Annotated in this window: 7 protein-coding genes and 3 pseudogenes (2 of these 10 cut by a window edge); all 10 read right to left on the bottom strand. The window is 74.6% G+C overall.

Annotated elements, in window-relative coordinates; genetic code table 11:
* A protein-coding gene (locus tag ACIG3E_RS29290) for a hydroxymethylglutaryl-CoA synthase family protein (protein WP_399622451.1) crosses the window boundary here: on the bottom strand, window positions 1–1,053 show its 5' portion. The gene continues 213 nt to the left of window position 1, outside the view; only the first 1,053 of its 1,266 coding nucleotides appear in the window; the start codon lies at window positions 1,051–1,053; its stop codon lies beyond the left edge, outside the window.
* 20 nt (window positions 1,054–1,073) lie between these two features.
* Complete coding sequence (locus ACIG3E_RS29285) at window positions 1,074–2,297, bottom strand: beta-ketoacyl synthase N-terminal-like domain-containing protein (RefSeq protein WP_399622449.1); 1,224 nt, start codon at window positions 2,295–2,297, stop codon at window positions 1,074–1,076.
* Between the two features lies 1 nt (window position 2,298).
* Window positions 2,299–2,616, bottom strand: a complete 318-nt coding sequence (locus ACIG3E_RS29280) for an acyl carrier protein (RefSeq protein WP_399622447.1) — start codon at window positions 2,614–2,616, stop codon at window positions 2,299–2,301.
* A complete protein-coding gene (locus ACIG3E_RS29275) occupies window positions 2,613–11,867 on the bottom strand; it encodes an amino acid adenylation domain-containing protein (protein WP_399622446.1) in 9,255 nt (3,084 codons plus the stop codon). The genes ACIG3E_RS29280 and ACIG3E_RS29275 overlap by 4 nt, the downstream gene beginning before the upstream one ends.
* 14 nt (window positions 11,868–11,881) lie before the next feature.
* Window positions 11,882–13,114 (bottom strand): annotated as a pseudogene (locus ACIG3E_RS29270) (FkbM family methyltransferase); the annotation flags it as partial.
* A gap of 207 nt (window positions 13,115–13,321) precedes the next feature.
* Window positions 13,322–14,659: pseudogene (locus ACIG3E_RS29265) on the bottom strand (amino acid adenylation domain-containing protein); the annotation flags it as partial.
* A gap of 231 nt (window positions 14,660–14,890) precedes the next feature.
* Window positions 14,891–19,474, bottom strand: a pseudogene (locus tag ACIG3E_RS29260) (amino acid adenylation domain-containing protein); the annotation flags it as partial.
* Window positions 19,475–19,527: 53 nt separating this feature from the next.
* Window positions 19,528–33,618, bottom strand: coding sequence for an SDR family NAD(P)-dependent oxidoreductase (locus tag ACIG3E_RS29255; protein ID WP_399622444.1), 14,091 nt, complete (start codon window positions 33,616–33,618; stop codon window positions 19,528–19,530).
* The gene (locus ACIG3E_RS29250; RefSeq protein ID WP_399622442.1) at window positions 33,618–55,691 is read right to left on the bottom strand and encodes an amino acid adenylation domain-containing protein; all 22,074 of its coding nucleotides are present in this window, start codon (window positions 55,689–55,691) and stop codon (window positions 33,618–33,620) included. Before ACIG3E_RS29250 ends, ACIG3E_RS29255 begins: the two co-directional genes overlap by 1 nt.
* Window positions 55,688–57,671 carry the final stretch of an SDR family NAD(P)-dependent oxidoreductase gene (locus ACIG3E_RS29245; protein ID WP_399622441.1) on the bottom strand. It continues 12,047 nt past the right edge of the window, so only the last 1,984 of its 14,031 coding nucleotides appear in the window; its start codon lies beyond the right edge, outside the window; the stop codon is at window positions 55,688–55,690. The genes ACIG3E_RS29250 and ACIG3E_RS29245 overlap by 4 nt, the downstream gene beginning before the upstream one ends.

Here is a 57,671-nt window from a genome sequence, read left to right as displayed (position 1 = left end):
GCCCATGGCCCGCAGCCGCTCGGCGCCGTCGGGGGTGACGACGCCGCTGTAGAACTCCGAGCAGCAGCCGGATCCGTAGGAGAAGAGCCCGATGCGCCGCGGGTCGGGGTAGGAGCCCTTGCAGACGGTCCCGGCGAGGGAGAGGAAGACCGTCGCGCCCATGATGTTGCCGACGCGGCCGCAGTAGCTGAGGCCCGGCGCGACGCGGCGCTCGAAGTCCTCGGCGACCTCGGCGCCCTTGGCCCCCGCGACCTTGCGCATCATGGTGCGGTGGGCGCCTTTGACCATGCCGCCGAAGGGGGTGTGGAAGGCGAGGTACTGGAAGGTGTCGCGGTAGTTCGCGCCCTCCACCTTGGCCTCGTAGGCGCGGTAGGCCTGCTCGCAGCAGTCGAGATAGGACATCAGGGAGAGGTCGACGTCGCCCGCCTCGCTGTCGGGGGCGGGGCGGCAGGTGTCCATCACCTCGTAGCCGTAGGTGCCGCTGGCGCCGACGTCGAGCTGGAAGACGTGCGGCTCGGCGCTGACGAGCAGGGCGACCGCGCCCGCGCCGCCGCTGGGTTCGGCGTAGGCCCAGTCCTGCGCGGCCACGTCGTCGCCGTCCTCCAGGATGTAGCGCGAGATGTCCGTGGCGATGACCAGGGCCTTGGCGCCGGGGGACGTGCCCGAGAGGATGAAGTTGCAGGCCATCTGGAGCCCGGCGGTGCCCGCGTAGCAGGCCTGCTTGAGTTCGAACATGCGGCAGTTGCGGCTGAGGCCGAGCTGGTCGTGCAGATAGGTGCTCGCCGACTTGGAGAAGTCGAAGCCCGACTCGGTGCAGGTGATGAGGAGTTCGATGCTGTTCTTCTCCTCCTCGCTCATGCGGTCGAGGAGCGGCCGGGCCGCGTTGGCACCGAAGGTGACCGGGTCCTCGAAGGGCAGCGCGACCGTCTTCTCCTTCATCAGGAGGTTGTTCAGGCGCGCGAGGTCGAGCTCGCGGTGCCGCGCCAACTGCATGACGTCGAGCACGGCCGAGCCGCCGAACACGTTCATCGCTTCGATACCGACGCGGGACATGGGGTTGACTGTTCTGCTCTCTATGCGGCGCACGCGCTCAGGCACAGTGCGGTGTTGATGCCGCCGAAGCCCATGCTCAGGCTCAGGCAGTGCTGGATGTCGGCCTCGACGGCCGTCTCGCGCACCCAGCGGAGGGCGTCGTCGACGGGCTCGGCGAGGTTGCGCGTGGGGTGCAGGCGCCCGTGCCGCAGCTGCAGCAGGGTCGCGGCCGCCTCGACGGCTCCGGCGGCCGTCAGGCCGTGGCCGGTGATCGACTTCGTGGCGTTGACGGCGGCGTGCGTGAGGCCGCAGGCCTTGAGCGCCGCTACCTCGGTCTCGTCGCCCGTCGGTGACGCGGTGCCGTGCGGGTTGACGTAGTCGATGTCCCGGGCGGTGAGTCCGGCGCGGTCCAGGGCCTGGCGGATCGCGGCGGTCTCGCCCGCGAGGGACGGGTTGGGGTTGCGGTTGCCGTCCAGGCGCACCGACCAGCCGCCGATCCGCGCGTACGGGGCGGGGGCGTCCGGGCGGGCGCCCCCGCGCTCGATCACGAGGGCGGCGCAGGCCTCGCCGTAGACGAAGCCGGACCGCCCCTTGTCGAAGGGACGGCAGGCCGCGGCGGGCGCCTCGGCGTGCTCCTCGCCCGCCATGGCGCCCATCGCGTGCAGGCCGAGCAGCTCCCAGTACGACAGGTCGGCGAGCGCGCCCAGGGCGACGCACACGTCGACGCGGCCGGAGGCGACGGCCTCCGCGGCCTCGATGACCGCGAGCTGTCCGCTGGCCGACGCGCCGCCCACGGTGTGGGCGAGGCCACGGATCCCGAAGGCGCTCGTGCACAGGCCGCACAGGTCGGTGTCCAGGTACGACAGGCCGTAGCTGGGCCGCAGGAAGCGCGGCTTGGCCCGGTGCCGGTCGTGGGCCAGGACGAGTTCGCGCTGCTGGAGGTTGCTGCCGCCGATGACGAGCCCGACCCGGTCCGGGTCGTACCCGTCGAGGCCCGCCTCGGCCCACGCCTCTTCGAGGGTGGCGAGGGCGACCTGCCCGGTGAGCGAGGCGGTGCGCAGCTCCCGGGCACCGAGCCGGGTGGGTGGCGCCTGGGCGGGCAGTTCGGCGCCCACGAAGCGGGTGCCGGACTGCCGCCCCGGCCGGTCCATGACGGCGAACCGGTGCTCTCCGGCGAACAGTGCCTGGGTGAAGGCGTCCTTGCCCCGGCCCACGGCGGTGGTGACGCCGATGCCGGTGACGACGAGCCCTGCGGAGTCGCTCACGTCACCCGGCCTTGACCGCTGCCGTGTCGCTGAGGTGCCGCGCGAGCTCGCCCAGGTTCTGCGGCCCGTGGGTGTCGACGAGGGGTATGTCCAGGTCCATCTCCTCCAGGACGGTCATCACGATCTCCGCGCGGTCCATGGAGTTGGCGCCGAGCGCGTCCAGGGTGTCGGTCTCGGCGAAGTCGTGGTCGGCGAGTTCCGGGAGGATCTCGCGGACGGCTTCGACGATGAGGGCGAAGGTCTTGTCCTTGGTCATGTGCGGGCTTTCGCTGGTGGGGATGGGACGGGTGGGGCGGGCGGGGGCGTGGTCGGTGCTCATCCGAGCCCGCCGTCCGCCGCCGCGTCGCGCAGCCGCGCCAGGCTCGCGCCCGGCTGCGTGACGATCTTGAGCAGCAACCTCTCATAGGTGGCCGCCAGGGCCCGGGCCGTGCTCCTGGCGTAGAGGTCGGTGCTGTACTCCAGGTAGCCGCGCAGACCCTCGGGGGTCTCGCGGACGACGAGGTTGAGGTCGAACTTCGCCGTGCCGCTGTCGGTGGGCAGGGGCACGAAGCCCAGGCCGCCGGGGTCCGGCGGCGCGGCCTCGGCGGCGGGCACCAGGTTGAACATGGCCTGGAACAGCGGCGAGTGCGCGGGGTCCGGCTCGGGCACCAGGGCCTTCACGAGATCGGCGAACGGGACGTCCTTGTGCTCGTGGGCGGCGGCGGTGACGCGCCGGGCCTGGGCGAGGAGGTCGTCGAAGGCCTGCTCGGGCCGTACGTCCAGGCGCATGACCAGGACGTTGATGAAGTAGCCGACGAGGCGCTCCAGCTCAGGCCGCGGCCGGTTGGTCACCGGCGAGCCGATGGCCAGGTCCCGGTCCTCCGTGTGGCCGCCGAGCAGCGTCGCGAAGGCCGCCAGGAGCGTCAGGTAGAGCGTGCCGCCGCGCTCCTTGCTGACCCGCTTGAGCTGGTCGAGCACCGCGGCGGGGACGTTCACCTCGACCGACGAGCCCTGGTACGACTTCACCGCGGGCCGCTGGTAGTCGGTGCGCAGCGCGGTGCGCGGCGGCAGGCCCGCGAGCTGGGAGCGCCAGTAGGCCTCCTGCCGGGCGCGGGCGTCGGCGTCGACCGCCCGGTGCTGCCAGCGCGCGAAGTCCGCGTACTGGACGGGGAGTTCGGGGAGCGAGGGCTCCTCGCCGCGGCTCAGCGCCTGGTACAGGGCGTTGAGTTCGGCGATGAACACGCCGGTCGACCAGCCGTCGAAGATGCCCCAGGGCCGGGTCACGACGGCGACGTGCTCGTGCGGCGCGAGGGTCAGGATGTGCACGCGCAGCATGTGCCGGTCCTCGGGATCGAGCGGCCGCGGCCGCTCGGCGCGCAGGTACTCGGCGACCGCGCTGTCACCGGTGACGTCCTCGAAGGCGACGGAGAAGCCGGTGGTGTCGTTCACCCGCTGTACGTAGGTGTCGCCGCGCTTGAGGTAGCTGGTGCGCAGCACGGCGTGGCGGGCCACGAGCCCTTCGAAGGCGCGCGCGTAGGCCTGCCGGTCGAGGGGGCCGATGACGCGGTAGGCCATTTGCACGTTGTCGTACGACGAGCCGAGGTGCGCGCGCGGGTTGAGGAACCACAGTTCGCTCTGCTGGAAGGAGAGCGGGCTCTCGTCGCCGGGGCCGGTGACGGGCACCAGCGGGACGGTCTCGTCGGCCGCGCCGCCGCTCGACGCGTCGAGTGCGGCGGCCAGCTCGCCGAGGGTGGCTCCGGCGAGGATCGACTGGAGCGGCAGCTCCTTGCCGGTCTCCTGCTTGACGCGGATGGTGAGCCGGGTGGCGAGCAGGGAGTGCCCGCCGAGGTCGAAGAAGCCGTCCTGGAGTCCGACGCGGTCGAGGTCGAGGACGTCCTGGACGAGGCGGCACAGCGCGCGCTCGGTGGCGGTGCGCGGCGCGACGTAGACCTCCTTGTGCACGTCGGCCTCGTCGGGCGCGGGCAGGGCCCGCTTGTCGACCTTGCCGTTGGGGGTGAGCGGCAGCTCTTCGAGGGCGACGAAGACGCTGGGGACCATGTACTCGGGGACGCGGCCCGCCAGGTGGTCCTTCAGCTCCCGGGTCAGGGCCTGGCCGGTGGTGGCGATCTGCGGCACGTTCGCCAGGTGGGTCGCGCTGTAGGCGGTCCGGGCCAGGGCGGTCGGCCGCTCCCCCTTGGCGAGGATCAGGTCGAGGCCGTCGAGGCGGTCCTGGGACCAGGTCAGGGCGGCCCGGTAGCCGAGCTCCTCGGCGTACGTCAGGACGTCCTCCAGGTCGCGCACCCGCTGGGCGGCGGCGTCCGTGAGGCGGCTCGCGCCCAGGGGCTCGACGTGCTGCTGGGCGGTGGTGCCGCGCAGGCTCTCGGCGGCGCGGACGTCGTCGGCGACGCGCGGGTTGTCCAGGCCCGTGACGCCGAAGCGCGTGCGGGTGCCGTCGGCGAGCAGGGCGCGCACCTCGTCGGGCGTGGCCGCGGTCAGCCACGGCAGGTCGTCCTCGGGGGCGGGGGCGGCGCCCTTGGTGAGGACCACGTCGTAGCGGTAGCTGAGCATTTCGTTGCCGCCGGTGCCGCGCTTGACGGCGATGTCGACGGAGCCGATGTCCGCGAAGCGCCGGGGCAGCGCGGCGAAGTAGCTCGGGCTGACGAGGAGTTCGGTCTCCTGCTGGCGGCGGCGCTGCACCTGGCGGGCCAGGGCGGTGACGGAGGTGCGTGCGGAAAGGCGGCTGCGCTCCACGGCCGTGACGTGCGCGGAGAACAGGTCGAGGTTCCTGATGTCGCCGAGGAGGATCCGGCCGCCGTCGGCGACGAGCGGCAGGAGCCGCTCGATGACCTCCTCCAGGTAGAGGCGGTTGGGGAAGTACTGGGCCACGGAGTTGATGACGACGGTGTCGAACTTCTCCGTGGCGGTGCGGCCTTCGGGCACCGGCACGTTCCGGGCGTCGCCCTGCGCGAGGGTGACGTGCGACCAGCCGCGGCGGTCGGCGCCGCGGCGCACTCCGGCCAGGGCCGACGCGGAGATGTCGACGGCGTGCACGGCCTCGCAGGCTCCGGCGTAGCGGAACAGCAGCAGTCCCGTTCCGCAGCCGACCTCCAGGAGCCTGCGGGGCCGCAGCTCCTCGATGCGGCGGACGGTGCCGTCGATCCACTCGCGCATCTCGTGCTCGGGGATGGCGTCGCCGGTGTAGCTGCTGTTCCAGCCGACCAGGTTGAGGTCGTCCCCGGGGGCGCCGGGGTTGTCGGTGGGGTGCGCCTGTTCGTCCGCGTCGGTGCCGTACTGGTCCTCGAAGAGGTCCTGCCACTGTTCCAGGCGGTCGGCGTTCTGTTCGCGCGCGGTGGCGTCCAGCCAGGTGGTCGTGGGCCGTACGTAGGCGACGAGCTTCTTCGTCTCGCCGCTGGCCAGGGTGGTGACGACGGCGCCGCGCACGGCGGGGTGCGCGTGGAGCGCGTTCTCGATCTCGCCGAGTTCCACGCGGAAGCCGCGCACCTTGACCTGGTCGTCGACGCGGCCGACGAACTCCAGGGCGCCGTCGGGCAGTCGGCGCACCAGGTCACCGGTGCGGTAGAGGCGGGCCCCGGGCCGCGTGGCGAAGGGGTCGTCGACGAACCGCTCCTTCGTCAGCTCCGGGTTGCCGAGGTAGCCGCGGCCGACGCCCGCGCCGCCCACGCACAGCTCGCCGACGACGCCCAGCGGCACGGGCCGCAGGTGCGCGTCGAGGACGTGGGCGGTGGACTGGGCGATGGGCCTGCCGATGGGGATGACCGCGTCCTCGGCGATGTCCCGGGGGATCACGTGGCAGGTGGAGGCGATGCTGTTCTCGGTCGGGCCGTAGGCGTTGACGACGGTCAGGCCGGGGTGGGCCGCGTACAGGCGGCGTACGTCCTTGGCGGAGAAGGCCTCGCCGCCGACGCCGAGGTAGGTCAGCGGCAGCCGCCGCCCCTGCGCGGCTTCGGCGAACGCGGGCAGGAAGGCCGCGGACAGGGCCATCATCGTGACGCCGGAGCGCTCGGCGCGGTCCAGGAGCGCGCCCACGTCCTTGGAGTCGCCGTCGTGCAGGACGAGCCGTCCGCCGCACAGCAGCGGGCCGAGGACCTCCTGGGAGCCGACGTCGAAGGAGATCGAGGAGTGGTGGAGCACGACGGTGTCAGGGTCCGTCGGGAAGTAGTCCGGGTTGCGTACGAGACGGACGACGCCGCGCTGTTCCACGAGGACGCCCTTGGGGACGCCGGTGGAGCCCGAGGTGAAGATGGCGTAGGCCAGGTGCTCGGGCGTGAGGCCGAGTTCGGCGCGCGTCAGGTCGTGCTCGGGGCGGTCGGCGAGCAGCTGGGTGCCGTCCCCGGCGCGTTCGCCGGTGTCCAGGTGGAGGACCTGGGGCCGCTGGCCGCCGTCGGCGCCGTCGAGCGCCTCGGACGGGAGGTGGGACTGGCTGAGCACGATGTCGACGCCGGAGTTGGCGACCAAGGTGCGGACGCGCTCCCGGGGGTAGGCCGGGTCGATGGGGACGTACGCGCCGCCCGCCTTGAGGATGCCGAGCAGGCCGGTCACCAGCTCCGGGGAGCGGCGGGCGCACAGGCCGACCAGGGTGTCGGGGCCGACTCCCTGGGCGCGCAGCCAGTGGGCGACGCGGTTGGCGCGGGCGTTGGTCTCGGCGTAGGTGAGGCGCCGCTCGCCGTGTTCGACGGCGATGGCGTCGGGGCGCTGGCGCACCTGCTCCTCGAAGAGCTCGAAGAGGCAGTGGTCGTCCGGGTAGGGCCGGTCGGTGTCGTTCCACTCGGTCAGCAGGCGGTGGCGTTCCGCGGCCGGGAGCACGTCGATGTCGAGGGCGCGCGTGCCGGTGCCGTCGTCGGTGGCCAGGGCGTCGACGAGGCCGGTCACCGCCGCTTCCACATAGCCGAGGACGGCATCGGGCGAGAGCGTGGCGTCGACCTGGGCGTTGAGGGACAGCTCGGTCCCGGTGTCGTCGACGGACACGCCCACCGGGTAGTTGGTGCGGTCGAGGGAGCCCAGCCAGCGGATGCCGAGGTCGTCCAGGGTGGCCGGGCCGAGGTCGCCCTGGCGCGGCTCGAAGTACCGGAAGTTGATCATCGAGCTGAACAGGGTGGCGTCGCCGTCCAGGCCGCTGGAGCGCTGGGCCAGGGTCAGGGCGCTCTGCTCGTAGGCGATGAGCTCCTTGAGGGAGGCGTCCACGGCGGCCACCAGGTCCTTGACGCTGAGGTCGGCGAGGCGGACCCGCAGGGGCAGGGTGTTGATGAAGTTGCCGAGCATCCGCTCGACGCCGGGCACGCCCTGGAGGCGGCCGGAGAGGACGGTGCCGAACACCACGTCGTCGCGTCCGCTGGTGGCCGCCGTGACCAGGGCCCAGGCGGCGTGGAAGAGCGCGGCGGGGCTGATCCGCAGCCGCTGGGCCTGCTCGCGCAGGCGGCTGGTGAGGCCGGGCGGCAGGGAGCGGCGCAGGTCGCGCACCCGGCTGCCGTCGCCGTGCACGTCGACGAGCTGGAACGGCGTGGTGGGCTCGGTGACGTCGCCCAGCTCGCGGCGGAAGTACGCCTCGGCGTCGGCCGCGGCGAGCTGGTGCAGGGTGTGGCCGACGAAGTCGCGGTAGGCCGGGGCCGGGGGCAGTTCGTCGGCGCGGCCCGCCATGTGGGCGGCGAGCTCTTCGAGGATGAGGCGCAGCGAGGTCGCGTCCTCGATGAGGTGGTGGACGCGCAGCAGCAGGAAGTGCCGGGCGGAGTGCGGGTCGGCGGCGACGGCGAGCCGCAGCAGCGGCGCCCGGTCCAGGGCCATGCTCCCCGGGTCCGCGAGCCAGGCGCGGGCCTGTTCCTCGGCCGCAGCGGAGTCGGCGGCGTCGAGCGTGCGCCGCTCGACGTCGAGGCGGACGTCGCGCAGGACCACCTGCACGGGCTCTCCGAGGCCTTCGGTGACGACGGCCGTGCGCATCACGTCGTGCCGGTCCACCACGGCCTGCAGGGCGGCCACGAAGGCGTCGCACGTCTGCCGGTCGGGGGCGGTGAGCAGGATGGGGATGACGTACGGGTCGTTGGCGGGGTCCATCAGGTGGTGGAAGAGGATGCCCTCCTGCGACGGCACGAGCGGGTAGACGTCCTGCACGTTGGGGGCGCCGCCGGGCACGCGGGACACGACGGCGTCGACGGCGGCCTGGTCGAGCCCGGCCAGCGGCAGCATCTCGGGCGTGAGCCGCTCGCAGCCCTCGGGGACGGCAGGGGCGGGCACGGTGTAGCCGGTGGCGGCCGGTCCCGCGCGGTCGATGTCGGCGGCGAGGTCGGCGAGCGTGGGGCTGCTGAAGACGCTGCGCACGGCGACGTCGAGGCCGCGCTCCTTGAGCCGGGCGATGAGGACGGTGATGAGCAGGGAGTGGCCGCCGAGCGCGAAGAAGTTGTCGTGCGCGCTGATGCGGTCCTCGTCGAAGCCGAGGAGTTCGGCCCAGGCGGCGGCGAGCGTCCGCTCGGTGGCCGTGCTCGGCGGCGTGTACGCGCGCTGCGCGAAGGCCTCGATGCCGGGTGCGGGCAGGGCCTTGCGGTCGAGCTTGCCGTTGCCGGTGATGGGCAGGCGCTCCAAGGCCACGAAGGCGCTGGGGACCATGTAGTCGGGCAGGGTCCTGCGCAGGTGGCGGGCGAGTTCGGCGCGGTGGTCGGCCTCCTGCTCGGGCGATCCGGAGCCGGGCGCGCCGGGGCGCAGGACGGTGTAGGCGACGAGTTGCCGGTCGCCCGGGGTGTCCTCGCGGGCGATGACGCGGGCGTCCTGGACGGCGGGGTGTTCGGCGAGGCGGGCCTCGATCTCGCCCAGCTCGATCCGGAAGCCACGGATCTTCACCTGGTCGTCGTTGCGGCCCAGGTATTCCAGCGACCCGTCCGGCAGCCAGCGGGCCAGGTCGCCCGAGCGGTACATCCGTGCGCCCGGCTCCGCGCGGAACGGGTCCTCCAGGAACCGCTCGGCCGTCAGCTCAGGCCGGTTCAGATAACCACGGGCCACGCCCTCGCCACCGACGTACAACTCCCCCACGACACCCACCGGTACGGGCTGGCCGTGTCCGTCGAGGACGTAGGTGCGCAGGTCGGGGATGCGCTCGCCGATGGGGCTCACGGTGCGGTCGGCGTCGGCCTCGGTGATCAGCCGGTAGGTGACGTGCACGGTGGTCTCGGTGATGCCGTACATGTTGACCAGTTGGGTGCTCTGGTTGACCGGGCGGCGCAGCCAGGGCTTGAGCGAGGCGACTTCCAGGGCCTCGCCGCCGAAGACCACCACGCGCACCGCGTGCGGCCGGGCGTCCTCGCCCTGCGCGGCGATCAACTGCCGGAAGGCACTCGGGGTCTGGTTGAGGACCGTCACCCCCGTCTCGCACAGCAGCCGGTAGAAGTCCTCCGGGCTCCGCGTCACCGCCTGCGGCACCACCACCAGGCGACCACCGTGCAACAGCGCGCCCCAGATCTCCCAGACGGAGAAGTCGAACGCGAAGGAGTGGAACAGCGCCCACACATCCTGCTCGTCGAAACGGAACCAGTCATCCGTCGACGTGAACAGGCGCACCACATTGCGGTGCTCGACCACCACACCCTTGGGCACACCCGTCGAACCCGACGTGTAGATCACATAGGCCGCGTGCGAAGGACCCACACCCGCACCCGAGACATCGTCGGCCGACAGCCCGGCCCACAGCTCAGCGTCCGCACGGACATCCACCACCGGCACCGACGGGACCGCGAGGCCCTCGGGCAGCACACCGTCGGTCACGAACACCTGGGGCACGCTGTCGTCGAGCACGTGCGCGAGGCGGTCGGCGGGGGACGCCGGGTCCAGCGGCACATAGGCCCCGCCCGCCTTCAGAACGGCGAGGACGGCCACGACCAGGTGTTCGCTGCGCGGCAGGCACAACGCCACCAGCACGTCCGGGCCCACCCCCAGACCCCGCAGATGCCGCGCGAGACGATTCGCCCGCGCGTTCAACTCCCCGTACGACAAGCGGCTGTCCTCGAACTCCACCGCCACCGCGTCGGGGGAACGCCGCGCCACCTCCTCGAACCAGGTGTGCAGGCAGCGGTCCACCGGCGGTGCGGCGGGCGCCTCGTTCCACTCGGTGAGCACCTGGCGGCGCTCGGCGGCGTCGAGGGTGCTGAGCCGGGAGAGCCGCTCCCCCGGTGCGGCGACGACGGCGTACAGCAGCGCGGTGTAGTGCCGGACGAAGCGCTGGACCGTCTCGCGGTCGAAGAGGCCGGTGTTGTACTCGAAGGCGCCGATCAGACCGTCGGGGGTCTCGCGCAGGTCGAGCGTCGCGTCGAACTTCGTGATGTCGAAGTCGAACTCGATGAGGGAGACGTCGAGGTCTCCCAGGCGCACCTCGCGGTCGGTGTGCGCCTCCTGGAGCACGAACGCGACCTGGAACAGGGGCGAGTGGCTGAGGCTGCGCTCCAGCTGCAAGGCGTCGACGACCGCTTCGAACGGCACGTCCTGGTGGCTGAAGGCCCCGAGCGCCACGTCCTTGACCCGGCCGAGCAGGTCGGTGAAGGCCGGGTCGCCCGACAGGTCGGCGCGCATCACCAGGGTGTTGGCGAAGTAGCCGATGAGGCCTTCGGACTCGATGCGCTGGCGGTTGGCGACGGGGGTGCCGATGGCGATGTCGGTCTGCTCGCTGTAGCGGTGCAGCAGCAGGGCGTAGACGGAGAGCAGCGTCATGTAGAGCGTGACGTCGTGCTGCTCGGCGAGGGCCTTCAGCCGTCGCAGGAGCTCCGCGGGCAGGTGGAAGCGCTCGTGCGCGCCCTCGTAGGTCTTGATCGCCGGGCGGGTGCGGTCGGCGGGCAGGGGCAGGCGCGGGTCGACGCCGTCGAGCCTGCGCGTCCAGTAGCCGAGCTGGCGTTCCTGCACCTCGTCGACCAGCCACTGGCGCTGCCAGTGCGCGTAGTCCGCGTACTGGATGGGCAGGGGTGCGAGCGGCGAGGCGTCGCCCGCCTGGAAGGCCTCGTACAGCGTGACCATCTCGCGGAAGAACACGCCGAGCGACCAGCCGTCGGAGACGCTGTGGTGCATGGTCACGAGCAGGACGTGCTGGCGCTCGGACTCGCGCAGGAGGCGGACGCGGATCAGCGAGTCGCGGGCGAGGTCGAAGGGGGCCACGGCCTCCCGCTCGCAGATCGACGGCAGCTCCGCGGGGTCGGTCAGGTCCTCCTCGCCGACCGTGAAGTCGCGGCCGTCGCCGATCTCCTGGTACGGCACGCCGTCGCGCTCGACGAAGCGGGTGCGCAGCGCCTCGTGGCGCTGGACGATCGTCTCCAGGGCGCGCAACAGGGCGGGGCGGTCGAGCGGGCCGCTCAGCCGCATCGCCATCGGGATGTTGTAGTACGCGCTGGTGCCGTCCAGCTGCGCCAGGAACCACAGGCGCTGCTGGGCGAAGGACAGCGGGACCGGCTCGTCCCCGGTGTGCGGGCGGGGGCCGATCGCCTCCAGGGCGGACAGGTCGACGCCCTGCTTCCTCAGCATCGCGATGAGGGCGCGCTGCTTGTTGGCGGGCAGCGACTTGATCTTCCGGATCAGGTCGAGGGAGGTGCCGTTGCTCGGGGTGCTCATCGTCGGCGTCGTGGTCACTTGATCCGGCCTTCCCAGGCGTCCAGCTCTTCTTCGCTCATGTTCTCGATCAAGTCGATGCTCTCCAGGATCGCGGCGACGTCGACGGCGCCGCCCTGTGGTGCCACGGGCGCGCGTCGCTCCAGCTCGGCGGCCATCGCGGCCAGCGTCGGTCCCTCGAAGACGGCCTGCACGGTGAGTTCGGCGCCCGTCGCCTGGGCGAGGCGGTTGACGAGGCGGGTGACGAGCAGCGAGTTGCCGCCGAGGGCGAAGAAGTCGCTGTCGACGTCCAGGTCGTCGGCGTCGGCGCGCAGCAGCTCCGCCCAGACGCCCGCGACGGTCCGCTCGGCCTCGGTGCGGGGCGCGACGCGGCGCCCGGCGGGCCGCTGCCGGTCCTCGGGGGCGGGCAGGGCCCGCAGGTCGAGCTTGCCGTTCTGGGTCAGGGGCAGCTCTTCGAGCAGCACGTGCGCGGCCGGGACCATGTACTCGGGCAGCGCCGCGCCCAGCCTGTCCCGTAGGTCGGCGACCAGGGCGGCCCGGCCCGACCAGCGCGGGGTCGCGGTAACGGACTCGGCCGCCCGCCGGGTGCCCTGGCCGTCGGCGCGGCGGGCGTAGACGTTGTAGAGGGTGGTGCCCCGCAGCAGGCGGTTGTCCTGCTCGCAGACGACGTCGTAGCCGAGCGCCTTGAGGAGGGTGACGACCTTCTCCAACTGCCCGTCGACGTCGTGGAGTTCGACGACGAGCTGTCGGATCTTCGGCCAGTCGCGCCAGTGGATGCCCTTGAGCACCTCGTACTCGGCGTTCTCGACGTCGACCTTCAGCAGGTCGATCCGGTCGAGGGACTCCTCCGCGATGACGTCCGAGAGGGTGCGCAGTCGGCAGGTGAACTGCTCGCTGTCGAGGCGGGCGTCGACGACCGCGTCGACGAGGTCGTCCCCGGCGGTGGTGTCGGCCGCGCCCTCCTCGGTCAGCTCCTCCTGGTTGCGCAGATAGGAGCGCACCAGGTCGTGGGCCTGTTCGGCGGTGGTGACGCTGGAGGAGATGACGGTGTTGTGGCGGTAGAAGGTGAAGGTCTCCTCCTTCGCCTCGGCCGCGAGGCCGCAGTCGTGCACCTTGGCGTCGATGCCGTGGAGCGCGACGTTGCGGCGCAGCGAGTCGAAGACGGGCGGGATCGGCTCGAAGGCGTGGATCCGGGCGCCGGGGCAGCGGCTGCCCGCGAAGAGCGTGAACAGGCCGATGTTGGCGCCCACGTCGAGGATGGTGTCGCCGTCCTCGATGGTGATGCCGTTCCGCAGGTATTCGAGGTGCGTGAAGATCTCGTCGTAGACGAAGTCGGTCTCGCTCCTGTTCTGCTGGAACACCGTCATGCCGTTGGGCAGTTCGTAGGTCCGCGCGAGCGCTTCCGGCTCGGTGCGGTCCAGGCGCAGGAGTTCGCGTACGGCCGGGGCGTGGTCGGGCGACGGGACGACGTAGGCGACGAGGCGCTGGTCCTGGTCGTCGTAGCCGCGCACCAGGACGCGGGCGTCCTGGACGGCGGGGTGTTCGGCGAGGCGGGCCTCGATCTCGCCCAGCTCGATCCGGAAGCCACGGATCTTCACCTGGTCGTCGTTGCGGCCCAGGTATTCGAGGGAGCCGTCCGGCAGCCAGCGGGCCAGGTCGCCCGAGCGGTACATGCGTGCGCCCGGCTCCGCGCGGAACGGGTCCTCCAGGAACCGCTCGGCCGTCAGCTCAGGCCGGTTCAAGTAGCCGCGGGCCACGCCCTCGCCGCCGACGTACAGCTCGCCGACGGCGCCGATGGGCGCGGGGCGGCCGTGTCCGTCGAGGACGTAGGTGCGCAGGTCGGGGATGCGCTCGCCGATGGGGCTCACGGTGCGGTCGGCGTCGGCCTCGGTGATCAGCCGGTAGGTGACGTGCACGGTGGTCTCGGTGATGCCGTACATGTTGACCAGTTGGGTGCTCTGGTTGACCGGGCGGCGCAGCCAGGGCTTGAGCGAGGCGACTTCCAGGGCCTCGCCGCCGAAGACCACCACGCGCACCGCGTGCGGCCGGGCGTCCTCGCCCTGTGCGGCGATCAACTGCCGGAAGGCACTCGGGGTCTGGTTGAGGACCGTCACCCCCGTCTCGCACAGCAACCGGTAGAAGTCCTCCGGGCTCCGCGTCACCGCCTGCGGTACGACCACGAGACGGCCGCCGTGCAACAGCGCGCCCCAGATCTCCCAGACGGAGAAGTCGAACGCAAAGGAGTGGAAGAGGCTCCACACATCCTGCTCGTCAAAGCGGAACCAGTCGTCCGTCGACGTGAACAGGCGCACCACATTGCGGTGTTCGACGACCACGCCCTTGGGCACACCCGTCGAACCCGACGTGTAGATCACATAGGCCGCGTGCGAGGGGCCCACGCCCGTGCCGGTGACGTCGTCGGCCGACAGACCGGCCCACAGCTCCGCGTCCGCGCGGACGTCCACGACCGGCACCGACGGGACCGCGAGGCCCTCGGGCAGCACGCCGTCCATGACCAGGACGCGAGGTGCGCTGTCGTCGAGGATGTGCGCGAGGCGGTCCGCCGGGGAGGCCGGGTCCACGGGCACGTACGCGCCGCCCGCCTTCAGGACCGCGAGGACGGCGACCACGAGGTGTTCGCTGCGCGGCAGGCACAGCGCCACCAGCACGTCCGGGCCCACCCCCAGACCACGCAGATGCCGCGCGAGACGGTTCGCCCTGGCATTCAACTCCCCATACGACAGACGGCTGTCCTCGAACTCCACCGCCACCGCGTCCGGGGTCCGGGCGGCGGTCTGCTCGAAGCCCTCGTGCAGGGGCCGGGCCACCGGCTCGGCCGCGGGCGCCTCGTTCCACTCGGTGAGGACCCGGTGGCGCAGGGCGTCGCTCAGGACGGGCAGGCCCAGGGCGGGGCGCCGCTCGGCGCCCTCGGTGGTGAGGGCGTCGACGAGGCCCTCCATGGCGGTCTCCAGGTAGCCGATGACGAGGGCGGCGTCCTGGGCCCGGTCGATCTGCGCGTCGAGCGAGAAGGAGTGCCCGAGGTCGTCGACGGACAGGGCGATCGGGTAGTTGCTGCGCTCGATGACGCCCGCGAGGGACTTGACGCCCGCGCGCTCCAGCTCGGAGTCGTCGACGCGGTCGTCGGACTCCAGGTGCCGGTAGTTCAGGATCGCGTTGAACAGCGGCGTCTCGGGGGGCACGGCGCTGTGGCCGTGGGCCACGGCCAGCGGGGTCTGCTCGTGGCGCACCAGGTCGCGCAGGGTCCGGTCGGTAGCGCTCACCAGGTCGCGCACGCTCGTGCCCGTCAGGTCGACGCGCACGGGCAGGGTGTTGATGAAGTTGCCGAGCATGCGCTCGATGCCGCGCGGGCCCTGGAGGCGGCCGGACATGACGGTGCCGAAGACCACGTCGTCGCGGCCCGCGCACGCCGCCACGACCAGGGACCAGCCCGCGTGGAACAGCGTGGCCGGGCTGACCCGCAGCTCCTTGGCGCAGGCCCGGATCCGCTCCCCGAGGCGGGCGTCCAGCGGGCGGCGCAGGTCGAGGACGCCGCGGCCGTCGCCGTGGACGTCCTGGAGCCCGAACATCACGGTGGGTTCGGTGACGTCGCCGAGCCGGTCCCGGAAGTGGTCCGCCGGGTCGTGCTCGCGCGCGCGGTGCTGCACCTGGGCGATGAAGTCGCGGTACGGCGCGGGCGGGGCGAGCTCCCCGGCGCGGCCCGTCATATGGGCGACGACCTCCCGGAACAGCAGGCCGAGCGAGGTCGCGTCGTCGATGACGTGGTGCAGGTTGAGCGCGGCGTACCAGGTGGCCGTGGAGGGCTGCCGGGCGGCGCGCAGCCGGATCAGCGGGGCGCGGTCGAGGCGCATCGCCTGCGGCCGGGCCAGGAGGGCGCGGATCTCGTCCTCGGCGTCGCGGCCCGCGGGCACCTCGAACTCCTCCAGGTCGAGGTCGGCGTGGCGCACCACGACCTGGACGGGCCGCGAAAGGCCCTGGGTGAGGATCGCCGTGCGCAGCGCGTCGTGCCGGGCGACGGCCGCGCGCAGGGCGCTCACGAAGCCGTCGAGGTGGGCCCTGCTCTCGAAGGAGAACACGCCGGAGAGCACGTACGGGTCGCGGCCGCTCTCCTTGAGGTGGTGGAAGAGCATGCCTTCCTGGAGGGCCGCCAGCGGGTACACGTCCTGGACATTGGAGGCGCCGCCGGGCACGGCGGCCACGATCGCCGCCAGCTCGTCCTCGGTCAGGGAGACCAGGGGGAGCATGTCGGGGGTGAGCCGGTCGCAGTCCGCGGGGATGCCGTTCGGCGGGGCGGTGAAGGCCGTCCCCGCCGGGGCCGCGTCCGGCGCGTCGGGGTCCTCCGGGGCATGCGCCGCGTCGATGGCCTCGGCCAGGTCGGCGAGCGTGGCGGCGGCGAACACGCTGTGCAGCTCGCAGTCGAGGCCCGCGTCGTGCAGGCGCGCGGTCAGCTTGGGGATGAGCAGGGAGTGCCCGCCGAGGGCGAAGAAGTTGTCGTGGACGCCGATGCGCTCCTCGTCGAAGCCGAGCAGGCCCGCGCAGACCGCGAGCAGGGTCCGCTCGGTGGGCGTGCGGGGAGCGACGCGGTCACCGGCCACGGCGTACGCGTCGGCGTCGGGGGCCGGGAGTGCCTTCCGGTCGAGCTTGCCGTTGGCGGTCAGCGGCAGGGCGTCGAGGCGGACCAGGGCCCCCGGGACCATGTACTCGGGCAGCGCCTGGCCGAGGTGGCGCACCAGGGCGTCGTGGAGCTCCCCCGGGTGCGCCTGCGGGTGCGCCTCGTCGAGGACCACGTAGCCGACGAGCCGCGGGTTGCCGGGGCTGTCCTCGCGGGCGACGACGGCGCAGGCCCGCACCGCGGGGTGGCGGGAGAGGCGGTCCTCGATCTCGTCGGGTTCGATGCGGAAGCCGCGCAGCTTGACCTGGTTGTCGATGCGGCCGAGGTACTCCAGGGTGCCGTCCGGCAGCCATCGGACGAGGTCGCCCGTGCGGTACATGCGGGCGTCCGGGTCCGCCGCGAACGGGTTCGACACGAAGCGCTCGCGGGTCAGGCCGGGGTTGTTCAGATAGCCGCGGGCCAGGCCGACGCCCGCGATGTGCAGCTCGCCCGCGCAGCCGACGGCCTGCCGACGGCCGAGGTCGTCCAGGACGTACAGCTGGATGTTCTGGATCGGGCGGCCGATCGGCACCGTGCGGTCCGCGGCGTCGGGCGGGCAGGCCCAGTGGGTGACGTCGATGGCGGCCTCGGTGGGGCCGTACAGGTTGTGCAGCAGCGCGCGGTGCTGGGCGTAGTGGCGCGCGGGCAGCTCCGGCGGCAGGGCCTCGCCGCTGCAGAAGACCTGGCGCAGCGACGTGCAGCGGGCCCAGCCCTCGTGGTCGAGCATGAGGCGCAGCATGGGCGGCACGAAGTGCGCGGTGGTGACCTCGGCGGCCCGGATGAGCGACACCAGGTACGCGGGGTCCTTGTGGCCGCCCGGTGCGGCGACCACCAGGCGCGCGCCGGTGATCAGGGGCCAGACGAACTCCCACACGGAGACGTCGAAGCTGAACGGCGTCTTCTGGAGCACGACGTCGTCGGGCGTCAGCGCGTACTCGTTCTGCATCCACTCGACGCGGTTGACGGCCGCCCGGTGCTCGACCATGACGCCCTTGGGGCGGCCGGTGGAGCCGGAGGTGTAGATGACGTACGCGAGGTCGCCGGGGGCGATCCGGGCGGGGGCGCCCACGTCCTGGGCGCCCGGGGCGCCGCCGGGGAGCGGCCGTCCCTCGGCGTCCAGGCGGAGCACCGTGCGCGCCCCGCTCAGGGCGGACGTGTCGGTGCCGGACTGGGTGAGGACGAGGGCGGCGCCCGAGTCCTCGATCATGTACTGGATGCGTTCGGCCGGGTACTCCGGCTCCAGGGGGAGGTAGGCGCCGCCCGCCTTCATGACCGCCCACAGGGCGATCACCATCTCCAGGGAGCGTTCCATGGAGATGCCGACGACCGTGTCCGCGGTGACGCCGTGGCGGCGCAGCTCGGCGGCCAGGGCGTCGGTGCGCGCGGCGAACTGCGCGTACGTCAGGGAGCGCTCGCCGTAGACGAGGGCGGTGCGCTCACTGTGCCGGGCGACGGCGTCGGCCAGGAGGTCGGGCAGGCCGCGCTCCGCGGAGAAGGGGCGGGCGGTGTCGTTCCACGCGTCGAAGAGGCGCAGCTCGTCGTCCGACAGGTGCGAGGCCTCGGACAGCAGCTGTCCGGGGGCGTCGACCAGGGCGCGCAGCAGGGTCTCGTAGTGCCCGAGGAAGCGCTCGACGTCCGCCGTGTCGAAGCGCGCGGCGTCGTACTTGAGGTGCAGCGTGTAGGCGTCGGCGGCGTGCTCGACGACCTCCAGGTGGAGCTTGAACTCCCCCTCCTGGGATATCTCCTCCACGAACCGCAGCGAGCGGGCCAGGTCCAGGCCGTGCACGTCGCCGTCCGTCAGGCGCATCATGCGCTGGTTCTGGAAGACGTACGAGACCTGGAAGACCGGGGAGGTGTCGGGGTCCGTGCGCAGGTTCAGGTCCTGCACCATGCGCGGGAACGGGTACGCGGCGTGGTCGAGGCCGTCGGCCATGACGAGCGTCAGGTCGCGCACGAAGTCGGTGAACGACACGTCGCCGCGCACGCCGTGGCGCACGGGCAACATGTTGACGAAGTAGCCGACCGCCTCGTCGTAGGTGGCGTCCGGCCTGCCCAGGGACGGCACGCCGACGACGAGGTCGCGCTCGCCGCTGTAGCGGTGCAGGAGCAGTTCGTACACGGCGAGGAAGAGCACCGCGGGCTTGACGCCGTGGTCCGCGCACACCTCGCGCACCCGCGCGGCGAGGGCCGCGGGCAGCGGCAGGGTGACCGTCTCGCCGACCACGGCGGTGCCGGGCGCGGGGGCGCGCTCGATGCCGAGGCGCAGCACGGGCAGGTCGCCCGCCAGGGTGTCCCGCCAGAACGCGCGGTGGCGGGCGCCGTCGGCGCCCGCGAGGAAGTCCGCCTCCCAGCGCACGAACGCGTCGTAGGCGTCGTGCCGCGCGGACGCGGGCTCGGGGGCGTCGCCCCGCAGCAGGGTGTCGTAGGTGTGGAGCAGGTCGCGGAGCAGCACGGGGGTGGACGCGCCGTCGAACACCAGGTGGTGCACGACGAGCAGGACGAGCGTCCGCGGCGCTTCGGCCGTGCCCGCCGTGTACACGACGGCCCGGACCGGTCCTTCCTGGTGCAGGTCGAAGGGCGCCTTGGCCTGTTCGCGCGCCAGGGCGAGCAGGACGTCGTCGGGCAGCCCGTGCGGCACGCTCTGGTGCCGGAAGGGCGCCTCCTCGCCGTCCGGGCGCCGCACCAGGTACGGGGTGCCCTCGTCCTCGACGACCACGCTGTGCAGCAGCGTGTGCCGGGACGTCACCTGTCGGAAGGCCTCCGCGAACACGTCGACGTCGAACGGCGCCGACGTGCGGAAGCAGACGGGCACGTTGTACACGTCCGACGCGGGCCGCAGCTTGTGGAGCAGCCACAGCCCCTTCTGGCCCTCGGACAGGGCACGCCGGTCCGTGACGCCCGCCTGCGCGGAGTCCTGGAGTCGTTCGTAGAACGCGAGCACGTCCTCAGCGGTGTAGAGGCCCGCCTTGAAGCCCGCCAGAATCTGATCCTCGTTCACGCGCCCGGTGCTTCCTTCATGAGTGACTTGAGTTCTTCGAGTCCGACGTGGCCCTGGCGGAACTCCTCCAGTGCCTTGGTCCGTGCTTCGCGTACGTCCGGTACGTGGGGTGGCCGCGGGGTTCCGCGCTTCGCGGCGAGCCGGTCCGCGATGCGCTCCAGGGTGGTGAGCTCGACGATCTCCCGCGTGGTGAGGGTGAGGCCGAGGTCGGCCTCCACCGCCCGCCGCAGGCGCACCCACAGGACCGAGTCGGCGCCCAGGCTGTGCAGGTCCTTGTCCAGCGGGAGTTCGCCGGGGGCGAAGCCGAGGGCGTCGCTGAAGTAGTCCGCGAGGTAGCGCAGGATGTCGCCGTCGTGGCTGCCGTCGTCGTGGTCGGGTTCGGGGTCGGGGTCGGTGAGGGGGTCGGGCAGCTCGGTGTGCGGAGCCGCGTCGGGCGTGGGGAACGTAGGGGGCGTGGGAGCCGCGTCGGGCGTGGGAGCCGTCGTCGGGGTGCCGGTGTGGCCCACCCAGTACCGCTTGCGCCGGAACTCCGTCGTCGGCAGCGCCACGAGTCGGCGTCCCTGCCCCGCGGACAGGCCTCGCCAGGGGATCCGGCCGCCCCGCACCCACAGCTCGGCGAGCCGGTCGAGCTCGCCGTCGGTGACGAGCGCCCGGACGAACGCCTCGCCGTGGCCGCCCGCGAGCAGGTCGCCCAGGGTGGCGGCGCCCGCCTCCGCGTTGCCCCGGTACAGCTGGGCGTACTCGGACCGGTCGGCGAGGAACTCCGCGAGCGCGCGCAGCAGGCCCGCGCGGGACTCCGTGACGAACGCCAGGCGCTCGGCCAGGGCTTCCCTGCCCGTGCGCAGCGTGTGGGCGACGTCCGCGAGCCAGGCGGCGGCGTCCGCGTCCGGGACGTCGGCCCGCTCGACGAAGTCGTGCAGCAGGCGGGCCGCGGTGCGCAGCCGCTCGGGGTCACCGGCGGACAGGACGATCAGCTCCGGCTGCCTCGGCTGCGGCCGCGCCGCCGCCTGCTCGGGCTCCGGTGCCTCCTCCACGACGAGGCTGACGTGGCTGCCGCCCGCGCCGACGGAGTTGAGCAGCGCGCGCCGGGGCGCCCCGGGGCGCGGCTCCCACGGCGTCAGCGTCTCGCACAGCCGCAACGGGCCCTCGTCCAGGCGGAGTTCGGCGTTGGGCGTGCCGACCGCCGCCCGGGGTGCCAGCTCCCGGTGGCGCAGCTGGAGGACGACCTTGGTGAGCTGGGCGATGCCGGAGGCCGCCTCGGGGTGGCCCAGGTTGGACTTCACCGAGCCGAGCGCGATCGGCTCGGTGACGTCGGCGAACACCTCGCGCAGCGCGCCCGCCTCGACGGCGTCGCCGAGCGCGGACCCGTTGGCCGCGGCCTCCACATAGCCGATCGACGCGGGGTCGCAGCCCGCCTTCTCCAGGGCCCTGCGGGCCACGTTCACCTGGGTCCTGCGGCTCGGCGCCATGAACTGGCCCGCGCGGCCGCCGTGCAGCGAGGCGCTGCCCTTGATGACCGCGAGGACGGTGTCGCCGTCCCTGCGGGCGGCGGCCAGCGGCTTGAGCAGCACGGCGCCCACCGCCTCGGCGGGCAGATAGCCGTCGCCGTCGCGGAAGCTGCGGCTGCCGGGGTGGCTGCCGAGCAGGCCCGCCCGGGACAGCGCCCGGTACTTGTCGGGGTGGACCGTCAGGTTCACGCCACCGGCGATCGCCAGCTCGCTGTCGCCGCGCAGCAGATCGGCGCAGGCCAGGTGGATGGCGGCCGCCGAGGACGCGCACATGCCGTCCACGGCGAGGCTCGGGCCCTCCAGGCCGAAGAAGTGCGAGACGCGGTTGGCGATGAGGTTGTACGACGCCGCCGAGGTCAGGGCGGAGCGCACCACGTCGGCGGTGTCGGCCCGGTACATCTGGTACATCGCGCCGACGTACACGCCGACCCGGCGGCCGTACGTGTGCTCGACGGCTTCCTGGGTGACACCGCTCTGCTCCAGGAGCTGCCACACCGTCTCCAGGAACAGCCGCTGCTGCGGGTCCATGGTCTCGGCCTCGCGCGGCGAGATGCCGAAGTGCAGCGGGTCGAACTGGTCGACGCCGTCGAGGAAGCCGCCCCATTTGCCGTAGCTCTTGCCGGGCGCGTCGCGGTCCGGGTCGAACACCGCGTCGTGGTCCCAGCGGTCGGCGGGGACCTCGGTGACGCAGTCGGCGCCGGTGCGCAACAGGCCCCACAGGGCGTCGGGGTCGGCGGCGCCCGGGTAGCGTCCGGCCAGGCCGATGATGGCGACGCCCTCGTCGTGGGGGTCCCGGGCGGGCCGGGTCGGCTCCTGCCGCGCGGGCTCGGGGGCGGGCGGTGCCAGTGCTGCCGGTGCGGGAGCGGGTGCGACTGTGGACTCGGGCGCGGGTGCGGGCGCGGCGGTGGTCGGCTCGCCGAACAGCGCGCGCAGCGCGTCCCCGTGCTCGGCCACGAAGTACTCGGCCAGGTCGCGGACCGTCTGCACCTCGAAGAACAGGGTCTTGGGCAGCGTGCCGAAGTCCGCCTCCAGCTGGGCGATCAGGTTCATCGCCACGACGGAGTCCATGCCGTAGCGCTCCAGGGGCACCTCCGCGTCGAGCCGGTCGGCGCCGAGCTTGAGGCCCGCCGCCAGGTGCGCGCGCAGATGGCGGCGGGTGCGGTCGAGCAGGGCCCGGTCGTCGCCCGCCGCACCGGTGGGCGACGTCGGCGCGGCCTCGGCACGCGGCTCGGCCTCGGAGTGCGGCTCGGGCGCGGCTGCCCGCGCGGGTCGCGCGGTCAGGCGCGGCAGGACCGCGTCGCGCCGCCCGGCGACCACGAGGAGCTGGCCGTCGGCGAGGCCGGTGCGGCGTGCGGCGACCCCGGTGTGCAGGGCCCGCAGGCCGCTCCGGGTGTCCAGCGGGACGAGGTCCATCCGCCGCAGCCGCTCCTCGGCGGCGGCGTCCACGCCCATGCCACCCTCGGCCCACAGGGGCCAGTTCAGGGACAGGGTCAGGCCGTGGCGCGCCCCGGCGGCCGCGAGGCGGCCCCGGTGGGCGGCGTAGGCGTCCATGAAGGCGTTGCCCGCCGCGTAGTCGGCCTGGCCCGCGTTGCCCAGGGCGCCGGACGTCGACGAGTAGCACAGGAACAGCTCAAGGGGCTGGTCCCGGGTCAGCTCGTCGAGGTGGACGAGGCCCGCGACCTTCGGCGCGAGGACGCGCGCGAATTCCTCCGGCGTCTTGTGCGCGACGAAGGCGTCGCGCAGCACGCCCGCGGCGTGCACGACGCCGGTGAGCGGCCCGTGCGTCCGCGCGATGTGCGCCACGAGGCGTTCGACGTCGGCGCGGTCGGTGACGTCGGTCCGCTGGTGGTCCACGGTCAGGCCCGCGGCCCGCAGTTCGTCGAGCGCCTGCCGCTGGGTGGCGCCGAGCGCCGAGCGCCCGGTCAGGACGACGGTGGCGCCCGGGGCGGCCGCTGCGATGTCCCGGGCCGTGACGAGGCCGAGGGCTCCGGTGCCGCCCGTGATGAGGTACACGCCGCCCGCGCGCCACGGGGCGGTGCCCGCGTCCGGCGCCGGGGGGAGCTCCGCGAGCCGCCTGACCTCGCGGCGGCCCGCGCGGTAGCGGACTTCGGGCGCCGTCTCGGGGGCCGTCTCCGCGCGCAGCCGCTCGGCGACGCGGGCGGGCGCGGCGCCGTCGAGGCAGTCCACGAGCTGGGTGCGCAGCCTCGGGTTCTCCAGGGCCACCGTCCGCAGCAGTCCGCTGAGGCCGGTGAACGCGGCCCGGCCCGCGGCCTCCTGGCTCACGTCGCCGACGAGCACGACCTGGAGCAGGGCTGTGCCGCGCACGCCGTCCGTCAGCAGGGCGCGGGCCCGGGCGAACACCCGCCGTGCCGCCGTCAGGTACGCGGCGTCCAAGGGGGCGTCGTCCGCCAGGGCCACGGTCTCCAGGTGCGCCGCGGCCGTCAGGGCCGTGGACAGCGCGGACTCCTCGCCCGGCGCGAAGGTTCCGACGAGGATCACGTGGCGCTCGGCCACGGGTGCGGCCGTGGCGGCGCCCGCCTCCTCCGCCTCCCACACGGGGTGCGTGAGGAGCACGTGGTCGGGCGTGGCGGGCTCGCCGCCCGGCGCGCTCTCCAGGTCGAGCCAGTGGCGCTCGCGGGCGAAGGGGTAGCCGGGCAGGCTGAGGCGGCGCGGGCGGGCCGTGCCGTCCGCCGCGTACGGCCTGTCCCAGTCGACGGCTTCGCCACGGGCCCAGCGGGCCGCGTACTCCTGGGGCTCCGTGGCCGTGCCGTCGGCCTTGACGGGCGGCTGGTCGGGCCGGACGCGGCCGCGCGCCCAGGCGCCCGTCGCGGCGGGGTCGGCCAGGAACGCGTCCAGGGTGCGCCGGACGGACTCCAGGGAGTCCGCGGTGAACGCGAGGCGCTCCTCCAGGGCGACGCGGCCGGTCTGCAGGGTCCGGGCGAGCGCGGTGAGGTCGCCTTCGCCGAGCTCGTCCGCGCGGGCTCGCAACCGCCGCGCGACGTCCACGAGTTGGCCCTCGGTCGCGGCCGACAGCGGTACGACGACGGGGCGCGGCGCGGCGGCGGGGGCGGGGTCGGCCTGCGGTTCGTACGCGGCCAGGACCACGTGCGCGTTGGCGCCGCCCGCGCCGAAGCTGGAGACGCCCGCGACGCGCGGCCCGCGCCACGGCTGAAGGGTGCGCTGCACGGTGAACGGCGTCCCGGTGAAGTCCAGATGGGGGTTGAGCGTGCTCGCGTGCAGGCTGGGCACCAGCTCGCCGTGGCGCATCTGGAGCAGCACCTTGGTGACGCCCGCGATGCCCGCCGCGCTCTCGCAGTGGCCGATGTTGGACTTCACCGAGCCGATCGCGCAGGTGGGCCCGACTGCCCCGGCGGTGCGGCCGAACGCCTTGACCAGACCGGTCAGTTCGATGGGGTCGCCGAGGGAGGTGCCGGTGCCGTGCGCCTCCAGGTAGCTGAGCTCGTGCGGCGCGACGCCCGCCCGGGCGAGCGCGCGGGTGATGACGTCGCCCTGGGCCACCGGGTCGGGCACCGAGAAGCCGTGGGTCCTGCCGCCGTGGTTGAGGGCCGTGCCCTTGATGACCGCGTGGATCTGGTCGCCGTCGGCGATCGCCCGCTCCAGGGGCTTGAGCAGGACGGCGCCGACGCCCTCGCCGGGCACGTAGCCGTCGCCGCCCTCGCCGAAGCTGCGGCAGCGGCCGTCGCTTGAGGTGAACTTGCCCTGGCTCAGCATCACGTACTTGTTCGGGTGGACGCTGACGTTGACGCCGCCCGCGACGGCCGCCGCGCACTGGCCGCTCCTGATCGCCTCGCAAGCGAGGTGGATCGCGGTCAGCGAGGACGAGCACATAGTGTCCACGGCCATGCTCGGGCCGTGGAAGTCGTAGAAGTACGAGATCCGGTTGGCGATGGACGAGGGGCTGCCGGAGAGCGCCACGCGGTGGCCGCGCGCCTGCGCCTGGGCGCCGTAGAGCTGGTACTCCTCGTACATCACGCCGACGAACACGCCGACCTTGCCCGCGGCGAGGAGGCCCGCGCCGGCGTCGGGGTCGGCTGACTGCCGGGACAGGGTCTCGCCGGTGTACCCGGCGTCCTCCAGGGTGTGGTGGACGGTCTCCAGGAAGAGCCGCTCCTGGGGGTCGAGGAACTCCGCCTCGCGCGGCGAGATGCGGAAGAACAGCGGGTCGAAGCGGTCGACGCCGTCGAGGAAGCCGCCCCACCGGGACGTGCCCTCGTGGTCGCGGGGGTCCCAGCGGTCCGCCGGGACCTCGGTGACGCAGTCCCGGCCGGAGCGCAGGTTCCGCCAGAACGCGTCGAGGTCGTCGGCCAGCGGGTAGCGGCCGCTCACGCCGACGATCGCGATGTCGGTGACGTGCTCCGCGCGCGGTGGCGCGGGCGTGGTCCGCGCCGGAGCCGGTGCCGGTGCCCGCTCCTCGGCCTCGGGGGCCGTCGCGCCGAGCGCGGCGCGCAGCCGCCGGGGGTAGGCCTCGGCGAAGTGCTCGCTGAGCGCGCGGACCGTACGGACCTCGAAGAACAGCGTCTTGGACAGCTCCCCGAAGGTGCCCTCCAGGTGGTGGGTGAGCTCCATCGCCATCATGGAGTCCATGCCGTAGAACTCCAGTGGCGTGTCCACGTCGAGGCGTTCGGCGTCGACTTCGAGCGCCGCGGCGAGCTGGTCGCGCAGATACGGCAGCGCGCGCCCGGCGAGCGTGGCGTCGGATGCGGCGGGGGGCGCGGGGCGCTCCGTGGCGGCCGGGGCCGCCTCGGCGGGGAGCACCCGCGCGAGCAGGCCGGTCAGTTCGGCGCACACCCGGCCCTCGGTGTCGAGGAGGGTGATGTCCAGCTTCGCGGACGCGTCACCGGGGCGGCTGCCGTCCTGGTACCGGATCCAGGCGTACGCCGTCGCCGTGGTGGCGGCCAGGACGTCCACTTCGTGGAGGGCGAAGGGCAGCGCGGGCCGCGCGGGGGCGGCGCCGTGGCCGTCGCCGCCGAGCCCGAGGCCGATCGTGGCCTGGAGGGCGCCGTCGAGGATGCTCGGGTGCAGCGCGTAGGCGGCGGTGGTCTCCGCGGCACGGGGCAGGCGCAGTTCGGCGAGCGCCTGGGGGCGGCCCGCGGTGTCGGTGCCGACGGCCAGGGTCGCCAGGGAGCGCTGCGCCGGGCCGTACTCCATGCCCACGCGGTCGTACAGGGCGTAGAGGTCGGCGGCGGTGAAGGAGGTCCCGGCGCAGGCGGCGCGCAGGTCCGCGAGCGGGAGCGCCGGACGCTCGGCGGGCGCCTCGGCCAGCTGTGCGCGGCCCTGGCTGGACAGCGTCCGCTCGCCGCCGGGGCCGACGGTGTGGAGCGTGTACGCGTAGGCGTCCGGGCCCGTCGGCCTCAGGTCGAGGCGCACGTCAAGGCCGTCCTCCGTGGCGCAGGCGGCGGGCCGCAGCCACACCACGTCACTGAGCCGGACGCGGCCCGGCGCCGCCGCGGTGCGGGCGACGGCCGCGCGGGCCATCTCCAGGTGCGCGGCGCCCGGCAGGACGCGCAGACCGCGTACCTGATGGTCCTTCAGGAAGGGTTCGGAGCCGTCGAAGACGGTGCGGTACGCCGTCGGGGTGCCGTCCGGGGCGTGGTGCAGCATCGGGTGCGCGCCGGGCGTGCTGTCCGCGCGCGCGGCCGAGGGCGCGGTGCCGCGCCCCGCCCAGTAGCTCTCCTCGGCGAAGGGGTACGTCGGCAGGCCGATCCGCACGGGCCGGGCCCCCGGGGCGTACAGGCTCCGCCAGTCCAGGGGGTGGCCCGCCGCCCACGCGCTGAGGGCCCGGTCGTACTCCCCCGCCTTGAGATCGCGGGCGCGGGGCTGCGCGGTGCCGCCCGTCCCGCGGGAGACCGTGCCGCGGTGCCAGCCCTCGTGGGCGCCCGGGTCCGCCACGAACGACGTGAGCCTGCGCTCCAGGTCGGCGAGCGAGGTGACCTGGGCCGCGAGCCGCTCCTCCATCGCGTCGCGGCCCACCTGGAGGGTGAACGCGAGGTCGGCGAGGCGCCCGACGGCGACGTGTCCGGCCCTGAGGTGGTCGCGCAGCGCGCGGGCCCGGGCGACGAGCTGCTGCTCGGTGCGCGCGGACAGCGGGATCAGCGCCACGGCCGGGGCGGGCGTGCCGGCCGGGGGCGCGGTGCCCGTGTGCGCGTCGGCGTGCGATGCCATGGCCGCGTGTCCCCCGTGCTCCTCGGAGCGGTGGTGCCGCTCGTGTCCGTGACCGGCCGCGTCGTGGCCTTCGTCGTGCTCCTCCGCGTACTCCTCGGCGTACTCCTCGATGACGACGTGCGCGTTGACGCCGCCGAAGCCGAAGGAGCTGACGCCCGCCCGGCGCGGCAGCGCCCGGCCCCCGGCGTCGTGGACCCGCTGCCACGGCCGCCGCTCGCGGACGACCTCGAACGGGCTGTCCGTGAAGTCCAGATACGGGTTGAGGTCCGCGCAGTGCAGGCTCTCGACCAGGGTGGCGTGGCGCATCTGGAGCAGCACCTTGATGACTCCGGCGACGCCCGCAGCCAGCTCCAGGTGCCCGATGTTGCTCTTGACCGAGCCGAGGCCGCAGCGGGCCGGTGCGTCGAGGTGGCCCGGCGCTCCCGCCGTCTCCGCGTACAGCTCGCCGAAGGCGCTCTTGAGGCCGTTCAGCTCGACGGGGTCGCCGAGTTCGGTGCCGGTGCCGTGCGCCTCGACGTAGGTGACGGTGCGCGGGTCGACGCCCGCGTCGCGGTAGGCGCTCTTGAGGAGGTCCGCCTGGGCGCGCGGGTTGGGCGCGGTCAGGGAGTGGGCGCGGCCCCCGTGGTTGACGGCGCTGCCGCGGATGACGCCGAGGATCCGGTCGCCGTCGCGCCGGGCGTGGCGCAGCGGCTTCAGGACCAGGACGCCGACGCCCTCGCCGCGCACATAACCGTTGGCCCGCGCGGAGAACGTCTTGCAGCGGCCGTCCTCGCACAGCATGCCCGCGCGGCTGTAGCCGATGTGCAGGTCGGGGCTGACGATGGTGTTGACGCCGCCGACGAGCGCGAGGCCGCTGCGGCCCGAGCGCAGCAGCTCGACACCGCGGTGCAGCGCGACGAGCGAGCTCGAACACGCCGTCTCCACGGGCTCGCTGGGGCCGTGCAGGTCGAGCAGGTAGCTGACGCGGTTGGGGCCCACGGAGCCGGAGACGCCGGTCGCGGCGTAGCCGTCCTCGCCCGCGCGCTCCCCCATGACGAGGCTGCCGTAGCCGCTCGGCGCGGTGCCGATCAGGACGGCGGTGTCGCTTCCCGCCAGGCCGGAGGGCGCGTACCCGGCGTCCTCGAGCGCCTGCCAGGCGTGGGTGAGCAGCAGCCGCTGCTGCGGGTCCATGGTGCGCGCCTCGCGGGGCGAGATGCCGAAGAACAGCGGGTCGAACCGGTCGACGCCGTCGAGGAAACCGCCCCAGCGCACGGGCTTCTTGCCACGCGGGACGTCCGGGTCCTGCTCCAGGGCGCGCCAGTCCCAGCGGTCCTCGGGTATCTCCGTGATGCAGTCCTTGCCCGCGCGCAGGTTGTCCCAGAACGCCGACAGGTCGGGCGCCTGCGGGAAGCTGCCGCTCATGCCGATGACGGCGATGGGCTCGGCGGCGGACTCGTGGGCGACGGGCTCGGCGGGGAGACGTGCCTCTTGCGGCTGTTCCTCGTACGACGCGATGTCGTCCGGCTCGTTCGCGTACGAGGCCTCCGTGGCCGGAGCCGTCGGTGCGGGTGCCATGGCCGCCAGGTGGGCCGCCACGCTGTCCACGGTCCGGTGTTCGAAGAACACCGTGGGCGCCAGGTGCGTGCCGAACCGGCCGCCGAGACGGCTCGCCAGTTCGGTCAGGCTGATGGAGTCGAAGCCGTACTCGCCGAACTCCCCGTCCCCGTCGATCTCCTCGGCGGGGACCTTCAGCTGCCCGGACACCTCCGCGATCACAGCCTGGCGGAAGGCGTCCAGGTCGGGTGCGGCGTCCGCGGCCACCGGGGCGGGCGTGGTGGGCGCGTGCTCGGCGATGTGGGCCGCGAGCGCGCCCACGGTGGTGTGCTCGAAGAAGACGGTGGGCGCGAGGCTCAGCCCGTGGTCGTCGTTGAGCCGCCGGGCGAGCTCGGTCAGGCTGATGGAGTCGAAGCCGTACTCACCGAACTCCCCGTCCCCATCGATCTCCTCGGCGGGGACCTTCAGCTGCTCGGAGACGGCGGCGACCAGCGTGCGCTCCCACGCGTCGCGGGAGGGGCGTGCCTCGGTGGCGGGCGCCCGCGTGGCCGGGGCGGGCAGCGGCCGCTCCGTGGTGATGTGCGCGGACAGGCGGTCGAGCAGCCGTGCGCGGTCGCCGCAGAGCAGGAGGGTGTGGCGGGAGTCGCCCGCGACCGCCTCGGTCAGGGCCCTGAGGCCGACCTCGGTGGGCAGGGGCGTCACGCCGATCCCGCGCAGCCCTTCGAGGGCGCCGTCGTCGAGCCGCATGCCGCCGTCGGCCCACAGCGGCCAGCCGACGGACACGGAGCGGCCGGACCTGAGGCCGCGCGCGGCGAGGTCGGCGCGGTGGGCGACGTAGGCGTCGAGGAACGCGTTGGCCGCGGCGTAGTCGCCCTGCCCCGGGCTGCCGAGCGCGGCCGCCGTGGAGGAGAAGACGACCAGGTGGTCGAGGGGCTGCGCGGCGGTGGCCTCGTCGAGGTTGACCAGGCCGGTGGTCTTGGGGGCGAGGACCGCGGCCAGGTCCCCGTCCTTCTTGGTGGCGAGGTAGCCGTCGCGGAGCACTCCGGCGCAGTGCACGACGCCGTGCAGCGCGCCGTGGCGGGACACGACGTCCGCGACGAGCGCGTCGACGGCCTGCCGGTCGGTGACGTCCGCCTGCCGGTACTCGACGGTGACGCCCGGCGACGCGAGGGCAGCGACGCGCGGCCGTGCGTCGTCGGCCGTGGCGCGTCCGACGAGGACGACCGTGCCGCTGCGCAGGGAGCGGGACAGCTCCCGGGCGACGTGGCGGCCGAGCCCGCCGGTGCCGCCGGTGATCAGGTAGACGCCGCCGTCGCGCCACGGCGACGCGGCGGCCCCGTGCGCGGGCCGCGCCTCGACCTCGGTGAGCCGCCTGGCGTACCGCAGGCCGCCCTGCTGCCGGACGTGCGGCTCGGTGTGGGCGCGGGCGCCCGCCTCGACGGCTTCGGCGAGCGCCGCCGCGGACCGCTCGTCGGCGGCGTCGAAGGGGTCGAGGTGCTCCAGGAGCTGGGTGCGCAGCCACGGGTGTTCCAGGGCGGCCGTGCGCAGCAGCCCGGACACGCCGGTCAGCACCCGGGCGGCCGGGACGCCGTGCCCCAGGACGACGATCTGCGTGAGGCCGCCGTCCGGCAGGTCCCCGGCCGCGATCAGGGTGCGCAGCTCGCCCAGGACGTCCCGCGTCAGACGGGCGTACGCCACGTCCAGCGGACGGTCCGCGGCCACCTCGGACGTGTGCAGGACGACGGTGCGGGGCAGCCGGGTGCGCAGCGCCTTCCCGGCCGCGTCGGCTCCGGAGCCGACGAGCCAGACGACCCGCTCGGCCGGTTCGCCGTCGGACGTGGTGGACAGCGGCGTCCAGCAGGGCTCAAGGACCAGCAGGTCACCGGGGGCGTCCTGGCGGTGCGGGGCCTCGGCTGCTGCCGCGGGGGCTTCGTCGGACAGCCAGTAGGAGTCCTGCGCGAACGGGTACGTGGGCAGGGAGACGCGGGCCGGGCGCCGGTCGGGCGCGTACAGGAGCTCGAACGCGACGGCCGCGCCCCGGGCGTACTCCTCGGCGAGCGTCAGGAGCCGGGCCGGGTCGGTCAGTTCCCGGGCCGCCCGCACGTCCGGCCGGGCCGGGCGCTGGGGCTTGTGGTCGCCGGTGTACGCCGACGGCGCGCTGCCGGTCTCCAGCCAGGTGCGCAGCCGTGCGGCGGCCCCCGCCGTGGTGTCGGCGACGAACGCGAGGCGGTGCCGGAAGTGCTTGCGGCCCCGGCCCAGGGTGTGGCTGACGTCGCGCAGGCTCAGGCCGGGGTGCGCTTCGAGGTGGGCGGCGAGCTGCCGGGCCCGGTCCTTGAGCTGGTCGGCCGTGCGGGCGGACAGCGCGATCAGGCGGGAGCCGTCGGGGTGTTCGGCCGCCGGGGCCGCCTCGGGGGCCTCGGGGGCCTCGGCCAGGACGACGTGGGCGTTCGTGCCGCTGTAGCCGAAGGAGCTGACGGCGGCCAGGCGCGGCCGGTCGGCGGGGCGCCACGCGCGCGCCCGGGTGTTGACGTAGAAGGGCGTGCCGTCCAGGTCGATGTGCTCGTTGAGGCGCTCGTACTGGGCGGTCGGCGGCAGCGTCGCGTGCTCCAGGGCGAGGGTGGCCTTGAGGACTCCGGCGACGCCCGCGGCGCACGCGGTGTGGCCGATGTTGCTCTTCACCGAGCCGATGGCGCAGTGGCCGCGGCGGTCGGTGCGCGCGGTGAAGCTGTCGACGAGGCCGTCGATCTCTACGGGGTCGCCCAGGGCGGTGCCGGTGCCGTGCGCCTCGACGAGCTCGATGTCGCCGGGGTCGATGCCGAACTTGTCGTACACGTGCTTCTGGAGCCGGGCCTGGGCCTCGGCGTTGGGGGCGGTGATGCCGTTGGACCTGCCGTCCTGGTTCACGCCCCAGCCCTTGATGACGGCGTGGATCCGGTCGCCGTCCGCCTGTGCGTCGGCGAGCCGCTTCAGGAGGACGACGCCGACGCCCTCGGCCGGGACGAAGCCGTTGGCGCGCTCGTCGAACGCGTAGCAGCGGCCGTCGGGCGACAGGGCCCGCAGCTGGCTCATGGCCACGTGGACGCCGGGGCCGGGGATGACCCAGACGCCGCCCGCGAGCGCGGTGTCGCTGTCGCCGAGGCAGAGGCTGTCGCAGGCTTGGGCGATGGCCACGAGCGACGACGAGCAGGAGGTGTCGATGGACAGGCAGGGGCCCTTGAGGTTCAGGGCGTAGGAGACGCGGCTGGCGAGGATGGCGCTGTTGGTGCCGAGGTTCTGGTGCGCGCTCAGGCCGGTCGCGTCGGCCGTGGCGCCGTAGCCGTTCACGGAGCAGCCGACGAAGACGCCGCACTGGGTGCCGGAGAGGTCGTCGGGGTCGTAGCCCGCCTCCTCGACGCAGCGCCAGCTCTCCTGGAGCAGGACGCGCTGCTGGGGGTCCATGGCCGCGGCCTCGCCGGGCGAGATGGAGAAGAAGAGCGGGTCGAACCGGTCCGCGTGCTCCAGGACGCCCATCCACTTGCTGGCGGACTTGCCGGGCACGCCGGGCCGCTCGTTGTAGAACCTCTCCACGGGCCAGCGCGAGGACGGGACCTCGGATATGCAGTCGCGGCCGTCGAGGATGTTCTGCCAGAACGCGTCGAGGTCCGCCGCCTTGGGGAAGGCGCCGGACATGCCGATGACGGCGATGTCCACGAGGCCGGGGGCCCGCTGGGGACCGGCGGCGGTGGCGGGCTCGGCGCCGGGGTCGGGGGTCGGCTCGGCGGTGGGCTCCGGCGCGGGCACGGGCATGGGCTCCGGCGCGGGCGCGGGCGTGGGCTCCGGCGCGGGCACGGGCATGGGCTCCGGCGCGGGCGCGGGCGTGGGCTCCGGCGCGGGCGTGACGGGGCGCTCGGGCTCGACGGGGGCGGGCGCGGGCTCCGCTGCCACGGTGGGCGCGCCCGCGTCGGGGGCCGCGACGCCGTGCTCCCGCGTCAGGTACCCCGCCAGGTCGCTGATCGTCGGATGTCCGTACACCGTGGTCGCGGACAGCGAAAGGCGCAGCCGCGTGTTGAGGGTCCGGGTCCAGGTGACGCCGGAGATCGAGTCGAGGCCCAGCTCCACGAAGGGCGCCTCGTCGTCCAGTTCGGACGCGGTGAGCTCCAGCTCCTTGGCGAGGCTGGCCCGCAGCCATGCGGCGAGCGCGGCCTCGGGGGCGGGGGCGTCGGCGGGGGCGGAGGCCTCGGCGGACGCGGGCTCCGGCGCGGACGCGGCCACCGGCGCGGACGCGGCCACCGGCGCGGGCCCCTCGACCGGGGCCGGGCCCGCCTCGCCCGCGCCGAGCAGCTCGGCGAGGTGCCCCGCGAGGTCGTCGACCGTGGGGTGGCTGTAGACCTGGGTCGCGGAGAGCGACAGCTGGAAGTGCGTGTTCAGCTTCCGGGTCCAGGTGACACCCGTGATCGAGTCGAGGCCCAGCTCCACGAAGGGCGCCTCGTCGTCGATGTCCGCCGCGTCGAGTTCGAGCTCCGCCGCGAGGCTCTGGCGCAGGTGCGCGGCGATGTCCGGGCGCCCCGGCGCGGACGTGCCGCGGGCGGCCGAGGACCCAGGGGGTGTGGCACTCATCTGTTCTCCCATGGCGCCCTCGAACAGGGCGGACAACGTACGGAACGTGGGGTGACCGCAGACCTGGGCCACGGTGACGGAAAGATCGAGGGTTCGGTTGACCTCGTGCAGCCACTGGGCGCAGCCGAACGAATCGAGACCCAGCTCCACGAGGGACGCGTCGTCACGGCTCGGAGCCACTTCGGTTCCAAGGACGACGGCCAGCGTGTCGCGCAGGTACCGATGCAGGTCGCTTTTCGCGTGGATCTTAATACGTGGCGCGGGCATCAGGAATCGGCCCCTTCCACCGGAGCACCGGGCTCACTCTCGTTCTGACCTGCGGTGACGCCCGGAGCGATCTGCTCCAGATGGCGCCGCAACGTCGCGTTGAAGGTGAGCGGCGCCTCGAGCATCACGAAGTGCCCGACGCCGTCGACCAGTTCCACCTCGACGCCGTAGCGGCGCGCGGCGGTCAGGTTCGTCGGCATCCAGGACGTCGAGTTGATCAGGACGAGCGGCACGTCGACGTGCTTGGGCACGTCCTGGAGATAGGTGAGCATCTCGCGGAACGCGGCGGTGACCACGGCAGCACCGGTCTCCTCACGGGTGCGCGCGACCAGGGCGACGAGGTCGTCGCGGGCGCCGTCGAGGAACAGCTCCCGCGCCTGGACCGGCTGCTCGCTGAAGGTGCGCACGAACCGGTCGAGCTGCTCGGCGGTCAGCGCCTTGGGCTCGAGGTTGTGCAGCGTGTCGACGCCGACCAGGCCGCGGACCCGGCCGCCCAGGAGCCGCTCGGCGGCCAGCATCACGGGCCCGCCGAGGGAGTGCCCGACGAGGACCACGTCGTCGAGGCCCTCCTGCTCGACGACGGCCACGACGTCCTGGGCGAACGCCTCGACGGTCCACCGCCGCCGGGACCTGCCCGAGCCGCCGTGCCCGGCGAGGTCCGGCGCGATCACGGTGTACCGGTCCGCGAAGTGCTCCAGCTGGCGGTCCCAGTACGACGCGTCGCACCCGAGGCCGTGGATGAGGACCAGGGCCGTCGGCCCGTCGCCGCGCACCCGGTAGTGGATGCGGTTGCCGTCGGCCGACGTGGCCGTGGCGGCGGGCGGAGCGGCCGACTCATCCGGTTTGCGGGCGATGACGCCCACGTGCTCCATGTCGGGGGCGGGCGCCCCGTACGACTCCCGGTCCACGCCCACGGCGCCGAAGAACCCGGCCCGCTCCACGACGAACCCGGCGGCCTCGCACTCCCTGCGGAACACGTCGGGGTCGATGGCGTTGATCAGCGGCGGACCGCCGACGACGTGGGCCGCCTCGAAGTGCGCGGCGACGTCGTCGATGTAGCCGGGCCACGGGTCGCCCGCGGCCTTGCGCGCCTCGTAGTCGGCGGCCTTGGACGCCCAGTAGCCGAAGTACGGCGAGTCCGAGCTGAGGAAGACCTTGCCGCCCGGCGCCAGCCAGTCGTACATCTTGCGCAGCGTGAGCCGGAAGTCGTCCGGGGCGAGGAAGTGCATCACGCGGCTGGCGTGCACGGCGGTGAACCGCCCGGCCTCGAAGTCGACGTCGGGCAGCATGCCCTGGCGCAGGGACAGGCGCTCCCGGGCCTCGTCGTTAACGCGCTGGCCGAGGATGTCCAGGTGCTTGTGCTCCATGTCGAGCGCCACGACGCGGGCCCCGCGCTCCAGGGCGGCGATGCTCGCCACGCCGTACGCGCAGCCCAGGTCCAGGGCCTCCCCGCCGCTGTCCCCCGCGTACGCGGCGAACTCCTCGGAGTACGGGATCAGCCGCTCGACCATCACGCCGGTGCGGTTCAGGGTCGCGACCATCCCGCCGAAGTCGAGGGCGGCCGCCGCCTTGAGGTCCTCCAGGACGTCGTGGTCACGGGTGACCGGGCGCGCCGCCGCGGCCTCGGGCACCGGGGCGGTCTGAGGTGACGCGGGCGTCAGCGGCGTCAGGGCCACCTGCGGCCGCGCGGCGGCGGGCGAGGCGTCCGAGGTGTCGATCCGGTGCGGTATGTCCGCCAAGTCCCGCAGGACGACGGGCTTGCGGGGCTGCGCCGCGGACGGCGCGGAGGCACGCTCCGGCCGCGTCGCGGGTACGTCGGCGGAGGCCTGGGCGGGCTGCTCGGCGCGCACCCAGTAGCGGTTCCGGGCGAACGGGTAGGCGGGCAGCCGCAGGCGCGGCACGCGGTGTCCGTCGGGCCGGGCGACGGCGGTCGGGACGGTGTGCCCCGCGACGTAGCCGCGCGCGACCTCGACGAGGGCGGCGCGCCGCGCGGCCGGGTCGAGCCCGGTGTCCCGGGCGGTGGCGGCCGCGGCCCGGAGCCGGTCGGTGTCCCGCGCCGACGCGGTGAAGCCGCGCGGCACGACGCCCTCGAAGCAGGCACCGGCCGGAGCGGTCCGCGCGCGGCGCCGGGCGCGCCAGAGCGCGGCGGCCTCGTCGAGGGAGCCCACGACCACGGCGTAGCGGTAGCGGAAGTGGTGGCGTCCGGTCAGGAGCGTGGCGCTGAGCCGGGGCAGGTCGGCGTCCGTCAGGGCGCCGCTCGCGATCCGGTCGAGCAGGCCGTCGACGATCTCCTCCAGGGCCGCCTCCGTCTTGGCGGAGACCGGCAGCAGGTAGGCGGGCTGGGCCGGGGCGGTCGGGACCGGTCGGCCGGTGTACTCCCGCACGACCACATGGGCGTTGGTGCCGCTCATGCCGAACGCGCTGACCGCGCCCGTCCGGTGGCCGTGCCGCGGGGCGGGCCACTCCTTCGCCGCCTTGTTGACGTAGAAGGGGCTCGCGCTCCAGTCGATGAACTCGTTGTCGCGCTCGCAGTGCAGGCTGGGCGGGATGGCGCGGTGGCGCAGCGCCTCCGACAGGCAGATCAGGCCGACCAGGCCGGAGGCCGCGAAGGTGTGGCCGACGTTGGGCTTGGTCGAGGTGAGGGCGCAGAACCCGCGCTCGTCCGTGTGCCGGGCGAAGGCCGCCCGCAGCGCGCCCACCTCGACCGGGTCGCCGAGCTTCGTGGCGGTGCCGTGGGTCACGACGTAGCCGATGTCCGCCGGGTCGATGCCGCCCCGCTCGTACACGGACTCCAGGAGGGCGCGCTGGGCTTCGCCCGAGGGGGCGGTGATGCCGTTGGTGCGGCCGTCGTAGTTGAGGCCGCTGGCCGCGATGACGCTGCGCACGGGGTCGCCCGCGGCCTCCGCGTCCGCCAGCGGGCGCAGGACCAGGGCCGTGACCGCCTCGCCGGGGACCATGCCGTCGGCGTCCTGGTCGAACGTGGCGCACTTGCCGGAGGCCGACAGCATGCCCGCGTCGCTCATGGCGGCGAGGGCCTGCGGGGTCAGGACGAAGTTCGCCGCCGCGACGACGGCGATGTCGCACTCCCCCTGGAGCAGGCTCGTCCGCGCCTGGTGGAGGGCCACCAGGCCCGAGGAGCAGGAGGTGTTGACCGCGAGGACGGGCCCCTTCAGGTCGAGGAAGTACGACAGGCGCGCGGCGAGGACGCCGTCGTGGTGCGAGGTGAGGTTGCCGCCCGCGCCGTCGAGGAGCTGGTAGTCGCCCTGCTCCACGCCGACGAACACGCCGACCGTCAGGCCCTCCAGCTCCTGGGCGCCGAGGGCGGCGTCCTCCAGCGCCTTCCAGCACTCCTGGAGGAGGTGGCGCTGGCGCGGGTCGAGCGCGCGCGCCTCCTTCGGGGCGATCTCGAAGAACGCGGCGTCGAATTCGTCCGCCCAGTCGATGCTGCCCATCCACCGGTAGGGCTCCGGGGCGCCCTCGTCCCCCGGCGCCGCCGGCGCCGCGCCGAAGCGGACGGGCGGCAGCTCGCGGACGAGGTCCTTGCCGTCGGCGAGCGCGGCCCAGAAGGCGTCCACGTCGCGGCAGCCGGGGAAGATGCCGCTCATGCCGATGACGGCGAGGGCGTCGGCGGCGGGCCGCCGGGGCACGGAGTCCGCCGGGGCCGCGACGGGCTCGGCCGACTCGACGTGCTCGACCGGGCCGACTGGCTCAGGGAGCTGGACCCCCGTGTCGTGCACCAGGTGGTCGGTCAGGCGCCGTACGGACGGGTGGTCGTACAGGACCGTCGGCTGGAGCGAGGTGCCGAGGCGCTCGGCGAGCCGGTGGGCGAGCTGGGTGAGGCGGATGGAGTCCAGGCCCAGGTCGTGGAAGCCGCTGTCGTCGTCGAGCTGGTCCACGGGGGACTTCAGGACGTGCGCGACGACCTCGCGGACCGCGTCGGCCAGGGCCGCGCGCCGCCGGTCGTGCGCCACGGCCGACTCCCGCGCGGAGGCCGACTCGGGGGCCGGGTCCGGTGCGGGGGTCGTCGGTTCCGCGCGGCGCGGCGCGGGTGCGACCGCCCGCTCGGCCAGGGCCCTGGCCCGCTCGGCGGGCGCGTGCAGGACCAGGGGCGCGGCCGGTCCCGACCGCTGCGCGAGGAGCCGTTCGAGGACGGCGAGCGCGGCGTCGGCGGCGAGGGGCCGCTGACCGCTGGCGGACAGGTAGCCGGTGACGTGGTCGTGGTCGGCCGCGCGCTGGGCGGCCGCGCCCATGCCGCCGTCCTCCCACAGCGGCCAGGCCACGGCGAGCAGCCGTCGCTCGCCGCGCTCGGCGAGGGCGCGCGCGTACGCCGACTGGAAGCGGTTGGCGACCGCGTAGTCGCAGCTGCCGAAGTCGCCGAGGGTCGCGGAGCTGGACGAGAAGAGGCAGACGAACTCCGCGGCGCGCCCGGCCCGGGTGCGGGCCAGGGCCCGTTCGAGGGCGAGCGTGCCGTCCACCTTGGCGGCGAGGACGCCCAGCGCGGCGTCGCGGGTCGCGTCCGTCACGGCGAGCCGCTGTGCCGTGCCCGCGGCGTGCACGACGCCGTCGATGGCGCGCAGCGCGGGCGGCAGGGTGCTGAGCGCCTCGACGAGGGCGTCCTCGTCGGTGACGTCGGCGCGGCGGCACACGACCGTGCCGCCGTGCTCGCCGAGCCCCGCGGCCCAGGTCTCGTCGGCGGGGCTGAGCGGCGAGCGGCCGAGCAGCACGAGGTTCGCGCGGTAGGCGCGGGCCAGGTGCTCGGCGACGCGGCGGCCGAGGCCGCCGAAGGCGCCGGTGATCAGATAGGTGCCGCCCTCGCGCAGCGCGGCCGGGGCGGGCGCTGCGGTGCCGGGCAGGCTCCGCACCTCGCAGACGTGGCGCTGCCCGCCCCGGTACAGGGCGGCGGCCCGCCGCTCCTGGTGCTGCTCGGTCAGGAGCAGTTCCGCCCAGCGGCTCGCGGGCGCGGCGCCCTCGTGCAGCACGACGCGCAGCGCGGTGCCGGGCAGCGGCCCGGCCAGGGAGCGCTCGTAGCCGATCAGGGCGTCGAGGGCCGCCTGGCCCACGGCGTCGTCGAAGTGGCCCGCGACGAGGACGTCGGGGACGGGGCGGCCGGTGGCGGCCACGGCCCGCACGAGCGCGCCGACGTCGGCCAGTTCACGCAGCGGCGGACGGCCCACCGCGCGCTCGGTGGGCCACAGGTAGTGGAGGGCGTCGAGGGGGCCGTGGGCCTCGGCGACGGCGGTGAGCGCCCGCGTCAGGGCGTGCTCGTCGGCGGGGTCGACGCGGTGCACCGACGGGTCGGCCGACCCGGTCCGTGCGAGCTCGGGGACTCCGGTCTCAGCCCCGGCACCAGCACCAGCCTCGGCGAGGAAGACCAGGCGGGTGCCGGGCGCGTGGCGGAGCGTCGCGGCCCGGTAGGCGTCCTGCGCCGCGGGGTCGGACAGGAAGGCGACGACCACGCGCCGGGCGCCGGTGTCCGCGACCGCCGTGGCCTCGCGTGCCACCCAGCGCTCCTCGAACAGGTGCGGGGCGACGGCGTCGGCCGCGTGCTCCGCCGCCGGGCCCCGCCGCTCCGCGCGCAGCCAGAAGTGCTGCCCCTCGAACGGGTAGGCGGGCAGGCTCAGACGGCGCGGGCGCGACCCGTCCGCGTACAGCTGCCGCCAGTCGACGCTCTCGCCCGCCTCCCACAGCCGGGCCACCTTGTCGAGCCTGCGCTCGGCGAGCCACTGGCCCACCAGGGCGCGGCGGTCCTCGTCGTCCAGGACGTCGAGGACGGCGGGCGCCTGCGCGGGCGCCGCCGCGCGGTCGGCGAAGTCCTCCAGGGCGGCGACGAGTTCGGCCACGGTCTCGGCCGCGAACGCCGCCCGGCAGGCCATGGCGGTGCGCCCGACCTGGAAGGTGTAGGCGACGTCGGCGAGGTCCGGCGCGTCCTGCTCGGCGGTGAGGTGCCGCGCCAGGTCGCGGGCGTAGCGCCGCAGGGCGTCGGGGGTCCGCGCCGACAGGGGGACGAGGTGGGGTCCGGGCAGCCCCGAGCCGTGGCCCGCGCGCGGCGGGGCCTCTTCGAGCACGGCGTGGACGTTCGTGCCGCCGATGCCGAAGGAGCTGACGGCGGCGCGCAGCGGCGTCGTCGAGGGCGGCAGCGGGGTGAGCCGGTCCACCACGTGGAACGGGGAGTTCGCGAAGTCGATCTGCGGGTTGGGCGCCGTGTGGTTGATGGTCGGCGGCACCGTGCGGTGGCTCAGGACGAGGGCGGACTTGACGAGGCCCGCGAGGCCCGCCGCCGCGTCGAGGTGGCCCAGGTTCGCCTTCACCGAGCCGATGCCGCAGAAGCCGGTGGCACGGGTGTGGCGCCGGAACGCCTCGGCCACGGCGTTCACCTCGACGGGGTCGCCGATGACGGTGCCCGTGCCGTGGGCCTCCAGGTAGCGGACGGAGTCGGCGCGCACCCCGGCGCGGTCGAGGACGGAGGCGATCAGCTCGCTCTGGCCCGTCAGGCTCGGCGCGTAGTAACCGGCCTTGCGGGCACCGTCGTTGTTCATGCCGACGCCGCGTACGAGCGCGTGGATGTGGTCGCCGTCGCGCACGGCCGCGCGGGCGTCCTTCAGGAGGACGACGACGGCTCCCTCGCCGCCGACCATGCCGCGGGCGTCCGCCGCGAACGGCTTGCAGTGCCCGTCGGGCGACAGCGTCATGCCCTCCTCGTAGAGGTAGCCGACGGTCTCCTCGCCGTACATCGCGCAGCCGCCGACCAGGGCGTGCGTGGTCTGGCCCGACTGGATGCCCTGGCAGGCCAGGGCGAGACCGGCGAGCGACGACGAGCAGTTGCTGTGCACGAACAGGCTCGGTCCGCGCAGGCCGAGCCGGTGCGACACGGTCGTCGGCACGCTGCCGGGCTGGGCCTGGAGGAAGCCGACGAGGGCCTCGGAGTCGCGGCGGGCGCCGGGGCCCGTGACGGGCGCCTGGTAGAGGGAGTTGGCGGTGGACATGTACACCGCCGCGTCCGCGATGTCCTCCGGCAGGTACGCCGCGTCCTCGACGGCCTTCCAGGCGTGCTGGAGCAGCTGGCGCGCCTGCGGGTCCATCAGTTCGGCGTCGCGCGCGGAGACCTGGAAGAAGGCGTGGTCGAACAGGCCCTTGCCGCGCATGCTCGCGCGGACCGGCACGTGCGCCGGGTCCTGGATCAGGCGCTCGTCCACGCCGAGGCGGCGCAGCTCCTCCGGCGTGCACAGCTCGACGCTCTCCGTGCCCGCGACGAGGTTGCGCCAGAACGCGCGGTGGTCGTCGGCGCCGGGGAGCCCGACGGACACGCCGATGACGGCGACGGCGCCGTCGAGATCGGCGGGCAGGTCCGGGGAAGCCTGTTCGGTACGGGGGGTGTCCGCGGCGTCCGTCCTGTGCTCCGCGCCGAGGTCCGCGCGCAGCCGGGCGGCCGTGCCCGCGGCGTTCACGCAGCCGAAGACGTCCGCCGACGTGAAGGGCACGCCGAAGCGCTCGGTGACGCGGTCGGCGAGCACCACCGCGAGGACGGAGTTGCCGCCCGCGTCCAGGAAGGCGTCCGTGGGGCGCAGCCCGGCGACGCCGAGCACCTCCTGCCACAGGGCGAGTACGTCACGGTCGCGGACGTGCACGTCACCGTCGCGGACGGTACCGGCCGTGCCCGTCCTGCTGGCGGTCGTGCTCCGCTCCGTGGCGGGCCCGTCCGGCAGGGTGATCGGCCGACGTGCCAGGGCGAGCCGGTCCACCTTGCCGTTGGGGGTCTGTGGGAGCGCGTCGAGCGGCAGGACGAAGGCGGGCACCATGTACGCGGGCAGGGTCCGGCGCAGCTCGTCGGTCAGCTCGCGCGCGGTGGCGGCTGTGCCGGTCCAGTACGCGACGAGTTGGGTGGCGCCGGTCGCGGGCTCGGCCCTGGTGACGACGGCGCACTCGCGCACGGCGGGGTGCCGGGCCAGGGCGTGTTCGATCTCGCCCGGCTCGACTCGGAAGCCGCGCACCTTGACCTGGGAGTCGATCCGGCCCAGGCACTCGATGGCGCCGTCGGCCAGGCGCCGTGCCAGGTCGCCCGTGCGGTACAGCCTGCCGCCCGGGGTGAAGGGGTCGGCGGGGAACCGCTCGGCGGTGAGCTGGGGCTTGTTGAGGTAGCCGAGCGCGAGCCCGTCGCCCGCGACGCACAGCTCGCCGGGCACGCCGACCGGGGCCGTGCGGCCGCGCTGGTCGAGGATGTGGATCCGGGTGTTGTCGATGGGGTGCCCGATGGTGACGCGGCGGTCCGCCTCGACGCGGGCGACGGTGGACCACACGGTGGTCTCGGTGGGCCCGAACAGGTTCCACACCTCGCCGCCGAGCGCCGTGAGGCGCTCCTTGAGCGTCTCGGACATCGCCTCGCCGCCGCACAGCACGCGCAGGCCCTCGGCGTTGGTCCAGCCCGCGTGCAGCAGCATCGTCCACGTCGCGGGGGTCGCCTGCATGACGGTCGGCCGCACGCGCGCGATCAGCGCGGCGAGCCGGTCGCCCGAGCGCGCGGTGGCCGGGTCGCTGAGGTGGCACTCGGCGCCGGTGACCAGCGGCAGATAGAGCTCCAGGGCGGCGATGTCGAAGCTGTGCGTCGTCACCGCGAGGACCCGGTCGGCCGCGCCGAGGCCCGGCCGCTTCGCCATCGCGCACAGGAAGTTGGTGAGCGCGCGGTGGGGTACGACGACGCCCTTCGGCAGGCCGGTGCTGCCGGAGGTGTAGATGACGTACGCGGGGTCCTCGCCGCTGGGCGCGGCGTCGCCGGAGCCGGTGCCCGGCGCCTCGGCCGCGGGGTCGGCGTCCGGGTCGTCGAGCAGGAGCAGCCGCTGACCGGCCCGGCCCTGGTCGGCGAGGCGCCCGTGCAGGGCGCTGTGGCTGAGCAGGACGGCGGGCGCGGCGTCGTCGAGGATGTGGGCGATCCGGTCCCGCGGGTAGTCCGGGTCGAGGGGGATGTAGGCGCCCCCGGCGCGCAGGGAGGCGAGCAGGGCGACGACGAGGTCGACGGAGCGCTCCAGGTGGACGGCGACGAGTCGGCCGGGGCCCACGCCGAGGCGGCGGAGCCGCGTGGCGAGCTGCCGGGTGCGCTCGTCCAGGCGCGCGTACGTCACGGACTCGCTGCCCGCGACGAGCGCGACCGCGTCGGGGGTGCGGGCCGCCTGGTCGGCGAACAGCTCGTGGACGCACCGCTCGGGCTGGGTGACGGCGGTGTCGTTCCACTCCACGGTGAGCGTGTGCAGCTCCTGCGGCGAGGCCGCCGAGCAGTCGTCGAGCCGCTGCCGCGGGTCCGTGCCCGGGGCGGACTCCAGGAGGTGGACGTACTGGCGCAGCAGCCGGTCCACCGTCGTGGCGTCGAACAGGGCGGGGTCGTACTTCGCCTTCACGGTGTAGGAGTCGTCGGTGGCGTGGGGCGCGATGACCTCGATGACGAGTTCGTACTCGCCTTCTTGGTGGATGCCCTCGACGTAACGGACGCCGGGGGCCTTGGCCGTGACGTCCTCGTGCCAGTCCTGGTACATGAAGGCGTGCCGGAACACGGGCGCGGAGCCGTCGGCCGCGCCCGGGCCGAGCTCGCGGACCAGCGGGCCGAACGGGTAGGCGTGCGCGAGGGCGTCGAGCAGCGTCCCCTGGACGTCCGCGCACAGCTCGGCGAACGTGGCGCCGCCGGACATCCGGCTCCTGACCGGCACCATGGTGACGAAGTGGCCGACGGTGCCGTCGAAGCGGCGGCCCGGCCGGGTGCTGACCGGCATCCCGACGACGATGTCGTCCTGCTGGGCGTACTGGCGCAGCAGGACCTGGTGTGCGGCCAGGAACACCGCGGACGGGTAGACGCCGCGCTCGCGGGCGAACCGCGCGAGGCGGTCGCCAAGGTCCGCCGGGAGCCGCACGGCCTCGGTGGCGCCGTGCCGCCCCCGGTCGGGGGCGGAGCGCGGCCGGTCCGTGGGGAGGGCCGTGGCGGGCGGCAGCGCCGCCAGCTGCTCGCGCCAGTAGGCGAGCCGGGCCGCGCCCTCGTCCCCGGCCAGGAGGGCGGCCTCCTCGGCGACGAACTCGGCGTACGGGGCGGGCTCGTCGGCGGCGAGGGCGGCACCTCGGTAGGCCGCGAGGAGGTCCTTCACGAGCACCACGGCGGAGGCGCCGTCGAGCACGAGGTGATGGGCGTTCAGCAGGACCCAGGCGTCGGTGCCCCGGGCGTCGCGGAAGACGCTCAGGCGGCACAGCGGCCCGTTCTCCAGGTCGAAGGGTTCCCTGGCGTGCGCGCGCAGCCGTGCGCGCACCTCGTCGGGGTCCGTCGCGGTCAGCTCGTGCTCGGTGACCGCGAGCGGCGTGGCCTCGGGCCGGGCGAACACGAGCCGGTCGCCGTCCTGCCGTACGACGGCGGTGAGCAGCGGGTGGCGGGTGCGCACGCGGTCGAAGGCGGCGCGCAGGGCCGGGAGGTCGAGATCCGCCACCGCAAAGCAGAGCGGCACGTGGTACACGCTCGCCCCGGGCGCGGACTTCTGGAGGCTCCACAGGCCCCGCTGCCCTTCGGAGAGCGGGTGCGGCACGAACGCGGGCTCGTCCACCGGGAGCTCCGGAGCCGTCCGCGGGCGTACGCCGTCGAGGTGGGCGGCCAGGGCGTCGACGGTCCGGTGCTCGAAGAGCGCGGCCGAGGCGAAGTCCGCGTGGAGCTCGCTCCGCACCCGCCGGGCAAGGCGCACGAGGCCCATCGACGCCATGCCGAGCGCGGTGAACTCCCGGTCGGTGGCCACCTCGTGGGGCGCGGTGTCCAGCTCATCGGCGAGCGCGGCGCGCAGCCAGGCGCGGACGTCAAAGGTGGTGCCCTCGGGGCGGGGTTCCGGCCGCGCGGTCTCGGGCCTCTCGGCCCGGACCGGCTCCACGCGCGCGTGGTCGCTCCGCGCGGGCGCGTACCAGTGCTCGCGCCGCGCGAAGGGGTACGTCGGCAGGCTGACGCGGCGCGGCGGGCGTCCGGTGTACAGCTCGCTCCAGGTGACGCGCGCTCCGGTCAGCCAGCTCCGGGCCGCCGCGTGCGGGTCACCGGTCGCGCCGCCCACCGCCGACGCGCTCGTACCGGCGTCGGTGAGGTCGGCGTACCGGTCGGGGCCCGCGACGCCGTCGGCGCTGAACTCCGCGAGCGCGGTGGCCAGTTCGGCGGTGGAGCGGACGACGAGCGCCAGGCGCACGGGCAGTTCGTCACGGCCGGTCTGCAGGGTGTGCGCGATGTCGCGCAGCGGCGTCGGGGGTCCCGCGCGCTCCGCGTCGCGCAGGTGCGCGGCCAGCCGTCCGGCGGCCGTGCGCAGCCGCTCGGGCGTGTGCGCCGACAGGGGGACCAGGCAGGGCTCGTCGGCCGCCGCCTCGGTGGGGCGTGCCTCGCCGTCGGCCGTGTCCGCTGCGTCCGCCATGTCCTCGTATTCCTCGATGATCAGGTGTGCGTTCGAGCCGCCCGCGCCGAAGCAGGAGATGCCCGCGCGCCGGGGCAGGGGGCGGCCTGCGGCGTCGACCGGGTTCCAGGGGGCGAGCTCCCGCTGGACGTGGAACGGCGACTGCTTGAAGACGATGCCGGTGTTGAGGTCCTCGGCGTTGATGGAGGGCGCGAGTGAGCGGTGGCGCAGCTGCATCAGGACCTTGGTGAGGCCCGCGACGCCCGAGGCGCTCTCGCAGTGGCCCAGGTTGGACTTGAGCGAGCCGACCGCGCAGTACTGCCCCGGGCGGTCACCGGCGAAGGCGCGGCTGAGCGCGGAGATCTCCAGGGAGTCCCCGAGCGGGGTCGCCGTGCCGTGCGCCTCCACGTAGCTGACCGTGTCGGGCGTGACCCCGGCCCTGGCCAGGGCGCGGGTGACGACGTCGCGCTGCGCGTCCAGGCTCGGCATGCTGTAACGGCTGGTGCGGCCCCCGGAGTTGACGGCGCTGCCCTTGATCACGCCGTAGACGTGGTCGCCCGCGGCCACCGCGTCGACGAGCGGGCGCAGCACCACGGCGCCGACGCCCTCCGCGGCGAGGAACCCGTCCGCGTGCTCGGAGAAGGGGCGGCACCGCTCGCCGGACGACAGCAGGCCGTGCTCCTGGAGCACGTCGAAGTGGTCCGTGCCCAGGAGCAGGTTGACGCCGCCCGCCACCGCGCAGGCGCTGTCGCCGGAGAGCAGGCTCTGCACGGCCAGGTGCAGGGCCGTGAGCGACCCGGAGCAGGCCGTGTCGACGGCCACGCTCGGGCCCTGGAAGTCGAAGAGGTACGAGGTGCGGTTGGCGATGGACGAGTAGGCCGTGCGGCCGTTGTACGTGGCGTTCATGACGCCCACGAACACGCCCACGCGGCCGTGCCCGGCGAGGGCCGCGGGCGTGTAGCCCGCGTCCTGCACGGCGCCGTGCGCCGTCTCGATGAACAGGCGCTCCTGCGGGTCCATGGCCGCGGCCTCGCGCTCGTCGATGCCGAAGTACGCGGCGTCGAAGGAGGCCACGTCGTCGAGGAAGCCGCCCCAGGGGCGCTCCCGGTCCTGCCAGTCGCACCACCAGCGGTCGGCCGGGTAGGGCGCGGTCGCGCTCTCGCCCCTGGCCAGGTTCTCCCACAGGCGCGCGGGGCTGTCGGCGCCGGGGTAGCGCCCGGCGAGGCCCACGACGGCGATGTCGCCACAGGGGCGCGGCGCGGGGTCGTGGGAGGCCTCGGGCGCGGGCCGGGTCTCCTCGTCCTGGCGCGCGGGCAGGGCCCGGGCGGTCGGCGGGGCGGCCGGGCGGGAGTCCACGCCCAGGACCTCGGCCAGGCGCGCGGTGTGCGTGGTCGCGAAGTACCCGGCCACGTCCCGGACGGTCGAGTGGTCGAAGAAGAGCGTGCTGCTGAGGTCCTCGAAGGCACGACCGAGGGTGTTGTTCAGCTGGACCACGAGGATGGAGTCCAGGCCGAGGGCGAAGAGGTCGGCGTCCGCGTCGAGCCGCTCGGGGTCGAGCTTGAGGGTCTCGGCGACGAGGCCGGTGACGTACGCGACGGCCCGGTCGGCGAGGGAGGCCGCGGAGGCTTGGGGCGCTTGGGGCGCTTGAGACACCTGGGGTGCCTGGAGCGCCTGGGGCGTCTCGGCCCGTGCGTCTCGGGCGGCTGCCGCGTCGAGCCCGAAGAGCGCCCTCAGCTCGGGGCGGCGCCGCTCCACGAAGTGCTCCACGAGCTCGTCCAGGGTGCGCAGTTCGAAGAACAGGGTGCTGCTGACGTCCTCGAAGTCCCGGGCCACGGCGCTGTTCATGCCGGACACGAGGATGGAGTCGAGGCCGTAGTCGTGCAGGTCCTTGGCCGGGTCGAGCTCCCCGGCCGCCAGGTGCAGGGCCTCGCGCAGCAGCCGCTCGAAGTAGTCGGCGGTACGGGCGCGCAGCTCGCCCTCGTCGTCCACGGGAGGCGCCGCCACAGCCGCCACGGGGGCCGTCGCGGGGGGCGCGGGCCGGTCCTTGGGTCCTTCGGCCGTGCGGAAGCGGCCGTCGCTCTCGGCGACGAGCAGCATCTGCCCCAGTACGTGGGCCTCGGTGTCCGGCTGGGCGCCGGTGCGGAACCCCTCGTCCTGGAGGACCTCGCGCCAGCTCTCGGCGGAGAGCACGGGGCTGCCGGGGATGCGCAGGGCGGCGTCCCGGTACCGCCACCAGCCGTCCAGGAGGCCGAACGTGACGTGGGCGAGCAGGGTGTTGCGGCTCATCTCGTTGAGGAAGAGCAGCCCGCCCGCCCGCAGGGTCGCCTTGACGTTGCGCAGGGTGCGGGAGATGTCGGCGGTGGCGTGCAGGACGTTGGTGGCCACGACGATGTCGAAGCCGCCGAGGTCGATGCCCTGCGGCCCGGGCGCGTGCTCGGCGTTGAAGATGCCGGTGGTCAGGTGCGGGTAGCGGGGCTTGAGGCGCTCCTCGGCGCGGAACAGGAACGCCTTGGACAGGTCGGTGTAGTGGTACTCGGCGATGCGGTCGCCGAAGGGTTCCAGGGCCTCAAGGACCCTGACGCTGGTCGCGCCGGTTCCGGCGCCGACCTCCAGGACGCGCAGCCGCCGTCCCGGTGCGGCCGCGCCCCAAGCGCGCACGGCGTCGGCGAGGACCACGCTGAGCTGGTCGTTGAAGTAGTCGACGACCGGGTCGCCCCGGTAGACGCCCTCGACGCGGGACAGCGAGGAGCCGGGGAAGAGGATCTCGGTGCCCTGGCGCGCGCCGGTCAGGACGTCCGGCAGGGCCTGGAGGCAGGACTCGACGAGGTCGACCTGCGCGCGCTGGTTGGCTCCTGGCTGCCAGCCGTCGCGCTCGGCCCGCCACTGGCGCCACAGGGCGGCGGCGTCCAGGTCGGGGGCGGCGAGGGCGGGTCCGGCCGCGGCGAACAGCCGGTGGCTCTCCTCCAGCCAGCGCGCGTACTGGGGCAGGACGCGGTGGCCCGTGCCGTCCGGGTGGGCGGCGCCGAGGTCACGGAGCGTCACGTACAGCAGGTTCAGGGTGAGTTCGCGCAGGCGTGGGTGCGGCAGGAGGCCGCGCAGGCGCTCCACCTCGCCGTGCGGCGCGCGGTGCGCGGACACCACGGCGTCGCGTACGGAGGGCAGCCCCGGGCGGTGGACGCCCTGGTGCTCGTCCAGGGCGAGGCCGCGCAGCGCCTCGTCGCCGAAGGTGCGCATCAGCGTGACCTGGCTGTGCTCGCCCGCGAGGAAGGACTCCAGGGCGGTGAACGCCTCGTCGGGGTCGAGCGAGTCGACTCCGGCGGCGGCCATCCGCTCGCGGTAGAAGGCGTCGCTGACGACACCGGCCACGCCCCAGTACCCCCAGTTGACCGCCTTGGCCACGGTGCCGCGGCGACGCAGGGCGTGCGCGAGGGCGTCCTTGAAGGTGCATCCGGCGGCGTAGTTGGCCTGTCCGGGCGCCCGTACGAAGCTCTCGACGGAGGAGAAGAACAGCAGGAAGTCCAGCGGCTCGGCCCCGAACACGTCGGCGACGCGGACGCCGACGTCGGCCTTCGCGGCGAGGGCGGCGCGGAAGCGGTCCTCGTCCATGTGCGCGAGGGTCTTGTCGGCGAGGACGATCGCCGAGTGCACGACGCCGTCGACGCGCGGGTGGTCCCGCTTGATCCGCGCGTGCGCGGCAAGCAGGCTCGCGTGGTCGCGCGCGTCGGCCTGGACGTAGGAGGGGGCCGCCGCGCCCGCGGCGCGGGCCCGCTCGGCGAGGTCGGCGAGGCGCCGCTCGACCTCGCCGGTCAGGGGGCGTCGCCCGATCCACACGACCGTGGCCCGGTAGCGCTCCACCATGGAGCGGCTCCACAGTTCGCCGATGCCGCCCGCGCCGCCGATGACGACGTAGACGCCGCCGTGCCGGTAGGGGCCCGCGGCCGGTTCGAGGGCGGTGGTGGGCAGCAGCTCCTGGGAGAACCAGCGGCCGCCGCGCAGGGCCACCGTGGTGCCGGGCCGCACCCCGGTGAGGTGCCGCTCCTCCCCCAGGCGGTCGCCGACGCGGTCGCCGGAGTCCGGGTGCGGCAGGTCGACGAGGTCGATCGTCCAGCGCGTGTGCTCCCGGGCGAGGCTGCCCGCCAGGCCGTGGACGCTCGCGTGCGTGGCTGCGACCGCGTCCCGGTCCCGGACGGACTGGGTGCCGAACGTGTAGAGGGACCAGGCCAGGTCGCGCGTGCCGTGGCCGAGGGCGAGCAGCGCCTTGACGATCCGGAAGACCTCGACCGCGCCGCGCTCCTGGCCCTGGACCATGCCCTCGGGCGTCTCGGCCGGTGCGACCCACACGACCCGGGCGATCCGTCCTTCGGTGGCGGCGCAGGCCGTGCGGACGAGCCCGGCGATGGCCTCGGGCGACGCGCCCTCGGGCAGGTCGACGCGCTGGTGGCCGGGGTGGAGCGCCGCGAGTTCGGCACGCAGCCTGCGGTCGGCGTCGAGGACGAGCACCGCGCCGCGCGGGCTGTCCGGCGCGGGGGCTTCGGCGGGGTGCCGGGGCTCCCAGACCGGCAGGAGCGTGCGCAGCTCGGAGGCGCGGGCGGGCTCGCGGCGGTCGGGCGCGGCCAGGGCGCGGTAGGCCAGGCCCCGCAGCGTGGCGCAGACCCGGCCTGTCGGGTCGACGAGGTCGATGTCGAGGACGTCGCGACCCCGGTTCGCCGCCGTGGAACGGTTCGCCGCCGGACGCACCCAGGCGTACATCGTCTCGCCGAACGGCGCGTGCGCGTCGAGCCGGTCGAGGGCGAAGGGCACCCGCGTCGTCCCGTCCGTGGCCCCCTCGGCCGTGGCGGAGTCGAAGGCCGGGTCCAGGCCGAGCGAGGCGTGGACGGCGGCGTCGAGGAAGCTCGGGTGGAGCGCGTACGCCGACGCGGTGGCGCGCAGGTGCGCGGGCAGGCGCAGCTCGGCGAGCACCTCGCGGCGTCCGTCGCGCTCGCCCCGGTGCAGGACGTGCACGAGGCGGAAGCCGGGGCCGTAGGCGACGCCCGCGCGGGCGATGTGCGCGTAGACGTCCTCGCCCGCGAGGGGCCGCAGCCGCAGCAGGTCGCGCAGCCCGTCGACGTCGACGCGGGGCGGCGGCGCGGCCTCCTCGGTGGTGGCGCGGCCCTGGACGCACGGCTGGTCGCCGTCCGTCAGGAGGGCGAAGTCCAGCGGTCCGGAAGGTGCCGCGTCGTCGCGGGTGAGGGTGAACTCCACCTGCCTGCCCGCGTCGCCGACGACGACGGGGCGCGCCCACGTCACGTTCTTCAGGACGGTGCGCCGCCCGGCCGCCGCGGGCAGGGCCTGCCGCAGAGCCGTGCAGGCCATCTCCAGGCTCGCGACGGCGGGCAGCAGCTTCCTGCCGTCGACGACGTGGTCGCGCAGGACGTACTCGTCGCCGGAGAAGGACGAGCGGTGGCGCTGCCCGTCGAGCCGCGACACGTTCTCGTGCAGCAGCGGGTGCGCGTGCGGCGTGCCGGGGACCGCGTCCGGGCCGGGGGCGGTGGTGCGCGGAGCACGGGCCACGTACGGGTGGCGCACCGGGGCGAAGGCGTACCCGGGCAGGCTCACGCGGCGGGCGGGCCGCTGCCCGGCGAGCGGGCTCCAGTCGGCTTCGGCGCCGCGCGCCCAGGCCTTCGCCGCCTTCTTCAGCTTGCCGTCGGCGAGCCTGCGGGCGAATTGCGCGGTGCGCTTGCGGGTGGCGTCGCGGTCGGTCGCGACGCATCCCCCGGCGGGTCCCGCGAAGCGGCGCGCGGTGTCGTCGCCGTCCGGGTCCTGGACGAACGCCTCCAGCTCGGCGGCGAGTTGCCCCAGGTCGCGGACCACGAACGCCACGCGGCAGGCCATGGCGACCCGGCCCGTGCGCAGGGTGTGCGCGACGTCGTCGAGGCGCAGCGCGGCGGCGCGGGGCCCGGTCAGGTGCCGGCGCAGCTCGGCGGCCGCGCGCACGAGGTCCTCGCGCGTACGGGCGGACAGCGGCACGAGCTGCGGCGTGCCCTCGCTGTCGGGGCGTGCCGGTGCGGCGGGCACGTACTCCTCGAAGACCGCGTGGGCGTTGGTCCCGCCCAGGCCGATGGAGCTCTGCGCGGCGCGGCGCGGCGTCTTGCCCCTGGGCCACTCGCGCAGCCGGTCGACGACGTGGAACGGCGAGGTGTCCAGGCGCAGTTGGGGGTTGGGCTCGCGGTAGTGGAGCGTGGGCGGGAGCTGGCCGTGGTAGAGGCTCAGGAGCACCTTGAGCGCCCCGGCGAGTCCGGCCGCGGTGTCGAGGTGGCCGAGGTTCGTCTTCACCGAGCCGATGCCGCAGTAGCCGGTGTCGGCCGTGGAGGCGCGGTAGGCCTCGGTGAGCGCGGCCACCTCCACGGGGTCGCCGAGCTTCGTGCCGGTGCCGTGGGCCTCGACGTAGCCGATGGTGCGCGGGTCGACGCCGGTGCGGTCGAGGACCTGGCGGATCAGCCGGGACTGGCCGTTGACGCTGGGGCTGTAGAAGCCGGTGGCGTCGCCGCCGTCGTTGTTGGTGGCGATGCCGCGGAGCAGGCCGTAGACGTGGTCGCCGTCGGCGACGGCGTCGGCCGCGCGGCGGATCAGCAGGGCCACGACGCCCTCGCCGCCCGCCATGCCGTCGGCGTCCGCGTCGAAGGCCTTGACGCGGCCGTCGCCGGAGAGGTTGAGGCCCGCCTTGTGGACGTAGCCGAGGCCGTCGACGCTGTTCGCCGAGGCCGCCGCCACCAGGGCGAAGTCCGTCTCGCCGGACTGCACGGCGCGGGCCGCGAGGGCGAGCGCGCTCAGCGAGGAGGAGCAGTTGGAGTGCACGGACATGCTCGGCCCGCCGAAGCCGAGCTGGTAGGAGACCATCGAGGCGACGGTGCCGCTCTGGCTCATCACCCACGACAGGTACTGCCGGGGGTCCTCGATGACCGCGGCGGGCGTGTCGCCGGAGTCGTCGGGGGCGCCGTAGTGGTGGTTGCCCGTGGAGACGTACACCCCGGTGTTCGGGATCTGCCGGTGGTCGCGGCCCGCGTCCTCGACGGCCTTCCAGGCGTGCAGCAGGACCTGGCGGAACTGCGGGTCCATCAGCTCGACGTGCTGGGGCGAGAGCCGGAAGAACGCGCCGTCGAACTCCTCCTTGCCGTCGAGGCCCGAGCGCAGCGGCACGAAGTCCGGGTCGTCCAGGACCCGTTCGGGCACGCCCGCCGCGCGCAGCTCGGCCTCGCTCCAGCGTCCGGCGGAGGCGTGGCCGCGCTTGAGGTTCTCCCAGAACTCCCAGTGGTCGCGGGCGTCGGGGAAGCGGCACGAGATGCCGACGACGGCGACGGCGTCGTCGGGCAGCGACGCGGTCTCCGGCGCGGGAGCCGACGCGACGGGCTCCGGCACGGCCGCCTCGCCCGCGTGGTCCTCCGCGTCCGGCGTCCGCTCCCGTACGTACGCGGCGACGGCGGCCGCGGTGGCGTACTTGAACAGGTCGGCGGCCGTGAACGCGACGCCGAGGCGGCGGCTGATCAGGTCCGCGAGCACCACGGCCGACAGGGAGTTGCCGCCGGACTCGAAGAAGGAGGCGTCCGGGGCGAGGTCCTGGAGCTTCAGCACGTCCCGCCAGCAGGCGAGGACGTCCCGCTCGACGTCACGGGGAGGCCGCGCGGCCTCCCCGGCGGGCGCGAGCGCGGGTGTGACGGGCGCGGGCGCGGCGGACACCTCGCGTCGCATCAGGGCCGTGCGGTCGACCTTGCCGCTGCCCGTCAGCGGGACGGTGTCGAGCGGGACGTAGAAGTCCGGGACCATGTACGCGGGCAGCAGCGCGCGCAGGTGTTCCTTGAAGGCGTCGGCGCGGGCGGCCGCGCCGCGCGGCACGTAGTAGGCGACGAGCTGCTTGGCTCCGTCCTCGCCGCGCGCGACGACGACGCACTCGGCGACGTCCTGGTGGCGGCCCAAGTGGTACTCGATGTCGCCCAGTTCGATGCGGTAGCCGCGGATCTTCACCTGGAAGTCCTTGCGGCCCAGGTAGTCGATCTCGCCGTCCTCGGTCCAGCGGGCCAGGTCGCCGGTGCGGTAGAGCTTGCCGCCGGGCACCAAGGCGTGGTCGACGAACTTCTCCGCGGTGAGCTCGGGGCGGTTGACGTAGCCCTTCGCGAGGCCCTTGCCCGCGATGCACAGCTCGCCGGTCCCGCCGTGGGGCACCGGGCGCAGGTCCTCGTCGAGGATGTGGACCTGGGTGTGGGCGACCGGCCTGCCGATGGTGGTCGGCCGGTCGTGGCGGACCGGGCCGCCGGTGGAGTACACGGTCGTCTCCGTCGGCCCGTACAGGTTCCAGGCCTCGGTGCCGGTGTCGCGGAAGAACTCCTTGAGCGTCCGCGGCAGCGCCTCGCCGCCGCAGAAGACGCGTACGCCCTCGGGGTTGCGCCAGCCCGAGTGGAACAGCATGCTCCACGTCGCCGGGGTCGCCTGCATGACCGTGGGCCGCACCCGGGCGACGCGCTCCTTGAGCCGCTCCACGTCCTTGATCGTCGGGCTGTCGCAGACGTACACGCGGGCCCCGCACACCAGCGGCAGGAGCAGTTCGACCTGCGCCATGTCGAAGCTGACGGTGGTCACGGCGAAGAGCGTGTCCGCCGCGTCCATGCCGGGCTCGCGGCGCAGCGAGCCGAGCAGGTTGGTGAAGCCGCGGTGCGGGATCATCACGCCCTTGGGGCGGCCCGTGCTGCCCGAGGTGTAGATGACGTACGCCAGGTCGTCGGCGGTCACCGCGGCGGCGACGGGTCCGGAGCCGACGGCGGCCGCGAGCGCGGCCCGCTCCTCGTCGAGCACGAACAGGCCGGGCGCGGCGGCGCCCTCCACCAGGCCCCGGGCGCGGGCCTGGTGCCGGGCCTGGGTCACGATCAGCGGGGTGCCGCTGTCCGTGACGATGTCGGTGAGCCGGGCGGCGGGCAGCTCCGGGTCGAGCGGGACGTAGGCGGCGCCCGCCTTGAGGACGCCGAGCAGGGTCACGACGAGCTCGGGCGAGCGGTCGAGCAGCACGGCCACCAGGTCACCGCGCCCGACGCCCCGCGCCGCCAGGCAGGAGGCGAGCGCGTCGCTGCGGGCGCTGAGCGCCTCGTACGTCAGGACCTCTTCCTGGCCCGCCACGGCGACCGCGTCCGGGGTGCGGCGCGCCGCCTCCTCGACGAGGTCCTGGACGCACCGCTCGCCGCCGCGCCGCCGCAGCGCGGCCACCGTCGTGTGCGGGTCGTCGCACACCGCCGCCAGGACGTCGAGGAAGCGGTCCGCCAGCTCCTGGACGAAGGCGGGGCGGTACAGCTCCGGCTGGTACTTCCAGTACAGGGCGTAGCCCCCGCCGCTGCGCCACACTTCCACGGAGAGTTCGTACTCCCCCTCCTGGTGCAGCTCCTCGACGAGCCGGTAGGGCCGCTCGGCATCGGCGATGCCGTCGAGGACGTCCTGGAAGACGAACGCCGTCTGGAACACCGGGGAGCGCCCGGCCGGGGTGTCCTGCGCCAGCTCCCGCACGAGCGCCGGGAAGGGGTACCCGTGCAGCAGGTCGTCGGAGACGTCGCGCTGGGCGCGGGTGACGAGCCGGTCGAAAGGCTCGTCGGCGGGGAGCGCGACGCGCACCGGCACCATGTTGATCATCAGGCCCACGGTGCGGGCGAGGGCGTCGCCCTCGCGCTCGTTCACCGGCATCCCGACGACGAGTTCGGCCGCGTCGGAGTACGTCGCCAGGGTCGCCGCGTAGGCGGTGAGCATGGCCGTGGACACGAAGGTCCGGCGGGCGGTGGCGAACTCGGACACGCGCGCGGCCAGTTCCGCGGGCACCTCGGTCACGAGGGTCTTCCCGGCGAAGCGGTCGGCGAGCGCCGTGTGGGGCCGCTCGGCGGGCAGGTCGAGCACGGGCAGGGGCGCGGCGAGCCGGCTGCGCCAGTACGGAAGGCGCTCGGCGCCGCGCCCGGCCAGGGCGCGCCGCTCCTCGCGGACGAAGTCGTGGAAGCCCGCGCCCGCCTCGGCGTCCGGGGTGCGGTCTCCGGCCGGGGCGCCGCCCGCCCGTGCCTCGTACTCCTCGAACAGCGTGCTCATCAGGAGCGTCGCCGACGTGCCGTCGAAGACGATGTGGTGGACGACGATCAGGATCAGCGACTCGTCGCCGGGGCGGTCGAAGACCCGGACGCGGAACAGTCCCCCGCCGTCCCGCGTGATCGTTTCTGCCGTCCCGGCCAGCGAGAACACCTGCTTGCTGGCGCGCTCGACGACGGCCAGCGCCTCGCCCTCGTCGGCGGTGCCCGTCAGGTCGACCCGCGCGAAGTCGAGCGGGCGGGCCGGGTCGACGGACTGCGTCGGCTCCCCCGCCTCCTGGCGGATCACCGTGCTGAGCGCGGGGTGGCGCACGAGCAGCGCCCGGCAGGCGTCCTGGAACGCGGCCACGTCCAGGCCGCTGACGCGGAAGCACAGCGGCACGTTGTACGCCGCCATGTCCGGGTACGCCCGCTGGAGCGCCCACAGTCCGCGCTGGCCCTCGGAGAGCGGGTAGGCGAACTCCCCGGCGGGGCGCGGGGCCTCCGCGGCCCGGGGGCGCGGCTCCTGCGCCTGGTCGCGCAGGGCGCGCAGGAGGTCGCCGACCTCACGGGCGCCGACCCGGCCCGCCTTGTAGTCCGCGATGAGGGCGCTGAGCTCGTGCTTCACTTCTCGTTACTCTCTTCGTCGAGGAGCGCGATGGCGTCGTCGAGGTGCAGGGCGCCGGCGCGCAGGCACTCGAGGACGTCCAGGACGTCGGGCGCGGTAGGCCGTTGTTCCGGGCGGGTGGCGACCAGGCGCTTCAGGCCCGCGGGCCACCGGTCCGCCAGGTGCCCGGCGAGCTCGGCGACAGTGCCGTACTCGAACAGGGCGCTGGGCACGAAGCCGGGCGCGACCGTCGCCGCCAGGTCCTTGCTGAGGCCGACGGCGCCGAGCGACGTCAGGCCGAGCTCGATCAGCCCCGCGTTGGCGCCGATGTCCCGCGCGGGCCGTCCCACGCGGGCGGCGACGAGCTGACGCAGATAGCCGCGCGCCTTCTCCTGAGCCGGGGGCTCGGCCCGGTGGACGGAGACGGGCGGCTCCGCGCCGTCCGGAACGAAGCGCCAGTGGACAGCGCCCGGCACAGGGGCCGCGGTGGCGGATGCCGCCACGGTGGGGGCGGTCGTCGGGGTGGGGGCGGTCGTCGTGACCCAGTGGCGCCGCCTGGCGAACGGATACGTGGGCAGGTGCACGCGCCGCGGAGCCGCCGCGCCGGGCGGAGCGGGCCAGGTGACGGCGTGGCCGCCGAGCCACAGCTCCGCGACCTTGCCCCACTTGCCCTGCGCCGCCCACCGGCCGACGAGTTCCGCGCGGACGTCGTCCTCGTCGAGGAGCCGGGACTCGGCGGTCGTCTCCGTCACGCGGCCGCGCCACACCTGGACCCCGGTGCCGTCGGTCCCGGTGCCGCCCGCCACGGCCTCCAGGCCCTCGCGGACCTCGCCCAGGTCGTGCGCGAGGATCACCGCCCGCTCGGCCAGGGCCACCCGGCCGGTCTGGAGGGTGTGGGCCAGGGCCGCGGGCGCCAGCGCGGCGCCCTCCTTGGTGTCCAGGAAGCGCAGCAGCTTCTGCGCGTAGGCGCGCAGCCGGTCGCCGTCCGTCGCCGACAGCGGGACGAGCACGGGGCCCGCCGCCGCGCCGCTCAGGGCCTGGTCGGGCACCGGGGGCGCCTCCTCGACGACGACGTGCGCGTTGGTGCCCGTGGCGCCGAACGCGCTCACTCCGGCGCGGCGCGGCGTGCCCGGGCTGCCCGCGTCCACCGTCCACTCCTCCAGGTCCGTCTGGAGCCGGAAGGGCGAGTCGGCGAGGTCGAGGTACGGGTTGGGCGCGGCGGCGCCGACCAGCGGCGTCAGGGTCCGGTGGTGCAGCTGGAGGACCGCCTTGGTCAGCCCGCTGATCCCGGCCGCCGCCTCGGCGTGGCCGATGGCGGACTTGACCGAGCCCAGGGCGCAGAAGCCCTTGGCGTCGGTGTGCTTCTCGAACGCCCGCCGCAGCCCCTGGACTTCGATGAGGTCGCCGATCTCGGTGCCCGTGCCGTGGGCTTCGAGGTAGCCGATCGTCCCCGCGTCGACCCCGGCGCGCTCCAGGCAGGTCTCGATGAGCTCCGCCTGCGCGGCGACGGACGGCACCCGCATGCCGGGGGTCCGGCCGGAGTGGTTGACCGCGGTGCCCTTGATGACGGCGTACACGGCGTCGCCGTCGGCCAGCGCGCGGTCCAGCGGCTTCAGGAGCACCGCGCCGACGCCCTCCGCCGCCACGTAGCCGTCGCCGCCCGCGCCGAAGGAGCGGGCGGGCGCGTCGCCCGCCAGCAGGTCGAGGCTGCCGTACGTGCCGTACTTGGCGGGGTGCAGCGAGAGGTTCACCCCGCCCGCGAGGGCCGCGTCGCACTCGCCGCGCCTGAGGCTCTCCACCGCCAGGTGCACGGCGTTGAGCGACGAGGCGCACACGGAGTCGACCGCGAGGGACGGGCCGCGGAAGTCGCAGACGTGCGAGACGCGGTTGGCGACGGCCGCCGCGTTCAGCGCCAGGGGCGGGCCCGCCGGGTCGCCGTCCGCCGCGTCGTGCTGCACCAGGACGTAGTCCTTGTGCATGACCCCGGCGAAGACGCCGACG

The sequence above is a fragment of the Streptomyces sp. NPDC053474 genome (assembly GCF_044544845.1).
Taxonomy (GTDB): domain Bacteria; phylum Actinomycetota; class Actinomycetes; order Streptomycetales; family Streptomycetaceae; genus Streptomyces.
Note: the sequence above shows the minus strand (reverse complement) of the source record. Positions and strands in the feature narration are given on the sequence as shown.

Coding starts and splice junctions, on each gene's coding strand:
- ACIG3E_RS29280 (WP_399622447.1), bottom strand. CDS start 2,616: ATGAGCACCGACCACGCCCCCGCCCGCCCCACCCGTCCCATCCCCACC.
- ACIG3E_RS29275 (WP_399622446.1), bottom strand. CDS start 11,867: ATGAGCACCCCGAGCAACGGCACCTCCCTCGACCTGATCCGGAAGATC.
- ACIG3E_RS29255 (WP_399622444.1), bottom strand. CDS start 33,618: ATGCCCGCGCCACGTATTAAGATCCACGCGAAAAGCGACCTGCATCGG.